Raw genomic sequence first — 57671 nt, forward strand, 5'->3', positions numbered from 1 at the left:
CAAGCGAGATGTTCCCCTGGCACGCAATATTCGCGACAATTTGCGGGCCCTGGCGCCCTCCGGCGACGCGGGCCTCCGTGTTCTCCGCGACGCCATGACGACTCCCTTCCCCCGCCTCGGGAGGTTGCATGCTCAACAAGTTCTGGTTCGGTCTGGTGCTCGTCGGGATCCTGTACGGGTTCGGCAAGGCGGCCTATCGCAGTTGGCGGGGCGATGCGCCTGTTGCGCCTGCGGTCGCCGCCGAGAGAGACGCTTCCGCGCCAGCGGCGTCGACCGCCCCCCCCTCGCCGTTGACCGAGATGGGCCGGCAGCTCAACGCGGCGACGATGGACTCGGCGAAGACCGCGGTCGAGCTGTGCATTCAGCTCATCGGCGTCATGGCGCTGTGGCTAGGGATGATGAACGTGGCGAAGGACGCGGGGCTGATCGACGCCTTGGCCCGGCTGTTGCGGCCGCTCATGCGGTGGCTGTTCCCCGAGGTCCCCGACGGCCACCCGGCGCAGGGGGCCATGTTGATGAACATCTCGGCGAACATGCTGGGGCTCGACAACGCGGCGACGCCGATGGGGCTCAAGGCGATGCGGGAGCTGCAGACGCTCAACCCCCAGCCCGATACGGCGACCGACGCCCAGACGCTGTTCCTGGCGATCAACACCAGCAGCGTCACGCTGATTCCCTTTACGATCATCGCCTACCGCACGGCCAGCGGCAGCAGCGACCCGGCTCGGCCGATGATGGGAATGCTGCTGGCGACGACCGTGAGCACGGTGGTTGCGATCACGGTGACGCGCTGGCTGGCTCGCCGGCCGAAGTACCGATCGTCGTCGGCGACCCTCGCCGCTCCTGTCCTCGCGAACGAACCGCCGGAGGGGACGCGATGAGCGAAGTCTTCCGATTTTTCGAGCTGGCCAGCCAGTGGATGATCCCTGGCACGATCCTGTTGATCGTCCTCTGGGCCGCGTATCGCCGCGTGCCGATGTACGAATCGTTCGTCACGGGGGCCAAGGAGGGGTTCGACGTCGCGGTGATGATCATCCCCTATCTCGTGGCGATCCTGTTTGCAATCAAACTGTTCATCGTCAGCGGGATCTTCGACGACGCCAAGTCCCTGGCCGTATGGGGCATGACCAAGCTGGGGCTGGACGAGTATGCCGAGATCTTCGACCTGATGCCGTTGGCCCTGACGCGCCCGTTGTCGGGCTCGGGGTCGCGGGGGATCCTGATCGAGATCTTCGACGAGCACGGCCCCGACAGTTTCTTGGGGATGGTTTCGTCGCTGATGATGGGGAGCACCGAGACGACGTTCTACGTGCTGACGGTCTATTTCGGCGCCGTGAACATCAGCAAGCTGCGGCACGCCGTGCCGGCTTGCCTGACCGGGGACGCGGCGGGGATCGTCGCTTCGATCGTCTTGGGGTACGTGCTGTTCGGGGACCTTGCGGCGAACGACGTGAAGCCGGACGGCGCTGCGTCCCCCCAGTCGCAGAACGCCGAGTTTGAAACGCAGCCGGACGATCAGCGGGCCCCAGTCGCGGCGGCGCCTTCCCCCTTGCGGGAAGGCTCGGGCGGGGGGGCTGCGCGGCCGGAGCGGCGTCGCTTGGCGATTGGTCGTTTGGTCGCAGAACAGGTGCAAGCGGCAGGATCTGTTCGCGACACGTCGATCCGCGCTCGTGCTCTCCGTCGCGAGGAGGGGATCGGCACGAACCGCTTCGGCGCTTGTGCGAGGCTGACATGACTCGAACGTCCGACTCGTCCCGACCCGAGCGACTCGTCCCGCCGGCGCTGCGGTCCGGGGACACGATTGGCGTGTTCGCCCCGGCGGGGGTCGTGCCGCGGGAAAGGCTTGAACGGGCCCTCGCGCGGATCAGCGCGCGGGGGTTCCGCGTGAAGACCTACGGCGACCTGTTTCGCGAGCGCGGCTACTTGGCGGGGGACGACGACGCCCGGGCGGCAGAGCTGAACGCGGCGCTGGCCGACCCTGAGACGACCGCCGTGATGCCGGCCCGCGGCGGTTACGGCTGCGCTCGGTTGGTGGATCGTCTCGACTACGCCGCGGTGCGCCGGCGGCCGAAACTCGTCGCGGGGTTCAGCGACCTCACGGCGATCCACGCTGCGCTGGCCGCGCAGACGGGACTGGCGACGCTTCACAGCCCGAACCTCGTCGACGGTTGGGGGGGCGAGGAGCCGCCGACGGAATGGGTCGAGGAGAGCTTCTGGCAAGCCGCGGGGCTCGTCAGCGGCGTCTTCGGAGAGCTAACGGCCCCGCCGCCGCAAGCTGCCGCGGGGTTGGCGACGCTGCGATCCGGCGTCGCCGAGGGGCCGCTCATCGGCGGCAACGCGGCGGTGTTTGCGGGACTGACGGGTTCGCCCTACATGCCCGATTTTGCCGGAGCGATCTTGTTTTTGGAGGACGTGGGCGAACGCCCCTATCGCCTCGATCGTATGCTCGCTCAGATGCGGCTGGCCGGGCTGCTCGACAAACTTGCCGGGGTCCTCCTGGGGCAGTTCACCGACTGCGACGAGGCCCCCGACAACCCGAGCCTGGCCCTGAGCGAGGTCTGGGACGACTACTTCGGCAGCCTGGGCGTCCCGGTACTCGCTGGCTATCCGACCGGCCACGTTCGCGATAACGCCACGCTCCCGCTGGGGACGTCGGTACGGATCGATGCGACGAACCAAACGGTGCAGTGCGTTGCGGCAGACGCCCGGGGCTAGCGCACATGGCTCAGGTCCAGGGACGCCGCCTAAGGCCTCGACCCTGCCGGGTGGCCGTCGAGGGCGTAGTCGATCGGCGTGTGCTTCTTCACGCGCTGTTGCAGTCGGTCGATCGCTGCCAGCGCGGCGCGTGAGTCGCACCCCTCGCGAGCCATCATCGCCGCGGCGACGCCGGCGGCCGTGCCGCTCGACCATTCGATCGGGTGGAGCCGGATGGCCGAGTTCGCCGCGAACGTCTGGGCCATCGTCTTCCCCGCGGCCAGCAGGTTGCCGTACTTGGCGTTCGTGAGCGCGCGGAACGGGATATAGAACGGCAGCGTCGGCCGCAGATGCTCGGCGAACTGCGGGTACTCGCAGGTGGCCAGCGGGTGGATGTCGCCGGCGTAGGCCCCCAGCGCGACGCGGTCGGGGAACCGCGTCCCCGTTCCGTGTTGCGGCGGCGGGGCGAGATCGTCGTAGGTGATCACGAACCCGTCGAGTCCCACCGAGCGGCGCGTATCGCGGATGTACGGCAGCTTGGCCAAGCCATGCCTCGTGCCGAGCACGGTGCGCGACAGGGTAATTTGCCGCGGGTCGATTCCCGCGGGAGCGCGGCGCCGAAACCACTGGTGCCAAGCGAACGCCCGCTGTTCGGCCGCCGCGAGGACGGACATGTCGAGCCCTCCCTGCCAATCGTCGCGCTGCGCGGCCGCCAGTTGAGCGCTGAGGAAGAGATAGCCGAACGGGTAGTCGTTCCCCCCCTCGGCGCGGCGACGCGAGTAGCCCCAGTTCTGCAGGCAAAGGTCGCCCGGCCCCGGCGCCGCGGCGGCGCCCCGGATGCGGCGGTAGGTCCAGATCTGGTTCCAGGCGTCGGCCCGATCGGCGTAGTCGCCGAAGCCCATGCCGTCGATCCGCGGGTCGGGGGCGTCGTCGTCGGTCGGCTTGGCGTGGAACTCCTCGACGAAGTCGAACACGGTCGCTTGCCCGCAGGTGTCGTCGAAGTCGGGGGCGTCCTCGGCCGGCTCGCACCCTTGGCGGTAGGGGGCGTCGGCGAGTACGAACAGGTCCCCCCACTCGGTCGCTTCCAGAAACACCGTCGCCGCGGGGGAGTTCGCTCGGGCGGCGAAGCGGAGGACTTCTTTCGTGAACCGCGCCGAATCGGCCGGACTGTACCACTCGGCAAGATCTTGGGACAGCAGCAGGTCGTAACCCTCGGCGGCGACGCCCGCGCGCGGCGTGCGACGGATGGCCGTCAGGGAAACGATCGCGTCGCCATCGGTCTCGACCCGTTTGACGACCGTGTTGAGATAGACGTCAAGCCGATCGCGCCGCGCGTCGATCAGCGGTTGCAGGTGTTTGCGAAGCAGGTCGAGCGGTTCGAAGCAGTACCGGCTCACCCAGCCGCGCCCCGGGTTGCCGACTTGGGCCAGCATGTCGCGAAACACGGGAGTCATGTTCCGCGGATCGCGGGCGATGCCCGCGACGTCGACCAGCACCTCGTCGGTCTGCGGGTCGCGGATCTTGTGCCACGCCTCGTCGACGGCGGGCACGGCGCTGGCGGTCAGTTGCCCGCCGATCCAGTCGGTCGGCTCAAGCAGGGCGACTCGGGCGCCTTCGTCATGGGCGGCGAGCGCCGCAGCCAGGGCGGCCGTCGTCCCGCCGGCGATCACGACGTCGTAATCGTCGAGCATGCGCACAGCAGGCGGGTCAGGCGCGGCGCCGTTTGCCTCGGGAGCAAGCGCCGCAAGCGCTGAACACGCCGCCAGGATCGCGACAAATCGATCGCGTCGGCTGAACGATCGCGCTGACGCGGTGCGGGGCAGGGGGGGGTTAGCGTTCATAGAGCAGGAACTCCTTGCGACGCTCGCGGAATCGCTTCAGGTCGGACTCGTACAGGTCGCGCAGCTCCGGCGCCGGGACGCCGCGCCGGATCGCAGCGAGCACGGCGGCGTGACGCAGCAACCGATCCATCTTCTCGGCTTCCCACGTCTCTGGGTAGAGCTTGCGCAGCGTGCAGGCCAGGGTCAGCCCCAATTCGACTGGCGCCAGGGCGTTGCGATTGACGACGTGCAGTTGCACGCCGCCGCACTCTTGGTTCGCGAAGCGGCTTGCCGTCGGCGTGAATCGAACCGGGATGAATCGAACTCCGGGGACTTGCGCCGCGTTGAGCGACGCGGCCAGATCGCGCGGCTCGATCCACGGGGCGCCGATGATCTCGAACGGCGTGTCCGTTCCGCGGCCGACCGACAGGTTCGAGAACTCCAACAGCCCCACCCCCGGGTACAGCATCGCCTGCATCAGCGAGCGCATGTTCGGCGAGGGGTTGATCCAGACCAATCCCGTGCGGTCCCATGTCGCGCCGCGGCGCCAACCCTCGACCGGCACGACGAGCAGTTCGACCTTCACCTTGCGCTCGGCCGCGAACATCAGGGCCAGTTCGCCGGCAGTCATGCCGTGGCGCACGGGGATGTCGTGGTGAGCGATGAACGACTCGCCGTCCGGGTCGCGCACCGGTCCCTCGACCGCCGTCCCGCCGATCGGGTTCGGTCGATCGAGGACGACGAACATGATCTCCGCCTCGGCCGCCGCTTCCATCGCCAGTCCCATCGTGCTCACGTAGGTGTAGAACCGAGTCCCCACGTCTTGAACGTCGAATGCCAAGACGTCGAGCTCCGCAAGGTGCGCGGGCGCCGGGCGATTCGTCTTGCCGTAGAGGCTGTAGATCGGCGTGCCGGTCGGTTCGTGCTGGGCGTCGCCGATGTCGGGCTGATCCAACCGACCGGCGATGCCGTGCTCGGGGCTGAAGATGGCCGCGAGCGTCACGTCCGGGGCCTCGTGCAGCAAATCGATCGTCGTCTTCCCGGTGCGATCGACGCCCGTGTGATTGGTGATCAGGCCGACCCGTTTGCCCGCCAGTTGGCGAAAGCCGTCCCGCTTCAACACGTCGACGCCGCAGAGCACCTCGGGCGTGCTGGCGTCCGCAACGGGTCGCCGGACGACTTGCCGTTGCACCGCGGGTCGGGGGCGCTGCGCGCCCTCGGCGGCGCGCAGGCGCTGCGGGCGCGCAGCTTGGCGGACGATTCCGTGCGGATTGGGTCCGTTCAGCGCTGCTGCGGCGATCGTGCCGATGCGGCCGGCCAGACCGTTCACGTTCCCCTTGCCGTCGGGATGAACGCGATTGGACAGGAAGATCACGAACAGGTCGAGTTCCGGATCGATCCACAACGCCGTCCCGGTGAAGCCGCCGTGGCCGAACGCCCGCGGGCTGAACAGCTCGCCCCGATTGGTCGAGTACCCGCTGGCGGAGTCCCAGGCGAGGGCCCGCTTCGGACCCGACACGCTGCGCGGGCGGATCATCTCAAGCGCCGTCGCGTGGCTGAGCGGGCGAGGAGGCGCCGAGGGATCGCGGCACGCTCGCAACATCGCGTCGCACATGATCGCCAGATCGGCGGCCGTCGAGAACAACCCCGCGTGCCCCGCGACGCCCCCCAGCAGGTGCGCCCGCGGGTCGTGGACCTCGCCTTGCATCCATCGGTCCTCGCGCCGCTCGGCGGGGGCGGCGCGGGCGCGCAGTTCCGGCGGCGGCAGGAAGCCGGTCTCGCGCATTCCCAGCGGTTCGTAGACGTGCTGCCGTGCGAATTCGTCGATCGATTGCCCGCTTACGCGCCGGACAAGTTCGCCCAGCACCTCGAAGTTTACGTCGCTGTACACGAACGCTGTCCCCGGAGGCTTCTGCGGGACGAGCGCAAAGATCCGCCGCCACGCCTCGTCGACGCCGTGTTCGTAGTCGCCCAGCGGATTGTCGGGAATCAACCCGCTGTGATGGATCAAGAGCTGCTCGACCGTGATCTGCTCCTTCCCTCCTGCGGCGAACTCGGGGACGTGTTCGGCCACGGGGTCGCGCAGTCGCACGCGCCCTTGTTCGACCAGTTTCATCACGCTCAGCCCCGTGGCGAGCGGCTTGGTGAGCGACGCGAGGTCGAACACCGTGTCGACGGTCATCGGCTCCGGCTCGGGGCGGAGCCGCCGCTGGCCGTAGGCGTGCAGCCAGGCGACGCCGCCGGTGCGGCCGATCGCCACGACGCATCCCGGGAGCTTCTGTTCGGCGATCGCCGCCTCGACGATCGGCGCGATCGCGTGGAAGCGGCTGCCGTCGAAGCCGAGGTCCTCGGGGGTCGCGGTCGGCAGGGCTGCGTTCGCGACGGCGGCGTAGTTGATCGCGGCAAGCGCTGCGACGGCCAGTCTGACAGCGGCGCGAGGGCGACGACTTCGTGGGCGGATGAGGATCATGATCGATCGGGTCCTGTCACAGGTTGCACGCGGGCGCGCTCCGCGAGCGGCCCTTCCCCCCATTGGCGAAACACGCCGATGGCAAACGTTGCGAGCGCCCCGATCGCGGCGTACCAGGGCCAATACACGTCGGTCGTCCGGGCAATCCAGGCCAGCACGACGATCCCCGTCACGTAACCGACCAGGGCCGGTCGCTGCTGCACGCGCGGCGCGAGCGCAGCGAGCATGTACAAACCCAGAGTCGGGCCCATGGCGAACGCGGCGATCATCAGCACGCTGTTCACGACGCTGGTCGTGGCGCCAAGTTCATTGGCCAGAATCGCCCCGCCGACCTGCACGGCGCCGAACACGGCCGTGGCGAACTTCCCCAGCGCGAGTTGGCGTTCGGGGAGAGCGTCGCGGTAGAGCTGCACCGGGAGCAAGTCGTTCACCAGCGCCGTCGCCGACGAATTGAGCGAACTGGACAACGTCGACATCGCCGCGGCGAACACCGCCGCCAACGTGAGTCCCGTCAGTCCTTGAGGCAGGTGGTTCACGATGAAACTGGCGAACGCCCGATCGTTGTCCGCGGCGCCGAACGGCGTCGGCGGCGGGTAGGTCGCATAGAAGCACGCCAGCGCGATACCGATGATCAAGAACAATGCGAACTGGGCGCACACCACCAGCCCGCTGGCGACGAGCGCCGTGGTTGCGCTTCGCTGATTGCGAGCCGACAGCAGGCGCTGCACAGTCAGTTGGTCTGTGCCGTGCGTGGCGGCAGTCAGAAATCCGCCGCCGACCACCCCGGCCCAGAAGGTCATGCTCCCGCCGAGCAGCGTGGGGGTGAAATCGAGCACTTGCAGCCGCCCGGTCGTCCGACCGAACTCCCACAACTGTCCCCAGCCCTCGGGAAGTCGGTGGACGATCACGCCCAACGCGGCCGCGGCGCCGGCGACGTAGACGACGAACTGCAGGCAGTCGTTCCATACGACCGACTTCACGCCGCCGAAGTAAGTGTAAGCGATCGTCACGGCGCCGATCAGAAGCACGCAGATCGCAAACGGCATCCCGACCGCCTCGCGCAGCACGAGCGCGGTCAGATACAGTCGCAGGGCGTCGCTGACGTTGCGGGTGACGAGAAACAGCGCCGCAGCGAACCGCCGCGTCGGCCGGCCGAACCGGCCTTGCAGCACTTCGTACGCGGTGAACAATTCGCCGCGAAAGTAGAGCGGCAGCAACACGACGGCCGCGACGATGCGCCCCACGATGTAGCCGAAGGTGATCTGCAGGAACGTCATGTCCCCCTTGGCCGCGAACGTCAGCCCCGGGATGCTGAGGAACGTCACGGTGCTCGTCTCGGTGGCGACGATCGACAGCAGGATGGTCCAGGTCGGCAGCGAACGTCCGCCGAGAAAGTAATCGGCCGTCGTCTTGTGACCGCGTCCCGCCCAGACGCCCAGCCCGATGATGGCCGCCAGGTACGCCAGCACGACCCCCGCGTCCACGGGGGGGATCGGCGCGTTCCAGCGGTCGGCGACGGCGGCGAGAACCGGCATGAGTTGGTCGCGAGGGAGCTTCCCCGAGGGGATTTGCTGCAAGAGTCGGTCGTCAAGAAAACGGCGACGAGAACGAACGCCTTTTCAGGCAGTTCTCCGCAGTATAGCCGGCACGCCGCCGACGCGGACTCGACCCGCGCAAGGATTCCGCTTTTTTGCGCATGCAAGTTAGGAACGTTCGCGCTTCGTTACTAGAATCAAATCATGCTCGAAAAACTGACCACCGAAGCTCGCAATCCCGCGTCGGAAGATCTCGATCGTCTCGACTCGTTGGGACTCGTGCGACTCATCAATTCCGAAGACGCGAAGATCGCCGCGGCCGTCGCCGCCGAAGAAGTCGCCATCGCCAAAGCGATCGATCTTGTCGCGCATCGCTTGGCCAGCGGCGGTCGATTGATTTACGTCGGCGCGGGCACGTCGGGGCGGCTGGGCGTGCTCGACGCGGCCGAGTGTCCTCCCACGTTCAACACCGACCCTGCGCAAATCATCGGTCTCATCGCCGGCGGCGAACAAGCCATGTTCCGCGCCGTCGAGGGAGCCGAAGACTCGCCCGAACTGGCCGCCGAGGACCTGCGCACTCTTGGACTCTGCAGCAACGACGTCCTCGTGGGAATCGCCACCAGCGGTCGCACGCCGTACGTCATCGGCGCCATGGACTACGCCCGCAGCCAGGGGGCGAGCACGATCGGCCTGACCTGCAATCGCGACGCGCTGCTCAACTCGCGGAGCGACGTGGCGATCACCCCCGTCGTCGGCCCCGAGGTGCTCAGCGGCTCGACCCGCATGAAGGCCGGCACGGCGACGAAGATGGTGCTCAACATGATCACCACCGGCGCCATGGTGCAGCTGGGCAAGACCTTCGGCAACCTGATGGTCGACATGCGGGCGTCGAACTCGAAGCTGATGGACCGCACCAAGCGGATCGTTTGCCACACGACCCGCATCTCGCCCGACGAGGCCGAGACGCTGCTCCGCCGCAGCGGCGGGGAGCTCAAGACCGCGATCGTCGTGCAGCGACTGGGCGTTTCGCCCGAGGAAGCCCGCCGCCGACTCGCTGAGGCCAAGGGGCAATTGCGGGCGGCGCTCGAGCTGCCGATGGTCGAGGCCGCCCGGCAATGACGACCTCCCAGCCCGTACCGGGGGCCGCGACGTCGTCGACCCAGTTCGTGCTCGGCGTCGACGGCGGGGGAACCAAGACCGCGGCGTTGCTGGCCCGGGTCGCGTCGGACGGCACGCACGAGATTCTCGGCAGCGGCGTCGCCGGTCCTTCAAACCCGCTGGCGGCCGGCGTCGCGACGGCACGCGGCAATCTGGCCGAGGCCGCCGCCGAGGCGTGGCGCACCGCGGGGCTGGACCCTCGTCCCGCCGATGCAGCCGTGTTCGCCGTTGCGGGTACCGGGCGCCCCGAGATGGCCGCCCAGATGCAGACGGCGGTCGAGGAGGACGCGATCGCCCGTCGCGCACAGTTCATCCACGACGCCGACGCGGTGCTCGCCGCGGGAACGCCCGCGGGGTGGGGCGTCGCCCTCATCGCGGGGACCGGTTCGTCGGCCGTCGGCGTCTCGCCGCAGGGGGAGCGGTTCGTGTGCGGCGGTTGGGGCTACCGCTACGGCGACGAGGGGAGCGGCTACTGGCTGGGGCGCGAGGCGCTGGCCGCCGTCGCCCAGGCCGACGACGGGCGCGCGGCGCCGACGCTCCTCGCCGAACTGATTCTCGCCAAGTTCGCCTGCACCGAACCGCGGGCGATCCTGGCTGCGCTCGTGGCGACCGGCGACGAGCGTGCGGCGATCGCGAGCGTGAGCCCGCTGGTGGCTGAGGCGGCTTTCCGCGGCGACGCTGCCGCGACCCGACTCTTGGGGCGGGCGAGCGATCACTTGGCGCAACTGGTCGTCGCAGCGGCAACGCGGTTGGAGTTGCCGCAGGGATACCCGCTGGCTCTGGCAGGCGGCGTGTTGTGCCGGTGCGACGCGGTGCGCCAGGGAACCGTCGATCGGCTGGCGGAGGCGAGCCCCGCGCCGGGAATCGTCCGCACCGCGCCCGACCCTGCCGCCGGATGCATCCTCCTCGCCGCCAAACAACTCGCCCTGTAACGCCCCCTGGCGGTCTGTTGAAGAAGGGGACAGGCCCGCTCGCGGCTTGCTGCCGGCGGGGGATTTGTCGGCATTGGTCCGCGGCCCCTGGCGTCCCCTGCGGGGAAATCATCCGAACCGCACCGCGGTCCCCCCGGTGCGCGGTTTGTCGCAGCCGGTCGTCTCGGGGATGGTCAGCGGCAGTTGCAGTTGATGCCGCACCGCGAGCCAAGCGAAGCATTCCGCTTCGAGCGTGTCGGGGTTCAGCCCGAATTCGCTGACGGTGCGAACCTGTCCGAAGCGGTCGGCGAGCATCCGCATCAGCACCGGATGATGGACTCCGCCGCCGGTGACCCAGGTCCGCACGGGCATCTGCGGCAGTTTCTGCACGGCGCGGTAGATCGCTTCGACGGTGACTGCACACAACGTCGCGGCTCCGTCCTCGACTCCCAGGTGCGAGACGTCCACGTGGTCGAAGTCGAACCGGTCGGCGCTCTTGGGGAGCGGCTGTTGAAAGAAGGGAGTCGCCAGAGCCGCTTCCAGGGTCTCTTCGTCCACTTCGCCCGCCAGGGCGAGGTGGCCGTCGCGGTCGTGCGGCATGTCGGCCATGGTTTGGGCCCACTCGTCGATGAGCCCGCACCCGGGGCCCGAGTCGCCGGCGATGATCTCGTTCTGCTCGCCCAGCCAGGTCACGTTGGCGACGCCTCCCAGGTTGAGCACAAGCGTGGGCCGCTTCTCCTTGCTGAACAGCGCCCGGTGGAACATGGCCACCAGCGGCGCCCCTTGGCCCCCCGCGGCGATGTCGCAGCGACGAAAGTCGTTGACCACCGGCAGGTCCAACTCCCGTGACAGCGTCCACGGGTTGCCGATCTGCAGCGTCAGTCGCTGCGCCGGCACGTGCCGCACCGTGTGGCCGTGGAAGCCCACGATCTTCACCTTGGCGGCCGCCTTGGGCTGCGAGGCCAGCAGCTCCTTCACGGCCCGAACATGCAGCGCGGTTATCTCGGCCTCGATCCGCAGCAGCTCGACCAGCGGGACGTCGTATTGCGACGCCTCGAGCAGCCGCAACCGCAGTTCCTCCTCGTACGGCAGGGTCAACCCGCCGAGAAAGCCGATCTGGTTTTCGCCGTCGGTGTCCAGCAGAGCGGCGTCGACGCCGTCGCCCGAGGTTCCGCTCATCAACCCGACTGCGATGGTTGCCATGACGATTTGATCCGTACAGGAGGCGAGCGACGCGGAGGTCCCGGCGGCGAGCCCCGCCGGCCGGGGGGCCAAGGTAGCTTAGTATGCACCGCTCCGGGGGGAAGAAACGATTGCGAGGTTATCTCTCGATTATGCGCAGACGAACCGGATTCCGTAAGCTACACTGAGAGTCGGAGTCGCTTTTGCGCAAGCTCGCGATCCGACCTTCGATCAGTCCCCTCTCAGGGCCTGCCAGCATGAGCGGAATCAATTACCTGCGACGCGTCGCCGTGCTCGTCGAGACCGACGACAGTTGGGGCTGCAGCGTCATTCGGGGCATCTACGATTATTCCCAAAATCAGGGGAATTGGAACCTGCTGATCGGGCCCAGCGATCACGATCAGCGCCCCTCGCTCCCCGAACGGTGGGCCGGCGACGGGGTCATCGCGCGGCTTGCCACCCGGTTGCAGGTCGACCAGGTCCTCGGCCGCGGGCTGCCGGTCGTCAACGTCGACACGCTGTTCGACGGTCAGGCGGGCGTGGCCGACGTCGTCACCGACGATCGCGCCCGGGCTCAGCAGGCGTTCGACCACTTCCGCGAACGGGGGTTCGAGAACTTCGCTTACTTCGCCCCGCCGAACATCCGCTACTCGAGCCGCCGCGGCGACGAGTTCGAACGGATCGTCCGCGAGTCGAATCGCCAGTGCCACGTCTACAAGCCGGGCTACCGCAACGATCGCAAGATCAGTTGGACCGAACAGCAGCGGCGCGTGACGCGGTGGCTGGCGTCGCTGCCGCGGCCGACGGCGATCTTTGCGGTCGACGCCCAGCGCGGGCGGCAGTTGGCCGAGATCTGTCAGATGACCGCCGTGCGGGTCCCCGACGACGTGGCGATCCTCGCCGGCGACACCGACGACCTGATGTGCGAAGTCTGCACGCCGCCGCTTTCCAGCGTGGCGGTCGCCGGGCGGCGGATCGGGTACGAGGCGGCCGCGGCGCTCGACCGGATGATGCACGGCGAACCGGCCCCGGCCCGCCCGCTGAAGATCCCCCCCAACGGCGTCATCGCCCGGCAGAGCACCGACATCCTGGCGATCGACGACGACACGGTCGTCCGCGCGCTGCGGTTCATCCAGTCGCATGCGTTCCGCGACATCGTGGTGAAGGACATCCTCCGCGAGCTGCCGATCTCGCGCCGCAGCCTCGAAATCCAGTTCCGCAAGTATTTGGGCCGCTCCCCCGCCGAGGAGATTCGCCGGGTCCGACTCGAGAAGGGGCGCGAGCTGCTGGCGAACACCGACATGTCGATCGGCGAGATCGCCACCGCCAGCGGCTTCGCCAACGGCACCCGGTTCGGCGTGGCCTTCCGCAAGAAGTACGGCATGGCCCCCCTGGCGTTCCGCAAGACGGTCAGCCGGCCGTGAGGGGGGCATCGCGCCCGAGACCGTTGGCACGCTTCCGACGCGCAGCGGCCCCGCGATCCCGCGCACGGGCAATTGAATCAGGTTGCACGCAACTGTGCGATCGCTAGACTCGACTGAGTCGTCTGTTGGCGGCGCTTGCTTCGGATCATTCCCCAGCGGAGAACGAATATGCGAAGTCGATCTTGTCCTCACCTGCAGGCGAGCGGTCTTGCGCATTGCGGCGCTTGGAATTCGTCGCGCCTAGGCGTCGGAATAGTCGCAGTGGCCTTGGGCTGCAGCAGTGGTCCGAGCGCCGTCACCCCTCCGTCGATCAACCCCGACGGAGCCGCCGCTGCAGCGATGAAGCAGTACGACGCCGATGGCGACGGATTCATTGCGGGGAGCGAACTTGACGCGGCCGTCTCACTCAAGGCTGCGATGGCCACGCTCGACGTTGACAAGGACGGCAAGGTGAGCGAAGGAGAAATCGCCGAGCGCATTCGGTCATGGCAAGTCAACAAGATCGGGCTCACCGGCGTCACCTGTAAGGTGACGCTAGATGGCAAGGCCTTGTCAGGGCTGAAGGTGGATTTCATCCCCGAGGAGTTTCTCGGCGGCAATCTGATCGCCGCAGAGGGTGAGACGTCGCCGATCGGAATGGCGATCGTCAGCATTCTCAAGGAGAAACGGCCCGATCCTACGTGGCCGACGGGAGTGCAGTACGGGTTCTATCGGGTCCAGGTCTCCGGCCCGGGGGTACCTGCTCGCTACTCGTCCCAGGCAGTGTTAGGTCAGCAAGTTGCCCCGGACGATCCCGCAATTCTGAGCCAGAACATGCAATTCAAGCTCACCTCCAAGTAGTCGGCGAGCGGCAGCGGGACGACCGTTGCCTACGACTTACGCGGCTCGGCCACCGATTGCGGAGAAAGCTAGGTCGTATCGTGGGGCTGCGGGCTGGTGCAAACTCTCCGCAATGCAGTGCGGATTCGATACGCTCCGTTCCGCGCCGCTGCGATAGAGGGCCCCTCGTCGCGTGAGGCATCCAATTCTGCAGACTGAACCGAGGACGCATGCAAGCGTCATGCCGCTTAGATAGATTGCGGTCTATCCTTGAGCATCGTCCGTGGGAAGCGCCGGTCGGCCCACGCGCTTGGATCGCAGTCCAGGCGCTCGTTAAGGGATCTGCACGGCATTGCCGTCCAACCGGTTTGCCAGATTGGCGTGCGTGACGTGATCGATGTCGTACGAGATCGTGTGTACCGACCCGTCGCAGAAAACCATGTTAAACGCACCCGGATGGGCGCTTCCGAACTTCACTTCCGGGAACGGCACCACGCCCGGGCGATCGCCCTCGGGCTGCGCGGCTTCGATGGCAGCCGCCGAGGAACCGGCGAATCGCTGGCTCCACGCGCCTCGATGATTGTCCCATTCGTATCCGGAGTACATCGACTGATTCTCGCCCCAACTGAAGCCTTGACTTCCGGATCCTCCGGCGGTCGACTCATAGGCGTCAGTCGCCAGAAACTTCTCGCCGACCATATAGGTGTTGGACGTCCCGTCTTCGATTCGTTGCAGGCCGATTTCGCTGCGGTAGTAGCTGACGCCCGTTTGGAAGTACTCGCTGTTGGGGTCTTCGCAACGGGCCTCAAAGGCGCCGAATTGCGGCGGGGTCCGCGTGTTCGTCAGGTCGTTGTAAGAATCGGGAGCCCAGAAGTTCACGCCGGCAAAACTTTGTGCGGCGGTGTGATACGCGTTTCCGGCATTGGCGGCATAGTCGGTTTTGGAAATACCGCTATCACGGGCCAGGGCTTGAACTTTGGTCTGAATCGGGGTCGGGCGAATGCTCGGCCAGTTGGCAGGGTAGGTTTTTGCGGGGCGCCGCGAGGGGCAGTGATAGGTCGCAACGGGCGAGCCATGGAGCAAGACCATTGCATCGGCGTAAGCCGCAGTGGTCCAGTCCAGCCCCTTGCCGAGATCACGGAGATTCTGAAGTTCGATGTATGACAGAATGTTGTACGTCCAGGCGCCAGGTTGATCCTTGCCGTAACCGCGGTTAGGGTCGCCGGTCCAATTGCCGCTCCAACCGCCGGTGGGGAAGTGCTTATTGGAACTCTCGTGATTGATCCACCCGAGTCCGATCTGCTTCATGTTGTTCTGGCACTGCGCTCGGCGAGCCGCCTCGCGGGCGGCTTGGATCGCCGGCAACAGCAGCGCGACCAGGACGCCGATGATCGCGATGACCACCAGCAGTTCCACCAAAGTGAAGGCTCCGCGAAGAGCCCTGGGCGAAGCAGGTCGGCAAGAGTGCGTCGTCGATTTCAAGCTGCCACTCCTTGTACGGTCGGGGCGCTCGCGGAAAGCGTCGCGAGCGGTGCATTCGCCTACATCTTGTATTGTGCCGGGGCGAGCGGAATCCGTAAATGCGCACGAGCGCAGAAGTCCGTTGCTTGTGCGCAGGATTTGTCGGACTAGTTACGGAAAACCGGCCCGGCAGACTCGTTGCCTGCCGGGCCGGGACGTTGCGTCGAATCAGGCAGAAGCCGTCGTCGCGGCACGCCGCTACGCGCGACGACGACGAATCGCCCCCAAGGCGGCGATCGCCAGTCCGCTCAGGACGACCGTGCTCGGCTCGGGGATCTGGGTGACGGTCACGTTGTCGATCAGCGTCACGTTCAGCAGCGTGTCGTTCGGGTCGTTCGACGAACCGGCGTTGGTGTCGGAGTGGCCGAACAAAATGTTGCCGCCGCCGAGGGTCAGCCCCGCCATCGGGACCACGGCGATCGGCAGGCCGTCGACGGTCCAGGTCGCGTTTCCGCCGCTGACTTCGATGACGACTCGTCGCCACGTGAAGCTGATTTCGCCCGGGTCGGTCGAACCGGTTTGGCCCGGGAACAGGGCGACTTGAGCGGCGGGCGCTGAGTTGGAGGGGAACGCCGTTTGGTAGTACGCGTTCGACTCGTTGATGGCGCCGCCGGGCGCCTGATAGACGGCGTTGCCGGACGCGTAGGAAGTCGGGGCCGCCGAGCTGTACGCCCGATAGTCCGATGCGCTTCCGCCGTCGAGGGTCGCGGCAAAGGCGACGCTTTCTTTGACCGCGGCGCCGGCCCAGAAAGGGACGGTCCCCGCGGTGCCGATGCCGAAGGTCGACAGTTGCGTGGTGCCGTTGCCGCCGGGGCCCACCGGGCCGACGTAGTTCTGCCACAGGTCGAACTCGACCCGGTACTGGCCGGCGAAAGATTGCCCGGTCGGCGAAACGCTAAACCCGCTGAAGACGCCGCCGGTATTGTTGGCGGTCATCTTGAGCCCGCGGGTCGAGGCGCCCCCAGGGGCTGCGGGGACGCCGATCGCCGAGTAGTCGTAGTGGAAATCGACCAGAATGTCCGACAGGGCCGGGTCGTTCACCGTCCAGTTGGCCGTGTCGTCGACGTCAAAGTCTTGAGTATACAAGACGGTCGCCCGGCCGGTCGCGGCCAGGGAGACCGCCAGCGCCGCGGCGCCGACGGAGGTCAGAAGGGATCGTTTCATGAGGCAGGTCCTTTCGAATCAATGGGGCAGGACAAAGCGGCAGAGGACGAAGAAGAAATGAGGCGGAGGGACGCGTGACTCCCTCCGCCCGAGCGTTTACTTGCGGCGACGAACGGCGGACAAGCCGGCCAAGGCGAGGCCCGCGAGGACGACCGAGGCCGGTTCCGGCACGGCGGCGACGACGGCTGCGGCGTTCGGATTCGTGCCGTACTGGGCTGTCCAGACGGCCAGATCGGCGGCGTTGACGTTGCCGTCACCGGTGGCGTCGCCGTCCGTACGATCGGCGGTGCCGTCGGAGATGCCGTTGTTGCGTTGCCAGACGAGGAAGTCGGAGCCGTCGACCAGATCGTTCGGCACGAAGTCGGCGTTGTCGGCAGCCGCCGAGAGGGCTTCCACGACGATGTTGTCGAACAGCGTGAACTGGACGTGCTTGAAATTCGGGTCGGTAGAAAGCCCAGCGTTGATGTCACCCTGACCGAACAGGATGTTCGTGCCGCCGGTCGGTACGGCTATGTTGGTGATGTCGACGGAGATCAGGTCGATGCCGCTGACAGTCCACGTGATAAGGTTGCCGACCTTCGAGATCTGCACTTCATGCCACTCGAAGCCAAGGGTTCCGGCGGCAGTGGTTCCGTACTGCGTGTCGCCCAGGGGGTCGCCGTCGATTACGGCCGCGGTTTGAGCCGCGGGGACCGTGGCGCCGCCAAAGTTGTCGGCGTAGAGCGCGGCCGTGTTGTTTCGGCTTCCTGCGAAGTACGTTGCGTGCATGTCGATGTCTTCATTCGGCGCCAGGGGCGGAATCTGATAGCTGATAAGCCGCTCCACGGAGTAAGCCCGGTAGTCGGCCCCGGAACCGCCGTCAGGAGTCGCCGCGAAGAAGACGCCGTCGCCGGCGCCGGCGTAATTCGCCACATTGCCCGAGGACATGATTCCCATGATCGACAGCGTCGAGGAACCGTTCGCGCCGCTGGCGACGCCTCCTGTTCCCCCGCCTGGATTGGCGGCGTCGAAGGCTCCGATGTAGTTGGCCCACATGTCGAACTTCACGACATAGTCGCCCGTAAAGCTTTGCCCGGTGGGCGAGACGGAGAAGCCGCCGAAGACCCCGACGTTGTCCATCAACGGACCAAAGATGTTGGCGGCCAAGCGCATGCCCCGGGTCGAACCGCTCGAGTTCGGCGCCGAGGGGATTCCCACCGTGCTGTAGTCGAAGAAGAAGTCGGCGTATTCGTCGGTCGGGCCGTCGTTGACGGTCCAGTTGGCCGTGTCGTCCGCGTCGAAGTCTTGCGAGTACAGGATTTGGGCTTCGACAGGGGCGACCAAAGCAATCGCCAGAATGAGCGTGAACGCCCTAAACGCAAACTTCAAGACCATTGTTTCTTCCCTTGTTGACAGACAGAGGCGCGTGGGAACGGTGCGGCGATGACGCACGGGCGCGAAGAGACAAGGTCGGATGGCCGGCCCGGTCGCTTCACACGAACCGCCGCCATCGGTCCGTCCTGCCCGGAAATACCGCGCAGGTCGTTGTCGCCCGTATATTCCTCATGCTAACGAGGCATGCCGGAATTGCGAAACAAATTCAGCGCATGGTTTTCATGGTTTTGCGCAGCGAGGGGGAGCGAATTCGTCGCCGCTGCGCGATATCGCCCACCTCGCACCGGATGAGGCGCCGGCACGACTCGCGGCCGGTCGGCGACTCGCCGCGAGCAGCGTGCGCAACGCCCCCATGGGCGGCTCATTCAGGCTGATCTGGCCGCGAGGGACGAGACGGCGGCCCCTTAGCGCCGCCGGAGACCGCTGGCGTTCAGCCCGGCGAACGCCGCGTCGAGCATCTCGGAGAGGCCCTCGGCCACGGCGCCGGAGGACTGCTCGCGGAGACGCGGGGCGTTCTGCTCGCTCGCCAAGATTGCGCGAAGCCGCAGCGATTCTGCGACCGTCTCGGCCGGGACACGGCCCGACGGTCTGGCGAGTGAACCTTGCGCCAGTCGGCCGCTCGTCGAGGCGATTCGGCCAAGGCTTATCCCCGGCGTTGTCGCCGGCTGCAGCAGTTGGTCGACGCGGTAAGCGATCGCGGCAGGGTCGCCCGGCACGTCGTCGGCCGACACGGCAACGACCGTGGCGGCTGCGACCGGGACCGCGGCGACCTCGGCCGTGGCCGAGACGAGCATGCCGCCCCCGGGGGGGCCGCCGAACTGATTGTGCCAGACGGCCAAGTCGGCGGCGTCGACCGCTCCGTCGCCGTTGGCGTCGCCGTCGGCGAGGCTCGCCCCGGAGGACGCCCCGAAGCCGCGCTGCCACGCCAGGAAGTCGGAGCCGTCGACGAAGTTGTCGCCGTTGAAATCGCCGTTCTCGTCGGGGAGCGGGGCGAGCACGATCCGCACTGCGTCGGCGATGACGACCGAGCCGCCGGTGCTCGTGGCGGCGTTGAGCGTGATCGAGCGCACCCCCGGCTGGAAGACGAACGAGCCCAGCGACACCCACACGGCGTCGTTGACGGTTTGATTGGTCGAGGCGACGACGATCCCGGCGCCGGTGTCGACGTCGTAGGTTGTGTTCACGGCCCGATTGCCGCCGGTGCGGTATTGGACGAAGACCTCGCCGAGCGCCTCGACGGGCGCTTGGAACGACCACGTGGCGGTCGCGGCCGACCCGGCGGCGACGAATCGGTACGTCGAGCCGTTGTAACCGGTCCCGGCGGCGGTGCTCCACGAGCCGGTCTCGACGTAGGCCGGGCTCCCTTGGTCGTTGTCGACGATCGTCTCGGAGCCGGAAAATTCGAGGTTGAACCCGAAGTAATCGACGATCGCCGTCATGATCGCGACGCGCTGATCGCGGTCGACGATCGTCTCGAACGGGAAGCCGAACATGACGACCTGCTCGCCGAGGCCGCCCGTGTATTGGATGCCCGCGGTCCCGCCGGTGGAGTAGGTGAAGGCCGCGGTCGCTCCCCCCAGCGGGGCGATCACGTCGGGGAAGTCGACGTTGTAGAACAGGTTGCCGTTGTCGAACTGGGCGGCGAGACCGGCGAAGATCGACCCCGTGGCGCCGGTGACGCTGTAGGAGTTGGCGTCGTCCGCCACGAAGTCGGCGCGGAGGACGTTGTTGTAGAACGTCCGGCCGTTGTTGAGTTGGTCGAGATCCCAGCCGATTTCGGAGCCCGAGACGAACAGCTTGCCGCCGCCGGCCAAGTAGGCCGACACGGCCGCCTGCTCGGCGGCGTTGAAGGTCGCGTCGGCCGAGGATTCCTCGCCCAGGAACCAGACGACGGCGTCGTAATTGGCCAGGCTGACGGCCCCGGCGATGATCGCTTCGTTCTGCACCGCGTCGATGTTGGTCCGGGCGCCGGTCGAGGCGATCGCGTCGGCGATCTGGGTGACGTAGTCGAACGTGTTGTTGTAGCGCACGCGGACGCGGTCGGTGAGGCCGTCGCCGGTGAAGGCGTAGGGGTAGCGCTCGTTCGTGGTGCGGTCGTACCGGTCGAAGCCGTCGACGATCAGCAACCGTTTGGCGCCGACCTGGACCTGGGCGCTGGTTACCGCACTGCGGGGCGACTCGCCGCCGGCGTTCACCCCGACGACCTTGAAGTAGTAGGGCGCCTCGTCGAGATGCTCGGCGGCGAACGCGTACGTGTTCCCCGCGCCGGCCGGGACCTCGACGTAGCCCAGATACCCGTGCCCGTCGCGGGAGACGTAGACGCGGTACGCCGTGGGCGTGCCGCCGAGCACGCCCGTGGGGCCCGGGGTCCAGGAGACCTGGATGCCGCCGTCGACCGCGCCGATCGCTCGGACGTCGACCGGCTGGGAGGGTTGGCTGACCGGGGTCCCCAAGTTGCCGAAGTTCTGGAAGTACTCGAGCACCGCTTCGTAGGTCGAACGGGCCAGTTGCTCGCGGACCTTGGGGTCGCGCATCAGCTCGGCGTCCTGCTGCTGATCGTGAAAGGCGGTCTCGATGATGGTCATGTCCATCTCGGCCGAGAGACCGGCGTTGATCTCGCCGAAATTGATGCCGTTGTAGGTGTGAGTGGTTCGGTTGCTCCAGTCGTGCTCGAACATGCCGTTCAAGGCCTGCATGTCCTGGTTGATCTGCCGACCCGTGTACAGCGCCAGAGCCTCCTGATTGGGCGTGCGCTGCGAGGCGCTGTTGGCGTAGAGCCCGACGGCGCCGCGCCCCCCGGAGGCGTTCGAGTGGAAACTGATATAAACGCTCGTGCCGAACGGATTGGCGTTGGCGTTCATGTGCTCGGCCATCCTGCGCGGTGCCGAGACGTTGCTCGTGCCCAGGACGGTCGAGGGATTGTTCCCCTGGCCGATGGACCGCCAGAGCCACATGAGCGAGTTTTCGTCCTCGCGGGGATAGCCGGAGATCTGGCTGTTGGGGCCGGCGGGCATGTCCCCCATGCCGTTGCCGAAGCGGATCGCGTCGGCGATGATCACCGACCCGCCGGCGGTCGATTGGTTGCTGATGACGACCGAGCCGCTCGTGCCGGCGTCGAAGTGGTAGGTCCCCAGGTAGACCCACCCCTTGCCGACCTTGCGGTGATCGACGCGAATCTCGGTCACCCCGCCGGCGCTGTCGTGGATGCGGTACAACTGGTTCGTGCGGTCGGTTCCGTCGCGGACCCAGGTGTACACCGGGTAGTAGCCCGCCTCGGGGATGTTCGGGCGATACGTGGCGGTCGCCGTCTCGGTCGCCGCGATCGACGCGAACCGGTACGGCACGGCGTCGGCCACGGCGCCGTAGTCCTCGTCGTAGAAGATCGTGCTGGAGCTGTTGCTCCACGCTCCGGCGAAGGTCACGCCGGGCGAGTCGTTGTCGAGCACCACTTCGTTGAGCTGATGCCCCACGGGACGCATCGGCACGACGGTCGCTCCGGCTCGCAGCAGGAAGTCGGCGAAGAACGACATCTGGTCCTGATTGCCGAAGTCCTCGACGATCTCGAAGTTGTCGCCCCGGTCGGTGGCCCAGCGGTTGAGCGTGGTGTTCCACTGCCAGCCGTGACCGGCGGAGGTGTAGACGATCTTCCCGGCAAGCTGCCCCGCAGGCGAGGCGATTTCGAGTCCGGGGATGTCTCCGGCGAGCAGTATCCGCGGTTCGAGCAACTCGAACCGGCGCACCTTCGGCCGGGGCAGGCCGCATTTGCGATCCCCGCGGAGAGCGAGCGACGCGCGCAGGGAATCAACCGCCGATCGACCGAAGCGTGCCATGAGAAGCCTGTTCCGAGGGCGTCCAAGGGGCGCAGAGAAATGCCGCTCGCCCTCTTGCCATTCTAGTTGGGAGGCCCGATTCGGAAACAACTTGGACCGGGCCATGCGCGGAGGCCGGAGAATTGTGCGCAAATCCGCGAGGGATCCATGAGCGGCCGGCGCTAGCCGCCGATGAAATGCGAGGACGGACCCCTGGGAGTTCGACTCGCTCGTGCTGCGTCGGGAGCGAGCGCTCGCCGCTCATGAGGGCGCTCAAGGGGCGCCGTCGAGCCGCGCCACGTAGATCCGTTTGCGATCGAGTTTTCCCTGGCGGCCCGGGGCGTCGGCGAAGTGCTCGACCCGATCGCCCACGCCGTCGGTCAGTTTCTGCGAGCTGCGGTACTTGAGCCCGACGATCGCGTCGCGAGCGCGAACGAGCTCCACCAGCACGACGCTGTGCCCCGACTTGTCGGTCCGCCACAGTTGCACAAAATCCCCGGGGCGGGCGTCGGCGAGTCGCACCTCGCGGCCGATTCCCAGTCGCTTGACCGCCAGGGCGCACTGCTTCTCCCCCGCATCCTCGGCGGCGCCGTACCACTCGCGTTGGAACTGCTTCACCTGGGCGAAGCTCTTGTCGCGCAGCAACCCGCGGCGCTCGAGCGTTTCCATCGCCACGGCGAAGGTGAACCCGCTGCAGTACGTCCCCCGCGGCTGCTTTTCCAGCACGATTTGGCCGGCGTGGCGAATGGTGCGCGGGACGCCGGTCGAGTCCTTCCACACGTAACCGCCGCCGTCGGGGATCGAATTGGCGACGACAAGTTCCATCGGCTCGCGCGGCTCGGTACGATCGGAGGCACGCGCCGCCGGAACGTTCGCGGCGCCGTACGCGACCAGCAGGGCGATCCACGGCCGACGAACGGAGCAAGCGAGCATGGTCATCACCCACGACGCGACGAGCGAACCCAGAACGACGCCGGGCGATCCGCGATCGACCGGCCTTCAGGCAAACGCTCAGTGTAGCAACCCGCGCGGACCGGGCGTGCGCCATCCGGGGGTTGCGCTGCGATCCGACCGCAGCCGCTCGCGTCAGACCGGCGCCATTCTGATCGTCCTTGCCGTCTGTGCGCCGCTTGGGGCGCGGGGGGGCGAAGCGCAGTGCGTCGTCGCCACGGTCAACGCGCTAGCCACCGACGCGGGGCTCGCCGCGTTCCAGCGCGGGGGCAATGCGGTCGACGCCGCGGTCGCCGCCGCCGTGACGCTCGGGGTCGTCGACGGGTACAACTCGGGGCTCGGGGGCGGGTGCTTCGTCCTCATCCGAACCGCCGACGGCCGGCTGGCCGCGATCGACGGGCGCGAGAAGGCTCCCGCCGCGGCCGCCGCCGACATGTTCCTCCGCGACGGCCAGGCCGACACGAATCTCAGCCAGACCGGCCCGCTGGCGAGCGGCGTTCCAGGGGCGCTGGCCGCGTACGAGTTGGCCCTGGCGAAGCACGGCCGGCTGCCGCTGGCCGACGCGCTGCTCCCCGCCGCCGAGATCGCCGAGACCGGCTTCGCCGTTCCCGCGGCGTACGCCCGGAATCTGCGTTCGCTGCGCCGGACGCTGGCCCGGTTCCCCGGCAGTCGGGCCGCGCTGCTCAAGCCGGACGGCTCGCCCTATGCCGAGGGGGAGACGCTGCGGCAGCCCGATCTGGCGCGCTCGTACCGCAGCATCGCCGAGCACGGCAGCGCGTGGTTCTACCGGGGCGAGTTCGCCCGGCAGGTCGGCGCGTGGATGGCCGCCAACGGCGGGATCATGACCGCCGAGGACTTTGCCGCGTACGAGGCGGTCGAGCGCGAGCCGCTGGCGACCGCTTACAGGGATTACACGATTGTCGGGTTTCCGCCCCCCAGTTCGGGCGGGGTGCATGTGGCGCAGATCCTCAACATGCTCGAATCGTTCGATCTGGCCGCCGAGCAGCGCCGCGACCCGGTCGCGGCGACTCACCTGATCGCCGAGGCGATGAAGCTGGCGTTCGCCGATCGGGCGCACTGGCTCGGGGACGCCGACTTCGTGCCGGTCCCCCGTGGGCTGATCGACCAGGACTACGCCGACCGCTTGGCCGCGCGGATCGACCCGGCTCGGGCGACCCCGGTGGCCTCGCACGGCGAGCCGCCGCGGGCGGCGTACGACACGTTCGGCCGGCACACCACGCACGTCGCGGCAGCCGACAGCGCCGGCAACTGGGTCGCGATCACGGCCACGGTGAACACCACGTTCGGCTCGAAGGTGATCGTCCCCGGCACGGGGATCGTGCTGAACAACGAGATGGACGACTTCTCGGCCCAGCCGGGCGTGCCGAACGCATTCGGCCTGCTCGGCGCCGAGAACAACGCCGTGGCGCCGGGCAAGCGGCCTCTGTCGAGCATGAGCCCGACGATCGTGCTCCAGGGGGACCGGCCCGTGCTGGCCGTCGGGGCCGCAGGGGGGCCGAAGATCATCACGCAGGTCCTGCTGACGATCGTCCGCCGGCTCGATTTCGGCGAGTCGCTCGATCAGGCGATCGCCGGCCCGCGGTTCCATCACCAGTGGCAGCCCGACGAGCTGGTCGTCGAGGAGGCGTTGCCGACGGAGTTCAAGACGCAGTTGGAGTCGTTAGGGCATAAACTGCAAGTGATCGACAAGGGGGGCGTCACGCAAGCGGTCGAAATCGACGCCGCGGGAAACCTGCACGGCGTGCACGACCCGCGCGTCCCGGGAAAGGCGGCGACGGCGCGGCGCGAGGCGCCGAGCGACCCGTAGCCCGCATCTCGGCGGGGGGGCCGAGCCCGCCGCCGACCGCGTCCACGGAAGCGGCCTGAACGGCCGGCCGCAGCCGCTTCCGTGGACGGCGCCGCAGGTTCGGAACGCCGGCATCGCCGCCCGACGCGATTCGAGATCGACCAATCCCTGCTCCGGGCGAGTTTGTTGGGAATCGCGCGGCAGGCGCGTCACAATGACCGGGCAGCGACGCTCTTAGGGGAAGCCCCCCTTGCACGGAGACAGCCGATGGCCGTCGTCGAAGATCGAGTTCCGCAAGCCATGTCCGACCCGCTCCGCCGAGCGGCGAGCGATCCGCTTCCGCCGCTGTCCGGCTCCGCGGCGCCGATCGAGTTGGTGAAGCTCTGCTACACCCTCGTGCATGCGGCCGAGGCCGTGGGGATCGTCGATCTTGCCGACGGCGAGTTCTTGCCTGGGGACGCGACGCTCGAAGCCGGGATCGAGCGGCAGTTGAATGGGCTGCTCGATCAGGTCGGCTGCACCCGCCCGGGGTTTCGGCTGCTGGAGATCGGCTGCGGCTACGGCCGGTTGCTGCAGTTGGCGCGGGACCGGGGCGCCGTCGCCGTCGGGGTCAACGTCTCGCCCGAGCAGGTCGAGTACTGTCGGCGGCGCGGGTTGCAGGCGCACTGCTCGACCTATCGCAACCTGCTCGCCTCCCCGGCGTGGCATGGTCAGTTCGACGGCGTGATCGCCAACGGATCGCTGGAGCACTGGGTCCAGCCGGAGGACGTGCTCGCCGGGCGCGCCGAGGCGATCTACGGCGAATCGTTCGAAATCGCCAGCCGTATGCTCGACCCGGACACGCCGGATGCGCGATACGTCACGACCTCCATTCACGTCAAACGCGAAGCGCGCCCCGAGGACTTGCTGACGCCGTGGCGGCGCCACCCGCGCGGCTCCGATCGCCGGCACTACAGCCTGCTCCACAATTGGATGGGAGGCTGGTACCCGGTCGACGGCCAGCTCGAACGCTGCGCCCGGCCGTTCTTCACGCTCGCTTCGGAGACCGACGGCACGGTCGGCTATCGCATCGCCAACGACTATCGGATGCGACGGATGATGCGCGGCTGGTACGCCAGCCCCAAAATGGTCTGGCGGATCGCCCGCGCGCTCGTGCGCCGTCCTCGCGTGACGCGGACCATGCTGCAGTGTTACTTCGTCGAACGGTCGTGGGACTGGCAGTTCCAGGGGGACGACCCCCCGATGAAGCTGCTGCGGCACGTGTGGCGGCGATGCTGAGTCGGCGCCGTCCGCTCATGGATCGTCAGACGCTGCGAGACTGCGATCGTCCCCCGGCGCGGCGTTCGTCAGATTCCCCCGCCGCAGACCGAGCGCTGCCAGCGCAGCGATCGCCAGCAGCGTTCCGCTGGCCGGTTCGGGGACGAGCCATTGGCTCCCCAGCGTGAACCACCGCTCGTCCGTCTCGGTCGACATGTCACCGACCGGGTTGTCGAAGGTCGACAGGACTTGCACGAACACGAGCTCGTCGGGAGCGACGGGTCCCGGTCCGAACGCATATTCCAGCGACTCGCCCGGGGCCATCGCGGCCGCGCCGAACGGGAAGACCGAGATCTGCCCGGGGAAGCCCATGCCGAGGATCCCCTCGCCGAGGTTCCGAATCATTTCGACGTCGAGGGTCATCGACCCGAAGTGGGCCGCTACGGCCGCCTGGGCGACGGAGTCGAGCCGGTACGCCTGAACCAGCTTTGTCTGTGAACCGACGTGAGCGAGTCCGACCTCGTCTTCCGAAGGATTGCCGATGGTGATCCGTGGCGTACCGCCAGGATTCTTGCTGATCTTGCCGGGCGCCACAATCAAGGTGACTGTGGCGTTATGGATTGGCGTGAACCACTTGTCGTAGTAGATTCGCCCGGGGAGTGCGTTGGCAGGGAGCGCCGGATCGAGAAGGTGGAACGCATTTGCATCAATGCGAACCGAACTGCCGCTGTTGCCGGAAGGGTCTTCCAGCGTCGCGACCACGCGTTGATGTCCTCCCCAAGCAGCAGCGTTGCTCGCGACATACTGCGTGGGCACTAGGAATGGTGGCGTCCCTGCGGCGGCGAAGGCGCCGCCCGACAGTCCGGTGTTCATCGAGAGACCGCCGAACGTGTCGACTCGCAATTCGTACGTTGTGTCCACGGCATTCACGGCGGGGACGGTCGTGTAAATCGTCATCGGCCAGGAGCCCTGCGCCGCCGCCCGCGGCGCCGGGGCCTGCGTCGACGCCGCGACGACCAATAGAGAGCCCGATGCGATGCGAGCGAGGATTCTCAGCGTCGTTGCGAAGGCGGTCGGACGGGTGCTGCCGCAAGCGGAGCCGGAACGTCGTGCGAGAGGGTTCATGAGGTCGACTCCGCCAAGGTTGAGAAGATGCGAGACCGACAAGAAACGCCGACGAGAAGCATGGCGCTTTGGCGCCTGAATTCAGGCGCCAAAGCGCATCGAGCAGCGGTGAATCTACCGATCGACGGCGAGAAATCCAAGCGGTTACGGGATTCCCCGCCAAATCGGGGGATCGACCGGCTTGGTGACTTCACTCGCGAGGGGCGCGCACGGCGGCCATGGCGGTCGAACCGGTCGAGAACGCTTGCGCATGAGTCGCTCGGTCGACGCCCCCCTCGCTCGCCGAACATGCAGCTTTCAGCGGCGAAGCCGTATTAGCGCGCCGTCGACTCGGCCGCGATCTCGCGGGCGACGTCCTCGGTGCGGCGCATCACGCGGAGCAGGTTTTCGCCCAGCACCTTCTTGACGTCGGCTTCGCTGTAGCCCCGGTCGAGCAGGCCCTGGGTGATGTAGGGGTAACTCGCCGCGTCCTCGAGTTGCGTCGGCAACAGCGACACCCCGTCGTAGTCCGACCCCAGCCCCACGTGATCGATTCCCGCGATCCGGACGATGTGGTCGATGTGATCCAAGAGGTCGTGGATCGTGCCGCGCAAGGTCGGGCGGGTCGCGTCCCAGCGGGCGAGCCCCGCTTCGATCGCGGGGCGGTCGTCGCCGTGTTCCGCCTCCAGCTTGCGCAGCTCGACGAAGCGCTGTTTGTCGCGCTCGGCCGACTGGGGGACGATGAACGCCGAGAAGAAATTGACCATCACCACCCCGCCGTTGTCGCGCACCAGCGGCAGGACGTCGTCGGGGACGTTGCGGGGGTGGTCGGCCACGCCCCCGGCCGAGCTGTGCGAAAAGATGACCGGCGCCCGAGTCGCGGCGAGGGTCTGCTTCATGGCGTCAGGCGAGACGTGGGAGAGGTCGACCATCATCCCCAGGCGGTTCATCTCGCGGACCACCTCGACGCCGAAAGGCGCCAAGCCCCCCGCCTTCGGCTTGTCGGTCCCCGAGTCGGCCCAGTCGAGCGAGTCGCTGTGGGTGAGCGTCATGTACCGGGCGCCCAGGCGATGGAGTTGCCGCAACGCGGCGAGCGAGCCTTCGATCGAATGGCCCCCCTCGACCCCGATGAGCGATGCGATCCTTCCCGACCAGTGGATGCGGACGATGTCGTCGGCCGTCAGGGCCAGCTCGAACGCATCGGGGTAACGGGCGATCATCGTCTGCACGAGGTCGATCTGCTCAAGCGTCGTCGACAAGGCTTGTCCGCGGCGGGCGGTGTAGACGGGGACCCAGACGCTCCAGAACTGGGCGCCGACGCCCCCCTGGCGAAGTCGGGGGATGTCGGTCTGCAACGACGATTGCGGTTGGCTGACGTCGAGTTTGTCGAACGAGCCGCCGGCCTGGGTCCGCACCTCCCACGGCATGTCGTTATGGCCGTCGACGACCAAACTGCTGCGGTGCAGACGTTCGGCCGCGGGGGTCAGCACGACCGGGTCGCGCGACGCGGGAGCGTGAATCGCCGTGGCCAGCACCGAGGTCCGCGGCGCCGCGGCGGCCTGGGGGGACGAACCGAGCAGTTGGCTCCAGGCCCACCGATACAGATTGCGGCTGTCGGCGTAACGCGACTCGCTGCTCTCGGCGCCCAGGACGGCGACGATCAACCGGCGGCCGTCCCGCTCGCCCGCCGAGACGAGGCACGCCCCCGCGGCCGTCGTGGTGCCGGTCTTGACCCCGTAATACCCCTCGGTCGCCAGCAGCCGGTTCGTGTTGTACCAGGCGACGTTGCGGCGATACCCGCCGGGGCCGGTCACCGTGGCTCCCCGCTGCCGCGTGCCCACGACGTCTTTGAACAGCGGCAGCTCGAACGCCGCCCGGGCGAGCTTCGCCAAGTCGTGAGCGCTGGCGTGGTGCCCTTCGGCCGTCAGGCCGTGCGTGTTGGCGAACTGCGTGGCGGCGAGCCCCAACTCCGCGGCCGTGCGATTCATCGCGGCGACGAAGGCGTCGTAGGCGGCGGACCGTGCGGAGATTTCACTCGGCTCCGACGGCAGCGGCTGTCCAAGTCGCGCTCCGAAATGCTCGGCGAACGCCACCGTCGCGTCGTTGCCCGAGGGGAGCATCATGCCGTACAGCAGCTCGCGAACCGAAACCTGTTCGCCGATCCGCACGTCGGCCGTGGTGCCGATCGTGTCGTCGGCTCGCTTGGAGAACGTGACGGTCTCGTCCAAAACTTCGGGATGCTCGGCCGCGTACCTGAGCACGACGTACGCGGTCATGATCTTGGTGGTGCTGGCCATGTCGCGGGGCTCGTCGGGCTTGAGGCCCCACAGCAACTCGCCCGTGTCGGCGTCGAGAATCGCCCACGCCTTGCTCGCGGTGAACGGCGGGCCGTCGAGCGGGTCGGCCGGGTCGCGCGGCAGCTTGGCCGCGTTGAGCGCGTCCGGCTCCGGCGCCTTGGGGTCTTCTGTCGCCAACGGGCCGAGCGCCTCCCACGTCGCCGCGTCGACGATCCCGGTTTCCGGCAAGCCGCGGCTGCGCTGGAACGCTCGGACGCCGCTCTCGGTGTTGGGGCCGAAGTCGCCGTCGACCGCCAGCCCCGTCGAGGGGGTCGTGCGGGCGTTGATCGTTCGCTGCAGCGCCGCGACCAACTCGCCCGAGGCGCCCATGGCGAGCGTCTGCGGGCCGTCGTCAGTTGGCTTCGCGGGACCGTTCGGAGCGTAATGCCGATACGCCGCCGCGGCGATCTTGCCGATCAGCACTTCGGCCGCGTTCTCGGCGCCCCAGCTTTGGTCGGCGTTGTTGTTGGTCAGCACGCAGATGGCCAGCCGGCCCTCGGGCAGGTCGATTAACCCCGCGTCGGTCCGCGTGAGATTGACCGCCCCGGTCTTATGAGCCAGCTTCACCCCGGGGGGCAGAAACCGGCCGAGCTTCGTCCGATCGAGGCAGGCGTACAAATGCCCGCGCATCGCGTCGGTCGACGCCTTGCTCCCCAACTTGCCGGCGTCGAGCAGCTCGAGCAGTTTCACCATGTCGGCCGCGGTCGTGCTCCCCAGGCCGTACAGTTGGCTCCGCTCGGGGAAGATCGACGTCTCGCGCCGGTAGACGAGCGAGTGGAGCTTCGTCTCGGGAAGTCCCAACTCCTCCATGTACTTGGCCGTCTCGGGCAACCCGACCGCCTCGGCGACGAGGTTCGTGGCCGTGTTGTCCGAGTGGATGATCATCAGGTGGATCGCGTCGTGGAGCGACAGTTGCAGCCCGGCAGAGAACTGCTCCGTGAGGATTCCCGAGCCGGGGACTTTGTCCTCAGCTCGCAGCGTGAGCAGTTGCTGCGGATCGAGTCGCCCGGCGTCGACCGCGCGGTACGCGGTCGCCATCAGCGGCAGCTTGACGAGGCTCGCCGTGGGCATCGGCAGGTCGGCCCGATAGGCGAACTCTTCCCCCGCGGGGAGGCGCTTCACCGCGATCGCCACGTCCCCTTCGTGCGCCTCGGCCAAGGCGGCGAGCTCCGAAGCGAGTGCGTCGGGAATCGACTTGGCGCGGGCTGCCAAGGGGAGTGCGAGCGCCGTCGCCGCGAGGGCCAGGGTCGACAAGCGAAGAGGATGCAGAAGCAGCGACGGGGTGCGCATGAGGGGGTCCTGGAAAGGGCAGGGTGCGCGACCCGATCACGGGTGCGGCGGCTATTTCGTCAGCAACTCGACCCCGTGGCCGGGGGCGTCGGGGTAGCGGCAGCGCCCCCGGTCGACGCGGCAGCCGGTCGCCACGTCGCGGGCCAAGAGCGCGGCGCCGTCCATGTCGACGAAGTCCAACAGCGGCAACAACTGGGCGATCGCCGAGATCCCCACGGTCGACTCGGTCATGCAGCCGACCATCGTCTTCATGCCCAGCGATCGCGCCTCGGCGATCATCCGCCGTGCGGGGGTCAGCCCGCCGCACTTGACCAGTTTGACGTTCACGCCGTGGAATCGCCCCTGGCACCTCGAGACGTCGGCCTCGCTGATGCAGCTCTCGTCGGCGACGATCGGCAGGGCCGACTCGGCGTAGACCCGCCGCGACCCCTCGACGTCCTCGGCCGGCAGCGGCTGCTCGATGAACTCGACCCGCAGGGGGCGCAGCTCGCGCGAATTGCGGATCGTCTCCTCGACCCCCCAGCCGCAGTTCGCGTCGACCCGGAACACGGCGTCGGTGTGCTTGCGAAGCTCGCGCACAATCTCCAAGTCGTGCGGCGTGCCGAGCTTGATCTTGTAGATCGGCCAGTCGGGCATCTCGTTGAGCTTGGCGACCATCTTCTCGATCGTGTCGATGCCGATCGTGTAGTTGGAGAGCGGCACGCGCTCGTTCGACAGTCCCCAGAGTTTATAGACAGGTTGGCCCTGTTGTTTCCCCCACAGGTCGTAGGCCGCTTGGTCGACGGCGCATAACGTGAACGAGTCGTCGCCGATCGCCGCGGCCAGTTCCGGCCAAAGCCGTTCGGGATCGAGCCGATCGACCGCCGCGAGAACCGGCCGGGCCTTGTCGAGCGAAGCCCGCATCCGCTCGCGGGTGGCGTTGTAGTACTTGTTGGTCGTCGCCTCGCCGTAGCCGCGGCGAACGCCGTCGGTCAGTTCGACCACCAGCGTCGGTTGCACCGAGGTGCTCTCCCGCGAGATCGAGAAGACATGCCGCAGCGGCAGATCGTATTCGTGGGCGACGGCTTGAATCACGCGAAAGGCCCCCGAGCGAGCAGGATCGACAACGTCAAGCAAGACCGACTGTGGCAAGCGGGGAGTTCATTCGTCGCTGGGCGTCCTTGCGATGCCGCCGCCTCGGCTACACCGCCACCGGCGCCAGCGCCAATGCCGCCTCGACCAGCGCGTCCGGGCCGTCGCGGATGACGTCGCACACGGGGAGCCCCAGCAGTCGGCTCACCCGCTCGCGCTCTTCCTCGGCCTGTTCGGCGTTGAGTTTGCGGCTGTTCATTCCCACGCCGATGAACCGCGACGGCCCCTGCAGGTTGGCCATTGTCTCGTAAATTCGCACCAGCTCGTCAAGCGGCTTGAGCGGAATGTGCTCCATCCCGTGCACGTGGGTGCGCCCCGCCTCGTAGCACATGACCATGCCGTGAGGCATGCAGCCGTGCAGCAGGCTGAGCGTGACCCCCGAGTAGCGGGGGTGCGTGAGGCAGGCCTGCCCCTCGATGACCATGAACTCATGATGCTGATTGGCGAGCACCAGCTTCTCGACCGCCCCGCTGACGAAGTCCGATACGACGCGATCGATCGGGCAGCCGTCGCCCTCGATCATAATGCCGGTCTGACCGGTGGCGACGAATTTGGCGTCGCGTCCCCGCGCCTGCAGGCCGCGGGCGATCTCGACCGAGACGACCATCTTGCCGATGCTGCAGTCGTTGCCGACGGTGTGGATGCGAATGCAGTCGTCGCGAATCCCCTTGCGGTTGGGGACGTCCTTTTCGTCGTTCTTGCGGACGTCGATCAGCTTGACGCCGTGCTGGCGGGCGGCGGCGGCGAACTCGGGGTCGTCCGACATGAAGTCGTGCAGTCCCGACAGAATGTTCATCCCGCGGCGAATCGCTTCGAGCACGACGGGGCGCCAAGCGACGGGAATCTTGCCCCCCGAGGGGGCGATTCCCACCAACAGCGTGTTGGCCTCCGGCGCCGCAGCGAGTTGGCCGATGACCGGCGTGTCGCCGCCGACGCCCAGCACCTCGCCGGCGGTTCGGCCCGCTTGATGCGTGTCGTACACGGCGACGACCTCTTCAGGCCGATACCGCAGCACGCAGACGCCGGTTTTTGCCGTGATCGGCTCGGAATGGCCTTCGGTGAGGATGACGATGCGGCGCGATGAATCGTGTGACACGTTGGGCCTCGAAATGATTTCTCGCCGCAACTGGGCGACGGCAACTCCCGCGTATCGAGTGTAGTGCGTGCGCGAGATGAATTAAAGCCAACGAATTTCGCGCAGAAAGTTATCGACCCCGCGCAGCCGAGGATGCAAAACAGCGGCGTCTGCGATGCGCAAAACTAAGCGGAACCATCGCCTGCCAATCGCCGAGCCAGTGCGCGTTGGCTGATCGGAACGTCGCTGAACGTGCAGAGTCGCGCCGCGGCGCGGGGAGTCGCCGCCAGCGCCGCCGGAGCGCCGAGGCAGGCGACCACGGTCGGGCGCCGCTCGGTCGTTTCGCGCAACCAGCGGTCGGCTGCGGCCGGCAGCCCGAACCGATGCCAGGCGGCCGGCTTCACGACGATCGCCGCCAGCAATTGCTCGGCCGCCGCGGTGTGCGCGGCCAGCGCTTCCCACTGGGCCGGGGGTTCGTCGCCGCGAAGTTCCACGAACTCGAGTCGCGGGAAACGTTCGGCCAACGCCGTGGCGAGCGGCGGTTCCGGCGGGTCGAGATGCGACCGATACTGCGTCACCAACACCGCCAGCAGCGGCCGCGCCGGATCGAGCAGCGGCGCGGTCGCGGCGGGGGCGCACTCGATCGCCGCGGCGGCAACCCGTTCGGCGAGTTCCTCCGTCCGTGCGCGCAAAGCGTCGTCGGACAGCGACGCGAACTGAGATCGGCCGCCGAAGTCGCCGGCGAATGCCAGCCGCTTGAGTCGCAGGATACGCTCCGCGGCCTCGTCGACGCGCGCAAGCGGAAGTCGCCCCGCGTCGACGGCGGTCTCCATGACGGCCAGCGCTGCGACCGGGTCGTTCAAATCCAACAGCGCGTCCGCCCCCGCGTTGACGGCCAGGACGCACAGCTCCCCCTCGCCGGCGGCGCGCCCCTGCACTCCGGCCATCATCATGCTGTCGGTGACCACGGCGCCGGTGAAACCGAGCTCGTCGCGGAGCAGGTCGACGAGGATCGACCGCGAAAGCGTCGCCGGCGCTCCCGAGTCGTCGAGCGCCGGATACCGCACATGGGCCGACATCACCAGCGGCGCCCCCGCGGCGATCGTCGCCCGGAACGGCGCCAGTTCCTGGGCGAGCAGTTCCTCGCGCGACGCGGAGACGACCGGCAGCGCATGGTGCGAATCTTCGTGCGTGTCGCCGTGGCCTGGGAAGTGCTTGGGCGCGGCGAGCAATCCCCCCGCGGCGCACCCCTCGACCAGCGCCGCGGCCAACTCCGCGGCGCGAGCCGGATCGGCGGCGAAGGCTCGCGTCGAGACGATCGGGTTTTGCGGGTTCGAGTCGACGTCGGCCACCGGCGCGAACGCGATGTGCAATCCGGCGCGGCGCGAAGCGACCGCCGTCAGTTCGCCGAACTGCCGGACTGCGTCGGCGGCGTCGGGGCCGAGCGACCCGAACGCCATCGCGTGGGGCGCCACAGGGTAGGGTCGCAACTGCTGCCCGTACCCTCGTTCGATGTCGGCCCCGACCAACAGCGGCACTCGGCTCTGCGCCTGCAGGCGGGCCAGCGCTGCGGGGCTCGTCGCGTGACGACCGTTGAACAGGATCAGCCCCCCGAGGGGCGCTTCGGCCAGCAGCGCCGCGATCCGCGCCTCGTCCTCGTCCGCCGTACGCACCGGAGGCATGTCCGACCCGAGCCGGACGAACATCAACTGCGCGAGCTTCTCGCGGAGCGAGAGCGCGGACGCATCGACGACGGAGGCAGGGGAATCGAACATGCTCTCGAGGTTCGGCAAGCGGCGCATCCCGCCGCGCTCAAGCCCCGCCGTCACGGCCGAAGTCGGCGTCCAGCGGGATGAACGCCGTGGCGGCGAAACTGGGAATCGTGGCGATCATAATCCACAGGAAGAATCGCTCGTAGCCGAGCAGCTCTTGCAGCCAGCCGCTGACCATCCCCGGCAGCATCATCCCCAGCGCCATCGCGCCGGTGCACAGGGCGTAGTGCACCGTCTTGTGCTCGCCCCGAGCGACGTACATGCAGTACAGCATGTACGCCGTGAAGCCGAAACCGTAGCCGAACTGCTCGACCGCCACCGCCGCGTTGACCGCCAGGAAGCTCTCGGGCTGAAAGCAACTGAGGACGACGTAGGCGAGGTTCGGCAGGTTGATGGCCAGCACCATCCACCACAGCCAGCGTTTGAGCCCGTGCCGCGCCGCGACGATGCCGCCGACGATCCCCCCCAGCGACAACATGACCACCCCGACCGTGCCGTAGACGAATCCCACTTCGCCGGTGGTGAGAGCGAGCCCCCCGGCGTCGCGCGAGTCGAGCAAGAACGGCGAGGCGATCTTCACCAACTGCGACTCGGCGAACCGGTAGAGCAGCAGAAACGCGAGCATCGGGACGATCCCCGGCTTGCGGAAGTAGCTCACCAGCGGTTCGGCCAGCCCCGCGAGCGACACGATTGAATCGCCATGCGGCTTGTCGCCCGGGGGACGCGGCAGGGCCAGCGCGTGATAGACCGACGCCAAGCAAAACAGCCCGGCGAGCGCGTAGAAGACGATCGTCCACGACAGCCGCACGTCCCCTGAGCGGAGTTCGAACGTCGCGGACGAAGGGGCGTCGAGCTTGGCGTCGGCCTGGACGATCGCGACGAACGGTCGCCGCCAGTTGTCGGCGGTCACGACGAATCGCTCCCCTTCGACGACCGCGAAGCTGGGATCCCCCTCGGCCCGGTCGAACTGCACCACGAGGTTCGACCCCGGTTCGACTGGTTTGGAGACGCGCATCATGATTGCCGTCAGGTCGCCGGCGCGCTGGTCGGCGTCGGCCCGGCGCTGGCGCTGCGGGGGGCCGAACCTGTCGCGGATCAAACTCTCCAGACGTGCGATCCAGCCCGGCTTCTCCCCCGGCGTCGGGGTCGCGGGGGCTTCGGGGGCCGGGTGAAACGCATGCGCGACGTTCCACTCGCGCGCCGCGTCGATCAATTGCTTTGTCTCGGCCGGGGGGCGGCCCGTCAGCGCCAGCGTGAACGACTCGTTTCGCACAAGGATCCGTTGCGGTCCGTCGTCGCTCTCGTCGGGCGCCCAATTCGCCCAATCATCGACGAGCCGCGTCGGCTCAGCGTCGCTGATCTCCACGCGGGCCCGCTCCAACGGCAGGCCCGAGGAGGTTTCGATCAGCCCCGCAAGCATCACCAGCACCCCTTGCCCGACGATCATCGCCAGTCGGTAAAACGTACTGCGAATTCCGACGAACCACGCCTGCTGATGGCCGTCGAGCGCGTCGAGATAGAAGCCGTCGGCCGCCACGTCGTGCGTGGCCGACATGAACGCCACGAACGCCAACGTGGCGAGCGAGTAGCGGAAGAAGTCTCCCATATTCAGCGCGAGCGCCGTGGCGGCGAACCCCGCCGCCACCAACGTCTGCATCGCCACCGTCCACCGGCGGCGCGTGCCGAGCCCCTCGACGATCATGCTCCACAGGGGTTTGACGACCCAGGGCAGGTACAGCACGCTGGTGAACCACGCAATGTCGCGGTTCGACACGCCCAGCCGCTTGTACATGATGACCGCGGCGGTCATCACGACGACGTAGGGGACCCCCTCGGCGAAGTAGAGACTCGGGATCCAGCGCCAGGGCCCGCGGTCGGCGGGGGCGGAATTCGCGGCGGCGTCGGCGTGAGTCACGGGGCGGATCAATCGCGCTGGAGGAGGACGCGGGTCGCGGGGCCCTCGAGCCCGGTGCGCGACACGGCCGAGACGGACGCCTCGACCACGCGGGCGCCGGCGGCGACGGATGCAGTGTACCGTCGCTCGTGCCCGGGGACGACGGCGGCTTCCCAGCGATCGCCTCGCTTGAGTTGCACGACCCAGAGCCAGGGGCGACTCGCTCCCGGCAGATCGAATCGCACCGTCACCGCGTCGCGCGACGCCCCGGCGGTCGCCTGCGGCGTCGCGGGGATCGGGCCGTCGGCTCCTGGCAGCGGCGGCACGAGCGCCGGCTTTGCGTACAGATTCTCACGGAGTTTCTCGGCCAAGCCGTCGTAGTCCTTGGCGAGCGCCTTCATGCTGAAGTGGACGTTCCCGCGGGCGCCCGGTTGGGCGCGGGTCGCTTCGATCTGGCGGAGAATCTCCGTCGCTTCCCAGTGTTGGTCGTCGGCGGGGACGCGCGCCGAGGTTCGCACTCGCGACGTGTAGTTCCCCGGCCAAAGTTCCCGCCCGTGCACGTTCTCTTCGGCCCACCAAGCCAGGAGTTTGGGATAACTCTGCTGCTGCTTCTCAATCGGCCAGTACAACTGCGGGGTGAAGTAATCGACCCACCCCTCTCGCAGCCACTTGCGGGCGTCGGCGTACAGGCTGGCGTACTGGTCAAACCCGGTGATCCCCGGCGGATTGCCGGGGCGCCAGATGCCGAACGGGCTAATGCCGACCTTGACCTCGGGTCGCAGTCGTTTCACTTCGCGATACATCCGCTCGACCAGCCGATCGACGTTCTGCCGGCGCCAATCGTCGCGCTCGAGCGTCTCGCCCGCGGCGACCGCCCGCTCGTAGCTGGCGTCGTCGGGGAAGGGAACCGGTTTGCCGGCGTCGTCGTTGATCGGGTACGGATAGAAGTAGTCGTCCAGGTGGACCCCGTCGACGTCGTACCGCGCGACGACGTCGGCGACCACGGCGATGAACCGATCGACCGAGGCCGGTTCGCCCGGATCGAACCACAGGTACTTGCCGTACTGCTTCACCGCGTCAGGCATCGTGCGGCTGGCGTGATTGGGCGCGACTCCTCCCTTGGCGTCGGGATGCTGCACCCGATAGGGATTGAACCACGCGTGCAGCTCGATCCCGCGGCGGTGGGCTTCCCGCACGGCGAACTCGAGCGGGTCGTAGTACGGCGCCGGCGGCTTGCCCATCGTTCCCGACAGGTAAGCGGACCATGGTTCGAGCTTCGATGCGTAGAGTGCATCTGCGGCGGGCCGCACTTGCAGGATTACCGCGTTGAGGCGCAATCCGGCGGCGCAATCCAACAGGGCGATCAGCTCCTGTTGCTGCTGCTGGCCGGTGAGCCCGGGGCGCGAGGGCCAATCGATGTTCGCCACGGTGGCGATCCAGGCGGCGCGGAATTCGCGCTGCACCGCCGGCGGGGCGTCGTCGCCGAGTTGCTGACCGAAGACCGGCTGCAGCAAAACCACTGGGCTAATCGCCAGCCAACCGACCAATACCGGCCGTCCCGACGAGCGCGCCGAGCCTCGCGGAGTGTCGAGAAGAGTTTTCATGCCGTCATCATAGATCGTCGCCCGAGGCCCGACACCAAGGCATGCGCACTCGCTTCGCGTTTTTGCGTAGCGGACGCGATTCGCGGTTGGCGCATGTCGCCGGTTTGTTGTCGACTTCCTCGTCGGCTACCTATACTGCAAGCAGAGGCCGCTTGCCTTCCGGTCGTCGCCGACGACCTCCCGCCGAGTTGCGCCGGCTTCTTGTGTGCGCCATCGCTTCGGAACGAAGAGGCAGTCCCTTGTCGCTTTCACGATTCGCTCATGCCTCTCGCGTTGCGCGTCCGCGCCGCGATCTGGCGAGGTTCGGCTGCTCGATCCTAGCCGTCGCCCTCCTTGGCGCCGTCGCGCCAGTTGCGCTCGCGCAGCGCATCACGGGGATCGACGTCTCGGCGTGGCAGGGGAACATCTCGCAGTCGGGATGGAACTCGGCCTACAACAGCAGCAACATGCGGTTTGCGTTCATTCGCTCGAGCCGCGGCGGGACGACCGGGTTCGATCGTCGGGCCGACGGGTTCACTCCCGGGAACAACTCCTACACGGGGTCGCAGCGGTACGACGATCCCTACTTCGGCCAGAACATCACCCGCGCCACGACGGCGGGGATGTTCGCCGGGCCGTACCACTTCGCTCGGCTCGACGTGGTGGCGGAGAAGACCAACTCCGACGGGTCGGTCGTCCAGGTTTCCAACACCGGCTCGGACGAGGCGAATCACTTCATCGAGATGGCCGGCGCGTGGATGCGCCCCGGGTACTTGGTTCCCGTGTACGACTTGGAAGCGGGACAAGGAGACCGAACGGCAAACGAGATCGCCCAGTTCTCGCTCGACTTCTCCAATCGCATCTACGAGGCCATGGGCATCCGGCCGGCAATGTACATCAACGGCAACTACTCGAGCATTCTCCAAAACGCCTCCGCGTCGCTGCGGAATCAACTGGCTCAGCCCGCGCAGTACACGCCCAGCGTCGTCGGTCCCGCCTTTCCTGTGCTGTGGGATGCGCGGTACGCGAACCAAAGCGACCCGGGTTCGATCCCCATCCAAACCGGCAGCCCCAAGACGACCCCGACGACGAACAACGCGTACTACGGTCCGTGGGACGACTACGGCGTGAGCGAGCCGTGGGACTTTTGGCAGTACGCCAGCACCGGCCCCGTGTCGGGCATCTCGAGCGCGATGGACGTCAACGTCGCCCGCGGCGACATTGAGTTCGTCAAGGACAAGCTCGTCCCCGCGGTGTGGATGAACGACTCCAGCGGCGACTGGAGCACGCTGGCCAACTGGAACAGCGGTCAGGCGGCGGTCGCGCCGATCGTCGCCCCCAACCAGAGCCCCGTGCAGGGAACGACCGTCTTGCCGACGCCTCGCTTGCCGGGCGCCGCCGGCAGCGGGCCGACCTCGGGGCAGCACGATACGGTGATCATCGAGCGCCCGAACGCAGCCGTCACGGTCACGGTTTCGACCGGGACGCACAACGTCCGCAAGCTCTACATGCGCGAGACGCTCGCCGTCACCGGCGGGACGCTCACGATCAACTACGACCCGAACTACGTCTCCGACACGGTCAACTTTCCGAGCGCCGCCCGCTCGGGGCCGATCTCAGCGCAGTTCTCGGGCCCCGCCTCGTTGGTCGGCTCCGGCAATTTGAACGTGAATACGTTGCAGATCGACGCGCAGCAGACCTTCACGGTCGGCAGTACGGGAACATTGTCGCTGGCGCGGCTGAACTTGATGCCCCATGCGTCCAACCCGGCTCGGCTGCTGCTGTCGGGCAACCTGAATTTCACTCCTCTTGCGGGCGCCGCGGCGGTCGTCGCCAACGGCAGCGGCGGCGGGCAGTCGGGTCGCGTCGATCTGGGGGGCGAGATGCGCACCTTCAACGTCGCCAACGGCGCCGCGGCCGTCGATTTGACGATCAGCGCCCCGGTGATCAACGGCGGCCTGACGAAGACTGGCGCCGGGACGCTCGCCCTGACCGGCGCCAACACGTACGCCGGCGACACCGCCGTCCACGCCGGCACGCTCCGGACGACCACGCCGTACCTCGCCAACAGCGCCGACGTGTACCTTACCAGCGGGGCGACGCTCGACTTGAACTTCGCGGGGACCGATCTCATTCGTTCGTTCTACATCGACGGCGCCCCGCAGGCTGCCGGGACGTGGGGAGGAATCGGTTCGGCGGCGCAGTTCACCACCCCGCTTATTACGGGAACGGGTTTGTTGAGCGTGACGACGGCTGCGGCGCCGCCGGTCCCGGGAATGGGGAACGTGCTGGACGACTTCGAGGTCGACGAAGGCCGCTTCGGCTGGGCTTACAACACGTCGCCGGCGTCGCAGACGTTCGGGCTGTCCCCTGCCACGACGATCGAGCGCGTCACCACCGAGGCCCACACGGGGGTCGGGTCGCAGGAGTTGAACTTCGTGTCGACAGGGGGCGCCTGGCAGATTCGGCACAATTCGGGCCTCGGCACGCCCGCCGATCCCAGCGGCAACGTGGCGCTCCCCGCGACGGGTCACATCGGCTTTTGGCTTAAAACCAACGATCCCGGCGTCACGGTGCGGATTGCGCTGGACGATCCCACGAGCGCTGATCGCGGGATCGTCAAGGACGTGATCGCCGACGGGCAGTGGCATCTTTACCAATGGAATCTCAACGACCCCGCGCAGTGGGAGGCCTGGGCCACCGGCGACGGCGTCATCACGGGGCCCACGCTCACCATCGACTCGATTTTCTTCGCCGGCACGGACAGCGCGGTCGTCTATCTGGACAACGTGTCGCACAACCCGCTGTCGCAGCTCGCCGGGCCGGCGGACGAGGACTTCAACGCCGACGGGGTGATCGACGGAGCCGATCTTTCGGCTTGGCAAGCCGGTTTCGGACTTTCCGGCACGGCCCGGCGCATCGACGGCGACGCGGACGTCGACCGCAACGTCGACGGGGCCGATTTCCTCGCTTGGCAGCGGGCCGCGTCGGCGGTCGAGGCTTCCCCCGCCGCCGGAAGCGTCCCCGAGCCGGGCGCCGCTGCCTTGGTTGTGCTGGTCGCCGCTTTCGCGGCGCTTTGCCAGGCGCGCAAATCCCGAGCGGCACAGCCGGATCGGTCGCTGTGAACGCGGGGATTCATTCGTTCCGGCCGCGATTCTAGAATGGACGGAGCGTTCCCCCGTCACTCCGTTCCTGGCCCCGGTTCATGGTTCCGCCGCTTGCCGCCGCTGCGACTTGGCCCAACGGCGCCGACTGGCCGGCGCTTGGGCTCTTCGGGGCGATCGCGTTGGGGCTGCCGGCGCTTGGGTACGTGTTTCTGGCGATCGACGTGCGGCGCTACCTGCGATCATTGCGGCGGGCGCTGGCGGTGATCGTCCAGGCCCCGACGACGGTTCCCTACTGGGTGCTCCGCGACCGGCCGCCGTGTTTGGAGACTTTCGGGGTCGACGCCCATTGCAGCGAGGAGCAGTTGTGGGCTGCATATCGCGAGCGGGTCAAAGACGCTCATCCCGACCGCGGCGGCGACCTGCAGCAGTTCTTGCGGATCCAGAAGCACTTCGAGCAATCCTTGCATCTGGTCCGCCAGCGCGCGGCGCGACGTCAGCGACGTTAGCGGCCAACGAGGTCAGGGTGTGCTACGATAATGTGCGATAACGTCGTCGCCGTTTTTTTCCGTCTCCCCTTTGCCGAACCCTCGAATTGAGATGGACGACGTTGCACAACGCCGCCGACTGTTAACGCTGACGATCGGGGCGGTCGCTGTTTGGGGGGCGGTGCTGGCGCTGGGGTCGTATTTGGGGATCGACTCGCAAACCCCGGACCGCGACGTCCGCCGTTTGGCCGTCATGGCCGGGTGTTCGGGGCTGTTCGTCGGCGCTTGGCTGCTGGCGTTGTGGCTCCGTTCGCGCCGGAAGTAGTGCGTCTGCCGTCCGCCGGTCGAGTCCTCTGTCCGTCGCCCGTTCGAGAATCGCCATGCCTGTCGTTCGTCGCGTCGTGGTCGTCGGCGGGCTCCTCGTCTTGGTCGCGCAGGGGCTGGTCTGCAGCCAACTGGCGTCGGCCGAGGCGCCGGCTGCGAAAGCCGAATCGGTCCCTTCCGGCGCCGGGCTCTATCCGTCGGCCATCCTGTACCACAAATTCCATCACGACGACGTCCCGGCGCAACTGCGACGCGTTGCGGAACTCGGTTTTCGCCGCGTGCAGTTGGTCGTCACGCTGCATGTCGAGATCGACGAACAGTTCCAAGTGCAGCGCTACTTCGTGCAGAGCGAGCGCCGGCACGTACAGCTCGACGAGAAGTCGCTGGCCGAGTTCCGCACGACGCTGCGGAAGGCGTTCGCCGAAGCGGCGCGACTGGGGCTCGGCGTCTCGGTCGCCGCCCATCTCAATTCCACGGGCAAGATCGACGAGTGGCGAAACCGCTTCCGGTTCGATCCGCTCGCCGAGTACGAGGGCTTCACGTATCGCGAGGCGCTGATCGAGCCGATCGTCGAGGCGGCCGCGGCGGAAATGCCCGCCGACGCGGTCGTCGACCTGTCGCTCTGCGGCGAGATGGGCCGCAGCGTGTTCGAGCACCCCGAGGCGTATCGCCAGATGATCGGCAAGATCCGCGACCGCGCCGGCGGTCCGCGGCGGCGATTAGGGGTGAGTCTGAATTTTGACAATCAAGCGAGCGAGGCCAATCCGTCGGCCGAGCAGATCGCGGCGCTCAACGCGCTGCTGGCGGAGAGCGATTTGCTGGGGATGTCGCAGTATCGGTGGTTCATGCTCCCCCCTGACGCGGGGGACTTTGCCGGCGCGGTCGAGCAGTTTTATGCGGGGCTCGACAAGCTCGGAGTGAAGGGGCATCGGACGTTGCCGCTCGTGTTCACCGAGGTCGGCCTCGGCGGCGGAGCCGGGGGCAATCGCCCGGCGACTCTTCCGCTGGCGGCCGCGCTGCGACCTTGGGAGGGAGTCGCCAACTCGTGGCAAAGCCCGTGGCTCGAACCGGGTATGCGAAAATTCCGCGTCGACTACCACCGGGCGCTGCTCGAATTCCTCGCGGCGCCCCCGCGCGAGGTCCCGATCGTCGAGGCGTTTCTGTGGTCGGAGCTCTCTTGGGACCCGCTCGACGTAATCGACCGCGGCTTTGCCGATGAAGACATCGCGAAGATGATCGGCGAGCACAACGAGCGGATCGAAACGGGCGCTCATGAGCGAGCCGCCGACGCGCCCGCGTCTCAGGTCCCTCTCGCCAAGCCGCACTAGCCACGGCATGGGCGAGGGGCGTCGCCTTCTCCCCGGTCCGATTGCGCCGGCTCCGCTGATTGTCCGGGACGACGGGTTGCGGCGGGCTTCGTCGGCGCCGTCCCCGCAGCCGGCGCCCGTTGACACCCCCGCGAGGGGCGCCTACCGTGAAACTAGCCCTCTTGCCCGCCGGCGTCGCGGCCGGCGCTCCGTTTCGAACACTGCCCCTTTTCGACCACCGTTTAGGTCCGCTCGTCATGATTCGTGCTTGGTTGCCGATTGGCTTCGCCGTCGCCCTGCTGTTGGGCTTGTCCGCCTGGGAAGCGGTTATCTCCGATCGCTTTCGCGGCTCCGGGATTTCCGCCGAGGTCGTCGCCGAGCGGTTCGCCAAGATTCCGATCGAGATTCCCGGCACCTCCTGGACCGGCGAAGACAAGGACGTCGACAAGGAAATCCTGCGCGTCGCGGGGGCCGTCAATCACATCAATCGCACTTACTTGAACGCCGACACGGGCGAGTCGGTCGATCTGTGGCTCATCTGCGGCCACGCTCGCGACGTCTGCCGGCACACCCCCAACATTTGCTACATCAGCCAGGGTTTTCGCCAGGTGAAGACCCAGCTCAAGCACGAGATCAAGGCCCCCGGCGAGAAGGCGGCGGAGTTCTACACCGCCGAGTTCAACTCCGAGGAGGGGGGCGCCCACCGCGTGCGAGTGTTCTGGTCGTGGAACGGCAACGAGCCCGAGCACGATACATGGGAAGCGCCCGATCCGAACCCGCGCCGCTCCTACGGCAACAACGACGCGCTTTACAAGCTGTACTTCACGGCCCGCGTGACTCCGGACGAGGTCGACGCGAACGACAACGTCGCGGTCGCTTTCGCCAAGGTTATGCTGCCGGAGATCAACGCGGCGCTCTTCCCGGCCAGTGATTCGTCGTCGCTCGACGTCGCCGACGAACCGGACGCTGACGCTGCGGAAGCGGACGAAGATCAGGCCGCCGTGAACGACGACGAGTAAGGTCGCGGCGAAGCCGCTCCGGACGTCGCCGGATCACCGCCCGGCGAGGATTGCGGCCAGAACGATCGCCGCAACGACCGCTGCGGCCAGGGCGATGCGCAGCGGCGAGGGCCCGGTCTGAAGGTCCTCGAGCGGCGGCAAGTCCTGGGTAAGTTGCGCCAGATCGTCGCCGAACTCGTCGGTGAGATGATCTTTGATGGCGCCCTGCACGGATCGGGCGTTGAACGGCCGTCGCTCGGGGTCCTTTTCCAAGAGCTGCATCACGAGCTGCTCGAGCCATCCCGGGCACTCGATTCCCTGGGCCCGGATCCCCGCGGGCTCGCGGTGCAAGTGCTGGTCCCAGATCTGCGCGAAGTTGGCCCCCACGAACGGTGGCTTGCCGACGAGCATCTCGTAGACGACGCACCCTAGCGAGTACAGGTCCGCTTTGCCCGTGATCGAGGCGTCGGCGCAGATCTGCTCGGGGGACATGTAGGCGTAGGTTCCCACCGTGATGCCGTCGGCCGTGATGTCGGCGTCGTGCGTGTCGCGGGCAATTCCGAAGTCGCCCAAGATCAGTCGTCCGTCGGCGCCGAAGAACAGATTGCTCGGTTTGAGATCGCGGTGAATGATGCCGTGGTTGTGAGCGTGCTGCAGCGCCGAGGCGATCTGCGCCGCAAACGCCGCGGCCTGGGGCCACTTCAGCGGACCGTATTGTTGCAAGCGGTCTTTGAGCGATCCGTGGTCGAGCAGTTCCATCGCATAGAAGAACTGCCCGTCCATGATTCCCCCGCCGTAATGGCGGACGATATGGGGATGCTTCAGCCGTTCCATGATCTGGATTTCGCGCTGGAAGCGGTCGACGATGTTCTGGTCGTGCGAGATCGACGGGTGGAGCAGTTTGATCGCCACCGGGTGGTCGAAATCGGGGCTCTCGGCCTTGTAGACGGCCCCCACCGTCCCGTTGCCCAACGGCTCGCGGAGCTGGAACGTCGCCTTGGTCGGGAGGAACTTCAACCGACGCGGTTCAGGTTGGGGCAGGGGAAGGGCCATCAATGAGCAGTGGCAGCGAAGAGGGGGGCGAAGTCGGCCGGTCGAGGACAGAGGTGCGGGGAGAGCGTCATTCTTGAGTGCGGCGGCGGTCGCGACGACCCGGGGCAGTGCCGAACTTGCCGGCATCGCCTGCCTCCCCCGCGGGCATCGGCGCCCGTTGCCAGGAACCGCAAACCCGTCTCGCCGGGACCTTAGTGATTATCGCGCAAACGGTTACAGCGGGCCATCCCGAATCGGCGCGAATTGGCGCCGTTGTTGCACCCGTCCATTGCGGCTCGCGTACGCGCCGGCCGTGATGCCTCAGGCGGAGCATCCTTCTTCCAACCGACCTCCCCCCGGCGGCCTGCCGCAAGCAGGCGGTGCGGGCGGTTGTTCGGCAGCGGGGAGCTGCGTGCCTGTGGTTCCCCGATTCCCCCCGCGACTCTCCCGACGGGCTCGTGTGTGCGCCCGGGGCGATGCGGCTTGTTTGCAGGAGGACTCATCCCCGTTTCGAGTACCCGAACCCCCGGCGCGGACCGATTTTGGCCCCGGAGACGCTCCCCCCGCTAGGCGATCGGCACAGGCGACTCTACGATGTGGAATCGCCCGCGCTCGGTCCCAGGGCGCGGGCCGCGCGGTCCTGCCCGGCGAACGCTCCGGTTCGCCCTACGCCGGTTCCTCGACACCCGCCGACGACGGCCCGCGGAGTTTCTCTCCGCGTGACCGCTCCCACGGGCGATTACATATTTCCGCGTTGCCGTCGCCGGGCGATCGACCCGTCGCCGACCACCGCGACAATTGGGCACGGATGCATGGTCCCCCAAGTCTCCGCTCATTGAATTTCAGGAGCATCGCAAGAACATGGCTTACAAACTGGAATACCTCTGGCTCGACGGTTACACCCCCGAGCCGAACCTGCGCAGCAAGACCAAGGTCGTCGACAGCGAGCCGAAAAAGCCCGAAGACTGCCCGATGTGGTCGTTCGACGGCTCCAGCACGCAGCAGGCCGAAGGGCACTCGTCGGACTGCCTGCTGAAGCCGGTCCGCATCGTCAAGGATCCGGAGCGCAAGAACGCCTCGATCGTGATGTGCGAGGTCTTGTCGGCCGACGGATCGATCCACCCCTCGAACATCCGCGGTTCGTTCGAGGACGACGACGATTTGTGGCTGGGCTTCGAGCAGGAATACACCCTGATGCTCGACGGTCGGCCGTTGGGCTTCCCCAAGGACGGTTACCCGGGGCCGCAGGGGCCGTACTACTGCTCGGTCGGCACCAAGAACTGCGTCGGTCGCGATCTGGTCGAGGAGCATCTCGACGCCTGTCTCGAAGCGGGCCTGTCGGTCACCGGCATCAACGCCGAAGTGATGAAGGGGCAGTGGGAATATCAACTGTTCGGCAAAGGCGCCAAAAAAGCCTGCGACGACGCCTGGATCGCCCGCTATCTGCTCCAGCGCAGTGCCGAGAAGTACGGGATTTTCGTCGAGTTCCATCCGAAGCCGGTCAAGGGCGACTGGAACGGCAGCGGCATGCACACCAACTTCTCCACGACCGAGATTCGCGAGAAGGGGGGCGAGGATCTGATCAAGGGCATCTGCGAAAAGTTCCGCGCCAATCACGAGGCCCACATCGCGAACTACGGTTCCGACAACAACCAGCGTCTGACCGGCCTGCACGAAACGCAGTCGATCGAAAAGTTCAGCTACGGCGTCAGCGATCGCGGCTCGTCGATCCGGATCCCGATCGGCACCGCCCAGAACGGCTGGAAGGGTTACTTGGAGGATCGCCGCCCCGCGTCGAACGCCGACCCCTACAAGGTTACGTCGCGAATCCTGGCGACTCTGCGCTCGTAGTTTCCTTGCCGGCGACCAGCGGGGCGTCCGCCCCCCGCTCGCCAGGGCTTGGAACGCTTGCATGAGCGCGCCAACTGTTGAAATCCTCGCCGACCCCGCTTCGTCCTTGTGGCGAAGCGGGGTTTTCTGTTGTATCAAGGTAGCTGACGACCGTCGGCCGACCGCAGCGACTCGCGTTCGTCCGATCGCTGGTCGCGATCAGCCGGCTTTCTCCTCGTCCATCGCGCAAAGGATCTTCCTCGCATGACTCCCCAAGACGTTCTCGCCTTGTGCCGCGAGCGCGGCGTGAAGGCCGTTGATTTGCGCTTCATGGACTTTCCCGGGTTGTGGCAGCACTTCACAATTCCCGTCGCGAAGCTCGACGAAGAGGTGTTCGAGGACGGCCTGGGTTTCGACGGCTCAAGCATCCGCGGCTGGCAGGCGATCAACGAGAGCGACATGCTGCTGGTCCCGCAGCCCGACACGGCCGTCATCGACCCGTTCTGCGAACTGCCGACGGTCTCGATGATCTGCAACATCCAGGACCCGATCACGCGCGAGGACTACACCCGCGACCCGCGAAACGTCGCCCGCAAGGCGGTCAACTACCTGAAAAGCACCGGCGTGGCCGACACGTGTTACATCGGGCCCGAGGCCGAGTTCTTCGTCTTTGACGACGTCCGGTTCGATCAGACCCCGAACAGCGGGTATTTCTTCCTCGACAGCGTCGAGGGGCAGTGGAATCGCGGTCGCGACGAGCGTCCCAACTTGGGCTACAAGATTCGGCACAAGGAGGGGTACTTCCCCGTACCCCCGGCCGATCAGCTCATGAATTTGCGCAACGAAATGATGCAGACGATGATCGACTGCGGCATGGACGTCGAGGCGCAGCATCACGAGGTGGCCACCGCCGGCCAAAGCGAGATCGATCTGCGGTTCAACGAGTTGGTGACCATGGCCGACCAGATGTGCATGTACAAGTACATCGTCAAGAACGTCGCTAGGCGGCACGGCAAGACCGTCACCTTCATGCCCAAGCCGCTGTTCAGCGACAACGGATCGGGGATGCATACCCACATCTCGTTGTGGAAGGGAGACGACCCGCTGTTCGCCGGCAACGGCTATGCGGGTCTCAGCGACGAGGCGATCTACGCCATCGGCGGCATCCTGGCCCACGCTCCGGCGATCCTCGCCTTCAGCAACCCGACGACCAACAGCTACAAGCGGCTGGTCCCGGGGTTCGAGGCGCCGGTGAACTTGGCCTATTCGCAGCGCAACCGTTCGGCCGCGTGCCGAATTCCGATGTACAGTCCCAGTCCCAAGGCGAAGCGGATCGAGTTCCGTTGCCCCGACCCGAGCAGCAATCCGTACCTCGCGTTCTCGGCGCTGTTGATGGCGGTGATCGACGGGATTCAAAACAAGATCCATCCGGGCGATCCGCTCGACAAAGACATTTACGACCTCGAACCGGAGGAACTGGCCAAGGTTCCCACGACGCCGGCGTCGCTCGGCGAAGCGCTCGACGCACTGGCCAAGGACCACGAGTTCCTGCTTCGCGGCGACGTCTTCACGCAGGACGTGATCAACACGTGGATCTGGTACAAGAAGACCAATGAAGTGACGGCGTTGGCCCTGCGGCCCCATCCGTATGAGTTCTGCTTGTATTACGACATGTGAGCAGACAAGAGGTCGGCGATCAGGGGCGGAGGTCGGCGAGCGAGTTCGGCAAGTTCCGCGCCGACGCGGCGCCATCGTCGTCACGCTCCGCGTGCCGCGAGGGTCAGCGCCCCCCCCAGCAGGATGACGCCGATGCCGGTCCACTTCAGATAGGCGACGGTCGTCTTGGGCGACTCGCTGGCCTTGTGGAATTGGTTGTAGAGCGCCGTATACTCGGCGGAGACCTTGTCGTACTGCTCCTGCAACTCCGCGGCGCTTTGTCCCGAGTGCATGCTGGGTCGCTGGCTCGCCTTGAGCAGTTGCAGCTTGAGTTCCGTCGCTTGATTTCCAAGCTGCGTGAGTTGGGCGCTCTTGTCCTTGGTCCAGACCCGACTTGCCGGGAACAGGACGTTCCACAGCAGACTGCAGACTAACAGCAAGACGCCTGCGACGACCGTCGCGAGAGGCAATGCGCTTTTCATGCTAGCGATCGCTCGGGAATTGCGGTTTGAGAGAGTCGCGGCTCGGTCGGCGCTCGGCGGGCAACGCGGTTTCGGCGGCGACTGAACGGCCGATTCACGCTATTCAGCCAGGACTTGGCCGTCATTGCTGCAGACGAGTCGACCGAAGAACACCACGTCGACGTTGTCGTTGACCCAGCGTACGCTGCCGTCGACGTGCGCCCCGTTGACGCCCCCCGGATGTTGGCTGCGCGGTGCGGCGGACGTATCGTCGCGGACGCGGCACGGCATTCCCAAGAGGTCGGCGTCCTCCGGGTTGTTGCAGTTTCGCAGGTTGTCCTTGGCGCCTTCCGGCAAGGCCGGAACCGGGGCGTTGGGGAGCAAGGCGTACGACGCGTGTATGTTCGTGGGCGAATAGGAGGGACGCGTCGCCGCCGCGATCCCGCAAATGCGCACCAGCGACGCTCCCGCCCCGTGGACGTCGGCGCCCAGGATGCTCGTGCCGGTCCAGGCGATCGCCCACGCCCCCCGCTCGTCGGAGGGCTCGTCCCGCGTGCGGACCTCGGTGAGCATGAGGACCTGCGAGGTCCCGTCGCTGATGCGAGACAATGGCTGCGGAACGTTGAGCAGCGAACCGGGCGCCTGGAGCTGGCACTCGATGTGTTCGGCGCTGGCGTAAGCCACGTAGTTGCCCTTGCCGAACAAGCGGTTGCCGTTGTAGTTGATCCGGGCCCCGCCGCCGTACAGCCGGCCTTGGGCGTTGTCCGAGGGGCACAACAGCAGGGCCGGCTGCGCCGCTTCCGGGGTCGGAACCTGGCTGATGTTCTCCGCGATGTACGTCGTGAACGACTTCTTGAGATCGAACTGATCGTAGAGCGACGAGGATTCCATATACGGCAGCACGCGGACGATCCAGCTCAGTTGCGAGCCGGTGTACAACTGCACGCGGTCGCCGGTGGCGTCGAGGTTGGCGTCGCTCGACTGCGGCAGGGCTTTCTTCGCGGATTCGAAGTTCAGCACCGCGATCGCCAAGTTGTGCAGGGCGTTCATGCATTGCGCCCGCCGGGCCGCTTCGCGGGCCGCCTGCACGGCCGGCAACAGCAGCGCAACCAAAACGCCGATGATCGCAATGACCACCAGCAATTCCACCAAGGTGAAACCCGGGCGACGTTTCGGGCGCACGGCCTCTGCACGCTTTAAGCCGTTGACAAACGCGCAGCGAGAACGGTAGCGCAGCATCGAATTCTCTCCCGTCGAAACCAGCCGCCTCAACCAGATCACCGACACGGCCGATTCTAATGAGTTCCGAGGTCGGCTCCAAACTTGGTTGGCGAGCAAAGCGCGAGATTGCGGAAGAAAGTCGCGGACGAATCTCGCACCCGCGCAGCGCGTTCGCGCCGGTGCGAAGTCCGTGCTCCGAAGGAAGCGTTGCAGCCGCTCGCGGCGCTCTTCACGTCAAGAAGCCGGCAGCGCGAGGCGCCGCCGCGCTGGCGGTGACGCCAGTCGCACTGTCAGGGAGCGTGGCTGGGGTCGTAGCACCGCGATGCCCCCCTGGAAATTGACTGTGCTTAGGCTTTGCCCCAATCGAGGAACTGAGCGGCGATGACCGCGGGCGAAGCGAAACCGATCGAGAGCACTTCAAGGGATCCGGGCCCTTGCGCCCGCGGCTCGATTTCACGGCTTGGAACAAAGCCACGTTGCGGCGCCACGTTGCGGCCAAGTCTAGCGCAGCGTCTCGGCGGCGGGTTTGCCGGCGGTCTCTTGCTTGTTCGCGATGCAGTACAGACGTTTGCTCGAGCGGATGAAGAGTTGCCCGTCGCTCACGGCGGGGGTGCTGCTCCAGTCCTCCTCGTCGTCGTCGCTCAGGCGGTTCACGGCAAGCTGTTCGAACTTGTCTCCCAGCGCCACGACGAAGATGTCGCCTCGTCGGGCGGGAAAGTAGATCTTGCCGTCGGCCACGACAGGCGAGGCGTAATCGCCGCTGCGAAATGCGCCGCCGCGTCCTCCGCCTCCGCCGAAGCCCCCGCCGCCGGGCCCCCCGGCAGGGGCGACCGCTCCCGAGCCGTTCATCCGCGCCTGGTACGTTTTATTGCCGTTGGCCGCGTCAACGCAGTAAGCGATTCCCCGGCCGAAATAATAGATGCGATCATCCACTTTGACGGGGGTGATGATCCGGTTGCTCTGCTGGCTGCGCCAGACGACGGCCGAGTCGCTCACGTCCCCTTCGCCGCCGACCTTGACGGCCACGGCGCCTCCTTCGCGACCGTCGATGCCGTATACGACGCCGTCGCCGGGCACGAGGCTCGCGCAGAACGAATTGCTGTCGATCCCCTTGGCGTGCCACCGCAGCTTGCCGGTGTCGGGGTTGAAGCTCCAGATTTCGTACGGCACGCCGATCACCAAGTCGGTCCGCTGGTCGTCGACCTTCATCAGTACGGGAGTGCCCCAGGTGCCCGAGAAGCCGCTCGCCTCCTGCCGCCACAATTCCTCGCCGGTCGTCTTGTCGAATCCGATCATCGCCTCGCTCTCAGCCGCGGCGGTGACGATCAGGACGTTGTTATGCAAGATCGGGCTCGAGGCGGTTCCCCAATCTCGCGGGTCCGATTCGGTTCCGCACGACTTCGTCCACAACTGCTCGCCGTTCATGTCGAACGCTACGACGCCGGTCTTGCCGAAGTAGCAGTAGATGCGCTCGCCGTCGCTCACCGGGGTGTGCGAAGCGTACCCGTGCTCGGCGAACATGCCGCCGTAGTTGTCTTCGGGCAGAAAGGGGTCGATCGACTTGTTCCAGATCACCTCGCCCGTGCGACGATTGACGCAGACCAAGTGGCGCTTCAGATTCGCCTGATCGCCGGGGTTGTCGCGGCTCAGGCCGTACCCGCTCCAGCAGGTGACGAACACGCGCTCGCCGACGACGATCGGGCAACTCGAACCGGGGCCCGGCAGTTCGATTTGCCAGGCAAGATTCTTATCCGGGCCGAACTCCGTAGGCAGGGGCGCCGCGTCGGGGCAGATTCCCGAGCCATTGGGTCCGCGGAACCGCAGCCAATCCGAGGCCGTGGCGCTGGCCGAGCACGTGATCCCCAGCGTCATGAATGCGATGGTCGACACGAACAATCGGCAGACTCGACGGGATGCAATCATCGCAACCTCGGTGACGATCAGTGAAAGGAGGCGAGCGCCGGCGCAGCGGTCGACGCTCAGGCAAGACGGCGGCAGGGGGCTCATTGTCGACCAACCCCGGGGCCAAGGGCAAGGTTTTGCGTCCGGCGTACGGTGCGAGTCGATACAATCCGCAGCCCCGGCGCCAGGCGACCGCGTCGTCGGCAAATTTGCGCCGACGCCCGGCGAACGGCTGCACCGCTTGATCTGCCGTGGTCGATGACAGCATGGGTCGCTCCGCGAAAGAGCGCGACCGCGCGAGTTGCCTCCCCCGTTTGGAGATTGACACGTCATGTGGCGATCGCTGTTCTTGGCGTTGGGGGTGTCGACGGCCATCCTGGGGGTCGAAGCGCTGGCCATCGAGAAGGCGGTGCTCAAGAAGCCCGAGAAAGCCCCCGCCTCGGCTCCCGTGAAAGAGGTCAACCCGCCCGATTGGGCCCCCTGGAGCCTCATGGCGGCCGGAGCGGTGGTGATCCTCTACTCGTTCACGATTCCGCGGCGGGTGAACGCCTGATTGCCCAGGGGCCGGTCTCGCCCCGGGATCGCAGGGACCCTTTCTGGACGTCGCTGCTGATTCCCCCAAGCAGGGCGGACCTTTCAGAGGATTCGCCCGCTTGTCGGTGCGAAAACACGGGATGCGGAACCCGTTCTCGGACGAGCCGGCATCCGCACAGATTGTCCGTTTCGCCCCGTTCGACCTCCCGGGGAAACGCTTGTTCCCGAGCCATAAGTGGCTTACCATAAAGAGGTTTACGACGCCCGTGTCCCGCGGTTGAACCCGCAGGCCGGCGCAGGGGTCCCTCCCTGCTGACGACCGCGCAGCGCGACTGCCGGACTCCTGCCGCGTGGCGCGCGGCGAACGATTCTCCGCGACAGACATTACCGAGGTGCAAGAGTGGCGACGATCGACAAAGTGCGTACCAAGGGCGAGCTCACTTCCGGGTCCGACATCCTGGTGCAATCGCTGGTGAATCTGGGGATCGACACGATCTTCGCCTACCCCGGCGGGTGCAGCATGCCGTTGCATCAGGCCCTCACGCGGTTCGGAGACCAGTTGCGCACAATCTTGCCGCGTCACGAGCAAGGGGGCGCTTTCGCCGCCCAGGGCTACGCCCGCTGTACAGGGCGCGTCGGTGCGTGCATGGCCACCAGCGGTCCCGGGGCCACGAACCTGGTGACCGCCATTGCCGACGCCAAGCTCGACAGCGTCCCCCTGATCGCCATCACCGGGCAGGTCCCGACCAGCGTCATCGGCAGCGATGCGTTCCAAGAAACCCCGATCGTCGAGGTCTGCCGCGGCATCACCAAGCACCACTATCTGGTGACCGACGTCAACGACGTGGCCCGCGTGATGCGCGAGGCGTACCTCGTGGCCACGACCGGTCGCCCCGGTCCGGTGCTGGTGGACATGCCCAAGAACGTGCAGCTTGCCAGTTGCATTCCCGATTACGACGCTCCGCTCAATCTGCCGGGGTATTCATTCGATCCGCCGCTCGCTCGGCCGGAGCAGATCAATCAGATCGCCGCGGCGATCAAACTCGCTCGCCGGCCGATCATCTACGCCGGCGGGGGGATCGTCACCGCCGAAGCGGCCGACGAGCTGCGCACGCTCGTCCGCAAGACCGGCATTCCGATCACCACGACCGTCATGGGATTGGGGACCTTTCCCTCGTCCGACCCGCTGTCGCTCGACATGCTGGGAATGCACGGCAGCGTCTACGCCAACTACGCCGTGGACGAGGCCGACCTGCTGATCGCCCTGGGCGTGCGGTTCGACGACCGCGTCACCGGCAAAGTCGAGGAGTTCTGCAAGCACGGCAAGATCATCCACGTCGACATCGACGCCTCGGAGCTCAACAAGAACAAGCCGGCTCACATCCCGGTCTGCAGCGACGTGAAGTTCGCGCTGCGCGAGCTCAACCAGATCGTCGAGCCTCCCGAGGACATGGCCCCGTGGGTCGCCAAGTGCAAGAAGTGGAAGGCCGACGAGCCGTTCAAGTACGACGAGAGCTATCCCGGCATCCTGCAGCAGCACGCGATCCGCACGCTGTGGGAGATGACCCGCGAACTCGACCCGGTGATCGCCGTGGGAGTGGGCCAGCACCAGATGTGGGCCGCCCAGTTCTACAAGTTCGAGGAGCCGCGGCGCTGGCTCTGTTCCAGCGGGTTGGGGACCATGGGCTTCGGACTCCCCGCCGCAATGGGCGCCCAGGCGGCGTACCCCGATCGGCTCTGCATCGACATTGACGGCGACGGCAGCTTCCTGATGAACGTCCAGGAACTGGCCACCTGCGTCTGCGAAAAGCTGCCCGTGAAGGTGCTGCTGCTCAACAATCAGCACCTGGGGATGGTCGTCCAGTGGGAGGACCGCTTCATGCAGGGCAACCGCGCCCACACGTACCTCGGCCCCATCGACAACCCCGAGTGGAGCGGCCAAGGGGACGGCATCGGCTCGACGGATCCGAGCGAGCGCTATCCGAACTTCGTCGGCATCGCCAAGGGTTTCGGCTGCGGCGCCAGGTACGTCGACAAGAAGGCGGACCTCCCGGCCGCAATCGAGGAGATGCTCGCCCATGACGGCCCGTACGTCCTCGACGTCGCGGCCCCGTATCAAGAGCACGTGCTGCCCATGATCCCCGGCGGCTGTACGGTGCGGGATATGATCAAGGAATGAGTTGAGAAGGCGTCCAGCAGACGGGAGTCGTTCTTGCTCGCGCTGACGTGCATGAGCAAGCTCGCTTTTTCTTGAGCATCGGTCGGACACGAAGCGCCGGCCGGCTTCGGTTTCTGGGGCGGGTCGGGATCTCGCTCCGGGCAACCGCACTTCTGGCAATCCATGGAACAGCGGAGAACCTTCAGCGACGATCTTCAAGCGATCGCCGTCGCGGGGACGCTGCTCGCCCTGGCGGTCGCGGCCGAGGGCGCGGGCTTCGGCCCGACGTTGCGCGGTTGGCTGCAAAATCCCAAGGGCTGGAGCCAAAGTCCCGCGGAGAGTCTGCAGGGCGTCTCGGGGGGGCTCGTGGTCGCGGCCGCGGCGCTGCTGGCGGGGCTCTGCGTCGTCACCCCGGGGCGAATTCGTCTCGCGCTTGCCTTCGTCCCCGTCTTTGCTCTGGCCGTTGTCGCCGTCGTGCTTTCCAAGCAGGCCGTCGTCAGATACTACGGATTGGAGTACGCCGTCTGGGCCCTGCTGCTTGGGGGCCTTCTGAGCAATCTTTGCGGCGTCCCCCACAGTTGGCGTCCGGCGGTGCGGACCGAATTGTATCTGAAGTCCGGGCTGATCCTGTTGGGGGCCGAGGTCCTGCTTCAGAACCTGCTCGCTTTGGGACTGCCCGGGATCTGCATCTCGTGGCTCGTGACGCCGATCGTGCTGGTGACGACCTTCTGGTTCGGGCAGCGCGTGCTGCGGATCGAATCGCCGTCGCTCAACATGGTCATCTCCGCCGACATGTCCGTGTGCGGCGTGTCGGCGGCGATCGCCACGGCGGCGGCTTGCCGCGCCAAACGCGAGGAACTGTCGGTCGCAATCGGCCTGTCGCTCGCCTTCACCGCGGCAATGATGGTCGCGATGCCCCCCGTCGTGAGATTGCTCGGCCTGGGGCCCGTCGTCGGCGGGGCCTGGATCGGCGGGACGATCGACTCGACCGGCGCCGTCGGAGTCGCGGGGGCGATGCTGGGGGATCAAGCCCTGCTGGTCGCGACGACCGTCAAGATGATCCAAAACGTGCTGATCGGGATCGTGGCCTTTGGCGTGGCGACCTACTGGGTCGCCTTCGTCGAGCGACAAGGCGGTGCGAAACCCGACGCTCGTGAAATCTGGAGAAGGATGCCTAAGTTCGTCCTAGGATTCCTGGCCGTCTCGGCCGCGTTCACCGCCGGTTCGTTGTCCTCGCCCGCCGGAGAGGAACTGGTTGCAGGCGCCACCGGCGCGACCGCCGTTCTCCGCGGTTGGTTCTTTGCCTTGGCGTTCGTGTCGATCGGGCTCGAGACGAACGTCTCCGTATTGCGACGCCAACTCGCCGGGGGCAAGGCCCTGGCGCTGTACGTGACGGGGCAAGGGCTGAATCTGGCGCTGACCCTGGCCGTCGCCTACGCCGCGTTCACCTGGTGGTTTCCCAATGCCGCGCAAACCCTGGACAAGTAACCGCACGGTTGCCGCAGTCGGCGTCTTGGCGCTTGCGCTCGTTTGGGGCGCGGCGTTGCCGCGCATCGCGACTCGCTGCGGTTACGCCCGCGCGATCGACGACCTCGTCGGCGTCGGCGTGGAGCCCAACGCCATGTACTACACCGAGCACCCCGGGGCCGCAACGTGGCGCCGCGAACTGTTGCGCGTCGCGACTGCCGCGTCTGACTCAAGCGGCGGCTAGCCCAATTGCCCTGCCTTAGTCGGACCGCGGCGTCAGGACGGGACAGGTCGCGGCTGACGTGAAATCGAACGAGACTACGGCTAGCCGCAGTGGCTGAATCGTTTCGACATTGATGAGGCCGTCGTGACGATCGACACGGCCGGCTGTCAGAAGGCGATCGCCGTCTCCGATCGTGCCGCAGGGAGGCGACGACGTCCTCATATTCCAGGGGGATCGCGGCCTACTTGTTGCCGACGACCGCCCCGGACGGGCTCCACGGCCGTTCCGGCGGGCAAGGACTCAAGACGAGCGGCGCCGTCGTTCTCGTCCGCGAAGAAAGCGGCTTCGATTCGCCCGGCGCTGCGGAAATAGGCAATATCGCTATCTCTCCGAAGCGGCCGCTCGGCCTGCCAATTGCCCAGGAAATTCGGCAAAGCAACCAAAAAGCCTGCGAGATTCGGCGATTCACCGCTAAATCCTGCTGAAGGGCGAGACAAGCTGAGAATTCCAGGCCTGCGGGGCAGCAGGTCCTGGGCTGTGTCGCAGTGCGTACAACCGTACGGATTTCGCCCTTTGCGACGCTCGCAAGGCGTTACTTCCCCGTCCAGAGCCTCCTCTGGGGAGGTCTGCTCCTCTGTCGTTTGGCGGCTGGCGTGCCGCCGGAACTGTGCCGACGGTGAGTTGAATCTCCTCAGATAGTCTTGGTCTAAGGGATTGCTGGTCGCGCAATGCCTCCAGTGGCGCCGTCGGGGATGTTTGCGTTGTCGAGCCAACGTAGCTGCACTTTTGGTTGGGTCTCGTCTTCGGCGTTTCTGCGCTGCTGTTGTCTGCAAGATTTGCACCTTTTCTGGAGTCGTTCTCATGAAGAAAAAGATCTGCTTGGTC

Annotated in this window: 42 protein-coding genes and 1 pseudogene (1 of these 43 only partly in view); 22 read left to right on the plus strand and 21 right to left on the minus strand. The window is 67.0% G+C overall.

Annotated features, from left to right (window positions below; all coding sequences use genetic code 11):
• Positions 1–128 precede the first annotated feature (128 nt).
• Genes KF688_10555 through KF688_10565 form a run of 3 tightly spaced genes read left to right on the plus strand, consistent with a single transcriptional unit; the run spans position 129 to position 2715 of the window.
• Positions 129–881 (plus strand): hypothetical protein, encoded by a 753-nt coding sequence (locus KF688_10555; GenBank protein ID MBX3426110.1) that lies wholly within the window; start codon positions 129–131, stop codon positions 879–881.
• On the plus strand, positions 878–1735 hold the full coding sequence (locus KF688_10560) for a hypothetical protein (GenBank protein MBX3426111.1): 858 nt from the start codon (positions 878–880) through the stop codon (positions 1733–1735). Before KF688_10555 ends, KF688_10560 begins: the two co-directional genes overlap by 4 nt.
• Positions 1732–2715 (plus strand): LD-carboxypeptidase, encoded by a 984-nt coding sequence (locus tag KF688_10565; protein MBX3426112.1) that lies wholly within the window; start codon positions 1732–1734, stop codon positions 2713–2715. Before KF688_10560 ends, KF688_10565 begins: the two co-directional genes overlap by 4 nt.
• Positions 2716–2744: 29 nt before the next feature.
• On the opposite strand, the gene KF688_10570 is transcribed toward KF688_10565, so the two are convergent.
• The 4 genes and pseudogenes from KF688_10570 to KF688_10585 form a co-directional block, all read right to left on the minus strand.
• Positions 2745–4535, minus strand: coding sequence for an FAD-dependent oxidoreductase (locus tag KF688_10570; protein MBX3426113.1), 1791 nt, complete (start codon positions 4533–4535; stop codon positions 2745–2747).
• Positions 4525–5706: a DUF1343 domain-containing protein gene (locus KF688_10575; protein ID MBX3426114.1), complete on the minus strand. Its 1182-nt coding sequence runs from the start codon at positions 5704–5706 to the stop codon at positions 4525–4527. Before KF688_10575 ends, KF688_10570 begins: the two co-directional genes overlap by 11 nt.
• A gap of 102 nt (positions 5707–5808) precedes the next feature.
• A pseudogene (locus KF688_10580) lies at positions 5809–6984 on the minus strand (beta-lactamase family protein).
• Positions 6981–8519, minus strand: a complete 1539-nt coding sequence (locus KF688_10585) for a sodium/solute symporter (GenBank protein ID MBX3426115.1) — start codon at positions 8517–8519, stop codon at positions 6981–6983. Before KF688_10585 ends, KF688_10580 begins: the two are co-directional and overlap by 4 nt.
• A gap of 204 nt (positions 8520–8723) precedes the next feature.
• Here KF688_10585 and murQ point away from each other — a divergent pair, with 204 nt between their 5' ends.
• Together murQ and KF688_10595 are read left to right on the plus strand one after the other, a co-directional pair.
• Positions 8724–9638, plus strand: coding sequence for an N-acetylmuramic acid 6-phosphate etherase (gene murQ / locus KF688_10590; protein ID MBX3426116.1), 915 nt, complete (start codon positions 8724–8726; stop codon positions 9636–9638).
• Entirely contained in the window at positions 9635–10609 is a 975-nt protein-coding gene (locus KF688_10595; protein MBX3426117.1) for a hypothetical protein, read from the plus strand. The genes murQ and KF688_10595 overlap by 4 nt, the downstream gene beginning before the upstream one ends.
• Before the next feature lie 108 nt (positions 10610–10717).
• Here the strand turns inward: KF688_10595 and KF688_10600 are convergent, their stop codons facing one another.
• Positions 10718–11791, minus strand: a complete 1074-nt coding sequence (locus KF688_10600; protein ID MBX3426118.1) for an anhydro-N-acetylmuramic acid kinase — start codon at positions 11789–11791, stop codon at positions 10718–10720.
• 236 nt (positions 11792–12027) lie between these two features.
• On the opposite strand from KF688_10600, the gene KF688_10605 reads away from it, so the two are divergent.
• Positions 12028–13194 carry a XylR family transcriptional regulator gene (locus KF688_10605; protein MBX3426119.1) on the plus strand — a complete coding sequence of 389 codons (1167 nt, stop codon included), beginning with the start codon at positions 12028–12030 and terminating at the stop codon, positions 13192–13194.
• A gap of 339 nt (positions 13195–13533) precedes the next feature.
• Positions 13534–14034 carry an EF-hand domain-containing protein gene (locus KF688_10610; protein ID MBX3426120.1) on the plus strand — a complete coding sequence of 167 codons (501 nt, stop codon included), beginning with the start codon at positions 13534–13536 and terminating at the stop codon, positions 14032–14034.
• Positions 14035–14346: 312 nt separating this feature from the next.
• Here the strand turns inward: KF688_10610 and KF688_10615 are convergent, their stop codons facing one another.
• From KF688_10615 to KF688_10635, 5 genes are all read right to left on the minus strand, one after another.
• Positions 14347–15432, minus strand: a complete 1086-nt coding sequence (locus KF688_10615) for a DUF1559 domain-containing protein (GenBank protein MBX3426121.1) — start codon at positions 15430–15432, stop codon at positions 14347–14349.
• Between the two features lie 300 nt (positions 15433–15732).
• Positions 15733–16698 carry a PEP-CTERM sorting domain-containing protein gene (locus KF688_10620; protein ID MBX3426122.1) on the minus strand — a complete coding sequence of 322 codons (966 nt, stop codon included), beginning with the start codon at positions 16696–16698 and terminating at the stop codon, positions 15733–15735.
• A 96-nt stretch (positions 16699–16794) separates the two neighbouring features.
• On the minus strand, positions 16795–18072 hold the full coding sequence (locus KF688_10625; GenBank protein ID MBX3426123.1) for a PEP-CTERM sorting domain-containing protein: 1278 nt from the start codon (positions 18070–18072) through the stop codon (positions 16795–16797).
• A gap of 404 nt (positions 18073–18476) precedes the next feature.
• Positions 18477–21902: an N-acetylmuramoyl-L-alanine amidase gene (locus tag KF688_10630; GenBank protein MBX3426124.1), complete on the minus strand. Its 3426-nt coding sequence runs from the start codon at positions 21900–21902 to the stop codon at positions 18477–18479.
• Between the two features lie 252 nt (positions 21903–22154).
• Entirely contained in the window at positions 22155–22814 is a 660-nt protein-coding gene (locus tag KF688_10635) for a hypothetical protein (protein MBX3426125.1), read from the minus strand.
• Positions 22815–22941: 127 nt separating this feature from the next.
• Here KF688_10635 and ggt point away from each other — a divergent pair, with 127 nt between their 5' ends.
• Positions 22942–24660 (plus strand): gamma-glutamyltransferase, encoded by a 1719-nt coding sequence (ggt, locus tag KF688_10640; protein MBX3426126.1) that lies wholly within the window; start codon positions 22942–22944, stop codon positions 24658–24660.
• A gap of 246 nt (positions 24661–24906) precedes the next feature.
• Positions 24907–25917: a class I SAM-dependent methyltransferase gene (locus KF688_10645; GenBank protein MBX3426127.1), complete on the plus strand. Its 1011-nt coding sequence runs from the start codon at positions 24907–24909 to the stop codon at positions 25915–25917.
• Positions 25918–25932: 15 nt separating this feature from the next.
• Here KF688_10645 and KF688_10650 read toward each other — a convergent pair whose 3' ends face one another.
• From KF688_10650 to KF688_10680, 7 genes are all read right to left on the minus strand, one after another.
• Positions 25933–27021, minus strand: a complete 1089-nt coding sequence (locus tag KF688_10650) for a hypothetical protein (protein MBX3426128.1) — start codon at positions 27019–27021, stop codon at positions 25933–25935.
• 314 nt (positions 27022–27335) lie between these two features.
• On the minus strand, positions 27336–30626 hold the full coding sequence (locus KF688_10655; GenBank protein ID MBX3426129.1) for a membrane dipeptidase: 3291 nt from the start codon (positions 30624–30626) through the stop codon (positions 27336–27338).
• A gap of 51 nt (positions 30627–30677) precedes the next feature.
• Positions 30678–31697, minus strand: coding sequence for a dipeptide epimerase (locus tag KF688_10660; GenBank protein MBX3426130.1), 1020 nt, complete (start codon positions 31695–31697; stop codon positions 30678–30680).
• A 109-nt stretch (positions 31698–31806) separates the two neighbouring features.
• Positions 31807–32853, minus strand: a complete 1047-nt coding sequence (locus KF688_10665) for a DUF1611 domain-containing protein (protein MBX3426131.1) — start codon at positions 32851–32853, stop codon at positions 31807–31809.
• 164 nt (positions 32854–33017) lie between these two features.
• Positions 33018–34607: a hypothetical protein gene (locus KF688_10670; protein MBX3426132.1), complete on the minus strand. Its 1590-nt coding sequence runs from the start codon at positions 34605–34607 to the stop codon at positions 33018–33020.
• A 37-nt stretch (positions 34608–34644) separates the two neighbouring features.
• Positions 34645–36519, minus strand: a complete 1875-nt coding sequence (locus KF688_10675) for a hypothetical protein (GenBank protein ID MBX3426133.1) — start codon at positions 36517–36519, stop codon at positions 34645–34647.
• Between the two features lie 8 nt (positions 36520–36527).
• Positions 36528–38102 (minus strand): family 10 glycosylhydrolase, encoded by a 1575-nt coding sequence (locus KF688_10680; GenBank protein MBX3426134.1) that lies wholly within the window; start codon positions 38100–38102, stop codon positions 36528–36530.
• A gap of 239 nt (positions 38103–38341) precedes the next feature.
• Here KF688_10680 and KF688_10685 point away from each other — a divergent pair, with 239 nt between their 5' ends.
• From KF688_10685 to KF688_10705, 5 genes are all read left to right on the plus strand, one after another.
• On the plus strand, positions 38342–41206 hold the full coding sequence (locus KF688_10685; GenBank protein MBX3426135.1) for an autotransporter-associated beta strand repeat-containing protein: 2865 nt from the start codon (positions 38342–38344) through the stop codon (positions 41204–41206).
• Positions 41207–41286: 80 nt separating this feature from the next.
• Positions 41287–41694: a hypothetical protein gene (locus tag KF688_10690; protein ID MBX3426136.1), complete on the plus strand. Its 408-nt coding sequence runs from the start codon at positions 41287–41289 to the stop codon at positions 41692–41694.
• Positions 41695–41785: 91 nt separating this feature from the next.
• A complete protein-coding gene (locus KF688_10695) occupies positions 41786–41998 on the plus strand; it encodes a hypothetical protein (protein ID MBX3426137.1) in 213 nt (70 codons plus the stop codon).
• A 55-nt stretch (positions 41999–42053) separates the two neighbouring features.
• Complete coding sequence (locus KF688_10700) at positions 42054–43325, plus strand: hypothetical protein (GenBank protein MBX3426138.1); 1272 nt, start codon at positions 42054–42056, stop codon at positions 43323–43325.
• A gap of 236 nt (positions 43326–43561) precedes the next feature.
• Positions 43562–44323 carry an exosortase-associated EpsI family protein gene (locus KF688_10705; GenBank protein ID MBX3426139.1) on the plus strand — a complete coding sequence of 254 codons (762 nt, stop codon included), beginning with the start codon at positions 43562–43564 and terminating at the stop codon, positions 44321–44323.
• Positions 44324–44356: 33 nt separating this feature from the next.
• On the opposite strand, the gene KF688_10710 is transcribed toward KF688_10705, so the two are convergent.
• Complete coding sequence (locus KF688_10710) at positions 44357–45355, minus strand: serine/threonine protein kinase (protein ID MBX3426140.1); 999 nt, start codon at positions 45353–45355, stop codon at positions 44357–44359.
• Between the two features lie 852 nt (positions 45356–46207).
• Between KF688_10710 and KF688_10715 the strand changes: the two genes are divergently transcribed.
• Together KF688_10715 and glnA are read left to right on the plus strand one after the other, a co-directional pair.
• Positions 46208–47185, plus strand: a complete 978-nt coding sequence (locus KF688_10715) for a glutamine synthetase beta-grasp domain-containing protein (protein ID MBX3426141.1) — start codon at positions 46208–46210, stop codon at positions 47183–47185.
• A 243-nt stretch (positions 47186–47428) separates the two neighbouring features.
• Positions 47429–48841, plus strand: coding sequence for a type I glutamate--ammonia ligase (gene glnA, locus KF688_10720; protein MBX3426142.1), 1413 nt, complete (start codon positions 47429–47431; stop codon positions 48839–48841).
• A gap of 80 nt (positions 48842–48921) precedes the next feature.
• Here glnA and KF688_10725 read toward each other — a convergent pair whose 3' ends face one another.
• The 3 genes from KF688_10725 to KF688_10735 all read right to left on the minus strand — a co-directional run bounded on the left by KF688_10725 (position 48922) and on the right by KF688_10735 (position 52392).
• Positions 48922–49302 carry a hypothetical protein gene (locus KF688_10725; protein MBX3426143.1) on the minus strand — a complete coding sequence of 127 codons (381 nt, stop codon included), beginning with the start codon at positions 49300–49302 and terminating at the stop codon, positions 48922–48924.
• A gap of 99 nt (positions 49303–49401) precedes the next feature.
• Positions 49402–50463: a DUF1559 domain-containing protein gene (locus KF688_10730; protein ID MBX3426144.1), complete on the minus strand. Its 1062-nt coding sequence runs from the start codon at positions 50461–50463 to the stop codon at positions 49402–49404.
• Positions 50464–51003: 540 nt separating this feature from the next.
• The gene (locus KF688_10735) at positions 51004–52392 is read right to left on the minus strand and encodes a PQQ-binding-like beta-propeller repeat protein (protein MBX3426145.1); all 1389 of its coding nucleotides are present in this window, start codon (positions 52390–52392) and stop codon (positions 51004–51006) included.
• A 343-nt stretch (positions 52393–52735) separates the two neighbouring features.
• Between KF688_10735 and KF688_10740 the strand changes: the two genes are divergently transcribed.
• From KF688_10740 to KF688_10765, 6 genes are all read left to right on the plus strand, one after another.
• The gene (locus tag KF688_10740) at positions 52736–52957 is read left to right on the plus strand and encodes a hypothetical protein (GenBank protein MBX3426146.1); all 222 of its coding nucleotides are present in this window, start codon (positions 52736–52738) and stop codon (positions 52955–52957) included.
• A 381-nt stretch (positions 52958–53338) separates the two neighbouring features.
• The gene (gene ilvB, locus KF688_10745) at positions 53339–55117 is read left to right on the plus strand and encodes a biosynthetic-type acetolactate synthase large subunit (protein ID MBX3426147.1); all 1779 of its coding nucleotides are present in this window, start codon (positions 53339–53341) and stop codon (positions 55115–55117) included.
• 162 nt (positions 55118–55279) lie between these two features.
• Complete coding sequence (locus KF688_10750; GenBank protein MBX3426148.1) at positions 55280–56584, plus strand: putative sulfate exporter family transporter; 1305 nt, start codon at positions 55280–55282, stop codon at positions 56582–56584.
• Positions 56559–56807, plus strand: coding sequence for a hypothetical protein (locus tag KF688_10755; protein MBX3426149.1), 249 nt, complete (start codon positions 56559–56561; stop codon positions 56805–56807). The genes KF688_10750 and KF688_10755 overlap by 26 nt, the downstream gene beginning before the upstream one ends.
• 227 nt (positions 56808–57034) lie before the next feature.
• On the plus strand, positions 57035–57271 hold the full coding sequence (locus KF688_10760) for a hypothetical protein (GenBank protein ID MBX3426150.1): 237 nt from the start codon (positions 57035–57037) through the stop codon (positions 57269–57271).
• Positions 57272–57647: 376 nt separating this feature from the next.
• Positions 57648–57671: part of a hypothetical protein coding region (locus tag KF688_10765; GenBank protein MBX3426151.1), annotated on the plus strand (this coding region is incomplete at its 3' end). The annotated region continues 274 nt past the right edge of the window; the window shows 24 of its 298 annotated nt.

It is taken from the genome of Pirellulales bacterium, from assembly GCA_019636345.1.
GTDB lineage: Bacteria > Planctomycetota > Planctomycetia > Pirellulales > Lacipirellulaceae.

Bases quoted from the DNA above. Each gene is read 5' to 3' on its own strand.
- glnA (MBX3426142.1), top strand. From the start codon at position 47,429: ATGACTCCCCAAGACGTTCTCGCCTTGTGCCGCGAGCGCGGCGTGAAG.
- KF688_10740 (MBX3426146.1), top strand. From the start codon at position 52,736: ATGTGGCGATCGCTGTTCTTGGCGTTGGGGGTGTCGACGGCCATCCTG.
- KF688_10610 (MBX3426120.1), top strand. From the start codon at position 13,534: ATGAAGCAGTACGACGCCGATGGCGACGGATTCATTGCGGGGAGCGAA.
- KF688_10695 (MBX3426137.1), top strand. From the start codon at position 41,786: ATGGACGACGTTGCACAACGCCGCCGACTGTTAACGCTGACGATCGGG.
- KF688_10560 (MBX3426111.1), top strand. From the start codon at position 878: ATGAGCGAAGTCTTCCGATTTTTCGAGCTGGCCAGCCAGTGGATGATC.
- KF688_10690 (MBX3426136.1), top strand. From the start codon at position 41,287: ATGGTTCCGCCGCTTGCCGCCGCTGCGACTTGGCCCAACGGCGCCGAC.
- KF688_10650 (MBX3426128.1), bottom strand. From the start codon at position 27,021: ATGAACCCTCTCGCACGACGTTCCGGCTCCGCTTGCGGCAGCACCCGT.
- KF688_10625 (MBX3426123.1), bottom strand. From the start codon at position 18,072: ATGGTCTTGAAGTTTGCGTTTAGGGCGTTCACGCTCATTCTGGCGATT.
- KF688_10750 (MBX3426148.1), top strand. From the start codon at position 55,280: ATGGAACAGCGGAGAACCTTCAGCGACGATCTTCAAGCGATCGCCGTC.
- KF688_10570 (MBX3426113.1), bottom strand. From the start codon at position 4,535: ATGAACGCTAACCCCCCCCTGCCCCGCACCGCGTCAGCGCGATCGTTC.
- KF688_10645 (MBX3426127.1), top strand. From the start codon at position 24,907: ATGGCCGTCGTCGAAGATCGAGTTCCGCAAGCCATGTCCGACCCGCTC.
- KF688_10595 (MBX3426117.1), top strand. From the start codon at position 9,635: ATGACGACCTCCCAGCCCGTACCGGGGGCCGCGACGTCGTCGACCCAG.
- KF688_10605 (MBX3426119.1), top strand. From the start codon at position 12,028: ATGAGCGGAATCAATTACCTGCGACGCGTCGCCGTGCTCGTCGAGACC.
- KF688_10680 (MBX3426134.1), bottom strand. From the start codon at position 38,102: ATGAAAACTCTTCTCGACACTCCGCGAGGCTCGGCGCGCTCGTCGGGA.
- KF688_10630 (MBX3426124.1), bottom strand. From the start codon at position 21,902: ATGGCACGCTTCGGTCGATCGGCGGTTGATTCCCTGCGCGCGTCGCTC.
- KF688_10755 (MBX3426149.1), top strand. From the start codon at position 56,559: ATGCCGCGCAAACCCTGGACAAGTAACCGCACGGTTGCCGCAGTCGGC.
- KF688_10585 (MBX3426115.1), bottom strand. From the start codon at position 8,519: ATGCCGGTTCTCGCCGCCGTCGCCGACCGCTGGAACGCGCCGATCCCC.
- KF688_10565 (MBX3426112.1), top strand. From the start codon at position 1,732: ATGACTCGAACGTCCGACTCGTCCCGACCCGAGCGACTCGTCCCGCCG.
- KF688_10705 (MBX3426139.1), top strand. From the start codon at position 43,562: ATGATTCGTGCTTGGTTGCCGATTGGCTTCGCCGTCGCCCTGCTGTTG.
- KF688_10655 (MBX3426129.1), bottom strand. From the start codon at position 30,626: ATGCGCACCCCGTCGCTGCTTCTGCATCCTCTTCGCTTGTCGACCCTG.
- KF688_10670 (MBX3426132.1), bottom strand. From the start codon at position 34,607: ATGTTCGATTCCCCTGCCTCCGTCGTCGATGCGTCCGCGCTCTCGCTC.
- KF688_10635 (MBX3426125.1), bottom strand. From the start codon at position 22,814: ATGCTCGCTTGCTCCGTTCGTCGGCCGTGGATCGCCCTGCTGGTCGCG.
- KF688_10555 (MBX3426110.1), top strand. From the start codon at position 129: ATGCTCAACAAGTTCTGGTTCGGTCTGGTGCTCGTCGGGATCCTGTAC.
- KF688_10710 (MBX3426140.1), bottom strand. From the start codon at position 45,355: ATGGCCCTTCCCCTGCCCCAACCTGAACCGCGTCGGTTGAAGTTCCTC.
- KF688_10600 (MBX3426118.1), bottom strand. From the start codon at position 11,791: ATGGCAACCATCGCAGTCGGGTTGATGAGCGGAACCTCGGGCGACGGC.
- KF688_10725 (MBX3426143.1), bottom strand. From the start codon at position 49,302: ATGAAAAGCGCATTGCCTCTCGCGACGGTCGTCGCAGGCGTCTTGCTG.
- murQ (MBX3426116.1), top strand. From the start codon at position 8,724: ATGCTCGAAAAACTGACCACCGAAGCTCGCAATCCCGCGTCGGAAGAT.
- KF688_10620 (MBX3426122.1), bottom strand. From the start codon at position 16,698: ATGAAACGATCCCTTCTGACCTCCGTCGGCGCCGCGGCGCTGGCGGTC.
- KF688_10700 (MBX3426138.1), top strand. From the start codon at position 42,054: ATGCCTGTCGTTCGTCGCGTCGTGGTCGTCGGCGGGCTCCTCGTCTTG.